At 71.6% G+C, this 55,006-nt stretch carries 57 protein-coding genes and 3 pseudogenes (2 of these 60 cut by a window edge); 36 read left to right on the top strand and 24 right to left on the bottom strand.

Features of this window, described 5'->3' with window-relative positions:
* Positions 1-803, bottom strand: the 5' portion of a protein-coding gene (gene gnd, locus AUC44_RS06190; RefSeq protein ID WP_062157855.1) for a phosphogluconate dehydrogenase (NAD(+)-dependent, decarboxylating). The gene continues 268 nt to the left of window position 1, outside the view; 803 of the gene's 1,071 nt are visible here — the first part of the coding sequence; the start codon lies at positions 801-803; the stop codon falls past the left edge of the window.
* Between the two features lie 229 nt (positions 804-1,032).
* Between gnd and AUC44_RS06195 the strand changes: the two genes are divergently transcribed.
* The 4 genes from AUC44_RS06195 to AUC44_RS06210 all read left to right on the top strand — a co-directional run bounded on the left by AUC44_RS06195 (position 1,033) and on the right by AUC44_RS06210 (position 3,770).
* Positions 1,033-1,485 carry a MarR family winged helix-turn-helix transcriptional regulator gene (locus tag AUC44_RS06195; protein WP_062157856.1) on the top strand — a complete coding sequence of 151 codons (453 nt, stop codon included), beginning with the start codon at positions 1,033-1,035 and terminating at the stop codon, positions 1,483-1,485.
* Positions 1,482-1,892: a DoxX family protein gene (locus tag AUC44_RS06200; RefSeq protein ID WP_062157857.1), complete on the top strand. Its 411-nt coding sequence runs from the start codon at positions 1,482-1,484 to the stop codon at positions 1,890-1,892. Before AUC44_RS06195 ends, AUC44_RS06200 begins: the two co-directional genes overlap by 4 nt.
* 131 nt (positions 1,893-2,023) lie before the next feature.
* Positions 2,024-3,208, top strand: coding sequence for a cyclic dehypoxanthinyl futalosine synthase (gene mqnC / locus AUC44_RS06205; RefSeq protein ID WP_062157858.1), 1,185 nt, complete (start codon positions 2,024-2,026; stop codon positions 3,206-3,208).
* A gap of 193 nt (positions 3,209-3,401) precedes the next feature.
* Positions 3,402-3,770 carry a hypothetical protein gene (locus AUC44_RS06210; protein WP_157445196.1) on the top strand — a complete coding sequence of 123 codons (369 nt, stop codon included), beginning with the start codon at positions 3,402-3,404 and terminating at the stop codon, positions 3,768-3,770.
* A gap of 54 nt (positions 3,771-3,824) precedes the next feature.
* Here the strand turns inward: AUC44_RS06210 and AUC44_RS06215 are convergent, their stop codons facing one another.
* The gene (locus AUC44_RS06215) at positions 3,825-4,100 is read right to left on the bottom strand and encodes a hypothetical protein (protein ID WP_062157860.1); all 276 of its coding nucleotides are present in this window, start codon (positions 4,098-4,100) and stop codon (positions 3,825-3,827) included.
* A 427-nt stretch (positions 4,101-4,527) separates the two neighbouring features.
* Between AUC44_RS06215 and AUC44_RS06220 the strand changes: the two are divergent.
* The 6 genes and pseudogenes from AUC44_RS06220 (at position 4,528) to leuB (ending at position 9,728) form a co-directional block, all read left to right on the top strand.
* A pseudogene (locus AUC44_RS06220) lies at positions 4,528-5,813 on the top strand (homoaconitate hydratase family protein).
* A 36-nt stretch (positions 5,814-5,849) separates the two neighbouring features.
* Positions 5,850-6,470, top strand: coding sequence for a LysE family transporter (locus AUC44_RS06225; RefSeq protein WP_231724549.1), 621 nt, complete (start codon positions 5,850-5,852; stop codon positions 6,468-6,470).
* A 12-nt stretch (positions 6,471-6,482) separates the two neighbouring features.
* Entirely contained in the window at positions 6,483-7,724 is a 1,242-nt protein-coding gene (locus AUC44_RS06230; RefSeq protein ID WP_062157861.1) for a hypothetical protein, read from the top strand.
* 1 nt (position 7,725) lies between these two features.
* Positions 7,726-8,118: a hypothetical protein gene (locus AUC44_RS06235; RefSeq protein WP_062157862.1), complete on the top strand. Its 393-nt coding sequence runs from the start codon at positions 7,726-7,728 to the stop codon at positions 8,116-8,118.
* Complete coding sequence (locus tag AUC44_RS06240) at positions 8,111-8,677, top strand: 3-isopropylmalate dehydratase small subunit (RefSeq protein WP_062157863.1); 567 nt, start codon at positions 8,111-8,113, stop codon at positions 8,675-8,677. The genes AUC44_RS06235 and AUC44_RS06240 overlap by 8 nt, the downstream gene beginning before the upstream one ends.
* Entirely contained in the window at positions 8,670-9,728 is a 1,059-nt protein-coding gene (gene leuB / locus AUC44_RS06245; protein ID WP_062157864.1) for a 3-isopropylmalate dehydrogenase, read from the top strand. Before AUC44_RS06240 ends, leuB begins: the two co-directional genes overlap by 8 nt.
* Before the next feature lie 63 nt (positions 9,729-9,791).
* Here the strand turns inward: leuB and AUC44_RS16450 are convergent, their stop codons facing one another.
* Complete coding sequence (locus AUC44_RS16450; RefSeq protein ID WP_157445197.1) at positions 9,792-9,962, bottom strand: hypothetical protein; 171 nt, start codon at positions 9,960-9,962, stop codon at positions 9,792-9,794.
* A 79-nt stretch (positions 9,963-10,041) separates the two neighbouring features.
* On the opposite strand from AUC44_RS16450, the gene AUC44_RS06250 reads away from it, so the two are divergent.
* From AUC44_RS06250 to AUC44_RS06305, 13 genes are all read left to right on the top strand, one after another.
* Positions 10,042-10,347: a hypothetical protein gene (locus AUC44_RS06250; protein ID WP_062157865.1), complete on the top strand. Its 306-nt coding sequence runs from the start codon at positions 10,042-10,044 to the stop codon at positions 10,345-10,347.
* A complete protein-coding gene (pdxR, locus tag AUC44_RS06255) occupies positions 10,323-11,786 on the top strand; it encodes a MocR-like pyridoxine biosynthesis transcription factor PdxR (protein WP_082688968.1) in 1,464 nt (487 codons plus the stop codon). Before AUC44_RS06250 ends, pdxR begins: the two co-directional genes overlap by 25 nt.
* Positions 11,787-11,875: 89 nt before the next feature.
* Positions 11,876-12,241, top strand: a complete 366-nt coding sequence (locus AUC44_RS06260; RefSeq protein ID WP_062157866.1) for a hypothetical protein — start codon at positions 11,876-11,878, stop codon at positions 12,239-12,241.
* 501 nt (positions 12,242-12,742) lie between these two features.
* Positions 12,743-13,777 (top strand): hypothetical protein, encoded by a 1,035-nt coding sequence (locus AUC44_RS06265; RefSeq protein ID WP_062157867.1) that lies wholly within the window; start codon positions 12,743-12,745, stop codon positions 13,775-13,777.
* A 113-nt stretch (positions 13,778-13,890) separates the two neighbouring features.
* A complete protein-coding gene (locus AUC44_RS16455; protein ID WP_157445198.1) occupies positions 13,891-14,067 on the top strand; it encodes a hypothetical protein in 177 nt (58 codons plus the stop codon).
* Between the two features lie 4 nt (positions 14,068-14,071).
* A complete protein-coding gene (locus AUC44_RS06270) occupies positions 14,072-14,416 on the top strand; it encodes a DUF402 domain-containing protein (protein ID WP_062157868.1) in 345 nt (114 codons plus the stop codon).
* 50 nt (positions 14,417-14,466) lie between these two features.
* Positions 14,467-14,964, top strand: coding sequence for a thioredoxin-dependent peroxiredoxin PrxQ (gene prxQ / locus AUC44_RS06275; protein WP_062157869.1), 498 nt, complete (start codon positions 14,467-14,469; stop codon positions 14,962-14,964).
* A complete protein-coding gene (rpiA, locus tag AUC44_RS06280) occupies positions 14,964-15,647 on the top strand; it encodes a ribose 5-phosphate isomerase A (RefSeq protein WP_062157870.1) in 684 nt (227 codons plus the stop codon). The genes prxQ and rpiA overlap by 1 nt, the downstream gene beginning before the upstream one ends.
* A gap of 131 nt (positions 15,648-15,778) precedes the next feature.
* A complete protein-coding gene (locus AUC44_RS06285; protein ID WP_062157871.1) occupies positions 15,779-16,813 on the top strand; it encodes an ABC transporter ATP-binding protein in 1,035 nt (344 codons plus the stop codon).
* On the top strand, positions 16,810-17,613 hold the full coding sequence (locus tag AUC44_RS06290; protein WP_062157872.1) for an ABC transporter permease: 804 nt from the start codon (positions 16,810-16,812) through the stop codon (positions 17,611-17,613). Before AUC44_RS06285 ends, AUC44_RS06290 begins: the two co-directional genes overlap by 4 nt.
* Before the next feature lie 100 nt (positions 17,614-17,713).
* Positions 17,714-18,502 carry an ABC transporter permease gene (locus AUC44_RS06295; RefSeq protein ID WP_062157873.1) on the top strand — a complete coding sequence of 263 codons (789 nt, stop codon included), beginning with the start codon at positions 17,714-17,716 and terminating at the stop codon, positions 18,500-18,502.
* The gene (locus AUC44_RS06300; RefSeq protein ID WP_062157874.1) at positions 18,502-19,086 is read left to right on the top strand and encodes a hypothetical protein; all 585 of its coding nucleotides are present in this window, start codon (positions 18,502-18,504) and stop codon (positions 19,084-19,086) included. Before AUC44_RS06295 ends, AUC44_RS06300 begins: the two co-directional genes overlap by 1 nt.
* Before the next feature lie 71 nt (positions 19,087-19,157).
* Entirely contained in the window at positions 19,158-20,240 is a 1,083-nt protein-coding gene (locus AUC44_RS06305) for an NADH:flavin oxidoreductase/NADH oxidase (protein ID WP_062157875.1), read from the top strand.
* Positions 20,241-20,254: 14 nt separating this feature from the next.
* On the opposite strand, the gene AUC44_RS06310 is transcribed toward AUC44_RS06305, so the two are convergent.
* On the bottom strand, positions 20,255-20,785 hold the full coding sequence (locus AUC44_RS06310) for a hypothetical protein (protein WP_157445199.1): 531 nt from the start codon (positions 20,783-20,785) through the stop codon (positions 20,255-20,257).
* A gap of 191 nt (positions 20,786-20,976) precedes the next feature.
* Here AUC44_RS06310 and AUC44_RS06315 point away from each other — a divergent pair, with 191 nt between their 5' ends.
* Positions 20,977-22,140 (top strand): MFS transporter, encoded by a 1,164-nt coding sequence (locus AUC44_RS06315; RefSeq protein ID WP_062157877.1) that lies wholly within the window; start codon positions 20,977-20,979, stop codon positions 22,138-22,140.
* 195 nt (positions 22,141-22,335) lie between these two features.
* Entirely contained in the window at positions 22,336-22,557 is a 222-nt protein-coding gene (locus AUC44_RS06320) for a hypothetical protein (protein WP_157445200.1), read from the top strand.
* Between the two features lie 46 nt (positions 22,558-22,603).
* Here AUC44_RS06320 and AUC44_RS06325 read toward each other — a convergent pair whose 3' ends face one another.
* Complete coding sequence (locus AUC44_RS06325; protein ID WP_062157879.1) at positions 22,604-23,653, bottom strand: LLM class flavin-dependent oxidoreductase; 1,050 nt, start codon at positions 23,651-23,653, stop codon at positions 22,604-22,606.
* A 165-nt stretch (positions 23,654-23,818) separates the two neighbouring features.
* Here AUC44_RS06325 and glcF point away from each other — a divergent pair, with 165 nt between their 5' ends.
* The 7 genes from glcF to AUC44_RS06360 all read left to right on the top strand — a co-directional run bounded on the left by glcF (position 23,819) and on the right by AUC44_RS06360 (position 32,833).
* The gene (gene glcF, locus AUC44_RS06330) at positions 23,819-25,096 is read left to right on the top strand and encodes a glycolate oxidase subunit GlcF (protein WP_062157880.1); all 1,278 of its coding nucleotides are present in this window, start codon (positions 23,819-23,821) and stop codon (positions 25,094-25,096) included.
* 43 nt (positions 25,097-25,139) lie between these two features.
* Positions 25,140-26,579 (top strand): FAD-binding oxidoreductase, encoded by a 1,440-nt coding sequence (locus AUC44_RS06335; protein WP_062157881.1) that lies wholly within the window; start codon positions 25,140-25,142, stop codon positions 26,577-26,579.
* 53 nt (positions 26,580-26,632) lie between these two features.
* Positions 26,633-27,298 (top strand): DUF5639 domain-containing protein, encoded by a 666-nt coding sequence (locus AUC44_RS06340; RefSeq protein WP_417926369.1) that lies wholly within the window; start codon positions 26,633-26,635, stop codon positions 27,296-27,298.
* A gap of 78 nt (positions 27,299-27,376) precedes the next feature.
* Positions 27,377-29,302: a 2',3'-cyclic-nucleotide 2'-phosphodiesterase gene (gene cpdB / locus AUC44_RS06345; RefSeq protein WP_062157883.1), complete on the top strand. Its 1,926-nt coding sequence runs from the start codon at positions 27,377-27,379 to the stop codon at positions 29,300-29,302.
* Positions 29,303-29,633: 331 nt separating this feature from the next.
* Complete coding sequence (locus AUC44_RS06350) at positions 29,634-30,893, top strand: ABC transporter substrate-binding protein (protein WP_062157884.1); 1,260 nt, start codon at positions 29,634-29,636, stop codon at positions 30,891-30,893.
* Between the two features lie 145 nt (positions 30,894-31,038).
* Positions 31,039-31,968 carry a carbohydrate ABC transporter permease gene (locus AUC44_RS06355; RefSeq protein WP_062157885.1) on the top strand — a complete coding sequence of 310 codons (930 nt, stop codon included), beginning with the start codon at positions 31,039-31,041 and terminating at the stop codon, positions 31,966-31,968.
* 13 nt (positions 31,969-31,981) lie between these two features.
* The gene (locus AUC44_RS06360) at positions 31,982-32,833 is read left to right on the top strand and encodes a carbohydrate ABC transporter permease (protein WP_062157886.1); all 852 of its coding nucleotides are present in this window, start codon (positions 31,982-31,984) and stop codon (positions 32,831-32,833) included.
* Between the two features lie 113 nt (positions 32,834-32,946).
* Here AUC44_RS06360 and AUC44_RS06365 read toward each other — a convergent pair whose 3' ends face one another.
* From AUC44_RS06365 to AUC44_RS06405, 9 genes and pseudogenes are all read right to left on the bottom strand, one after another.
* A complete protein-coding gene (locus AUC44_RS06365; RefSeq protein WP_062157887.1) occupies positions 32,947-33,363 on the bottom strand; it encodes a hypothetical protein in 417 nt (138 codons plus the stop codon).
* A gap of 92 nt (positions 33,364-33,455) precedes the next feature.
* A pseudogene (locus AUC44_RS06370) lies at positions 33,456-35,224 on the bottom strand (ATP-binding protein).
* Between the two features lie 78 nt (positions 35,225-35,302).
* On the bottom strand, positions 35,303-35,740 hold the full coding sequence (locus tag AUC44_RS06375; protein ID WP_062157888.1) for a DUF3293 domain-containing protein: 438 nt from the start codon (positions 35,738-35,740) through the stop codon (positions 35,303-35,305).
* Positions 35,741-35,757: 17 nt separating this feature from the next.
* Positions 35,758-36,129, bottom strand: coding sequence for a hypothetical protein (locus tag AUC44_RS06380; RefSeq protein WP_157445202.1), 372 nt, complete (start codon positions 36,127-36,129; stop codon positions 35,758-35,760).
* Positions 36,126-37,202, bottom strand: coding sequence for a tRNA pseudouridine(13) synthase TruD (truD, locus tag AUC44_RS06385; protein WP_062157890.1), 1,077 nt, complete (start codon positions 37,200-37,202; stop codon positions 36,126-36,128). The genes AUC44_RS06380 and truD overlap by 4 nt, the downstream gene beginning before the upstream one ends.
* A 205-nt stretch (positions 37,203-37,407) precedes the next feature.
* Entirely contained in the window at positions 37,408-38,871 is a 1,464-nt protein-coding gene (locus tag AUC44_RS06390) for an NAD-dependent succinate-semialdehyde dehydrogenase (RefSeq protein WP_082688970.1), read from the bottom strand.
* A gap of 136 nt (positions 38,872-39,007) precedes the next feature.
* Positions 39,008-40,341 (bottom strand): annotated as a pseudogene (gene arsB / locus AUC44_RS06395) (arsenical efflux pump membrane protein ArsB).
* A gap of 34 nt (positions 40,342-40,375) precedes the next feature.
* A complete protein-coding gene (locus AUC44_RS06400) occupies positions 40,376-41,638 on the bottom strand; it encodes a hypothetical protein (RefSeq protein WP_062157891.1) in 1,263 nt (420 codons plus the stop codon).
* A complete protein-coding gene (locus AUC44_RS06405; protein ID WP_062157892.1) occupies positions 41,635-42,354 on the bottom strand; it encodes an ABC transporter ATP-binding protein in 720 nt (239 codons plus the stop codon). The genes AUC44_RS06400 and AUC44_RS06405 overlap by 4 nt, the downstream gene beginning before the upstream one ends.
* Between AUC44_RS06405 and AUC44_RS06410 the strand changes: the two genes are divergently transcribed.
* On the top strand, positions 42,353-43,429 hold the full coding sequence (locus AUC44_RS06410) for an endonuclease/exonuclease/phosphatase family protein (RefSeq protein ID WP_062157893.1): 1,077 nt from the start codon (positions 42,353-42,355) through the stop codon (positions 43,427-43,429). The two genes, AUC44_RS06405 and AUC44_RS06410, sit on opposite strands and share 2 nt — an antisense overlap.
* Before the next feature lie 65 nt (positions 43,430-43,494).
* Here the strand turns inward: AUC44_RS06410 and AUC44_RS06415 are convergent, their stop codons facing one another.
* Complete coding sequence (locus AUC44_RS06415; RefSeq protein ID WP_062157894.1) at positions 43,495-43,914, bottom strand: hypothetical protein; 420 nt, start codon at positions 43,912-43,914, stop codon at positions 43,495-43,497.
* 86 nt (positions 43,915-44,000) lie between these two features.
* Here AUC44_RS06415 and recO point away from each other — a divergent pair, with 86 nt between their 5' ends.
* Positions 44,001-44,735, top strand: coding sequence for a DNA repair protein RecO (recO, locus tag AUC44_RS06420; RefSeq protein WP_062157895.1), 735 nt, complete (start codon positions 44,001-44,003; stop codon positions 44,733-44,735).
* A gap of 10 nt (positions 44,736-44,745) precedes the next feature.
* On the opposite strand, the gene AUC44_RS06425 is transcribed toward recO, so the two are convergent.
* Together AUC44_RS06425 and AUC44_RS06430 are read right to left on the bottom strand one after the other, a co-directional pair.
* Complete coding sequence (locus AUC44_RS06425; protein ID WP_062157896.1) at positions 44,746-45,459, bottom strand: 16S rRNA (uracil(1498)-N(3))-methyltransferase; 714 nt, start codon at positions 45,457-45,459, stop codon at positions 44,746-44,748.
* The gene (locus AUC44_RS06430; protein WP_062157897.1) at positions 45,456-46,268 is read right to left on the bottom strand and encodes a 50S ribosomal protein L11 methyltransferase; all 813 of its coding nucleotides are present in this window, start codon (positions 46,266-46,268) and stop codon (positions 45,456-45,458) included. The genes AUC44_RS06425 and AUC44_RS06430 overlap by 4 nt, the downstream gene beginning before the upstream one ends.
* Positions 46,269-46,347: 79 nt before the next feature.
* On the opposite strand from AUC44_RS06430, the gene proC reads away from it, so the two are divergent.
* A complete protein-coding gene (proC, locus tag AUC44_RS06435; RefSeq protein ID WP_062157898.1) occupies positions 46,348-47,139 on the top strand; it encodes a pyrroline-5-carboxylate reductase in 792 nt (263 codons plus the stop codon).
* Between the two features lie 69 nt (positions 47,140-47,208).
* On the opposite strand, the gene bshC is transcribed toward proC, so the two are convergent.
* Both bshC and AUC44_RS06445 read right to left on the bottom strand, forming a co-directional pair.
* Entirely contained in the window at positions 47,209-48,765 is a 1,557-nt protein-coding gene (bshC, locus tag AUC44_RS06440; RefSeq protein ID WP_062157899.1) for a bacillithiol biosynthesis cysteine-adding enzyme BshC, read from the bottom strand.
* 172 nt (positions 48,766-48,937) lie between these two features.
* Positions 48,938-49,612: a Crp/Fnr family transcriptional regulator gene (locus tag AUC44_RS06445; RefSeq protein ID WP_062157900.1), complete on the bottom strand. Its 675-nt coding sequence runs from the start codon at positions 49,610-49,612 to the stop codon at positions 48,938-48,940.
* A gap of 122 nt (positions 49,613-49,734) precedes the next feature.
* On the opposite strand from AUC44_RS06445, the gene AUC44_RS06450 reads away from it, so the two are divergent.
* On the top strand, positions 49,735-50,490 hold the full coding sequence (locus AUC44_RS06450; RefSeq protein WP_062157901.1) for a WecB/TagA/CpsF family glycosyltransferase: 756 nt from the start codon (positions 49,735-49,737) through the stop codon (positions 50,488-50,490).
* A gap of 65 nt (positions 50,491-50,555) precedes the next feature.
* Here the strand turns inward: AUC44_RS06450 and AUC44_RS06455 are convergent, their stop codons facing one another.
* The 5 genes in view from AUC44_RS06455 to deoC are tightly spaced (each overlapping or abutting the next) and all read right to left on the bottom strand, a layout consistent with a single transcriptional unit that may run on beyond the window.
* A complete protein-coding gene (locus tag AUC44_RS06455; RefSeq protein WP_062157902.1) occupies positions 50,556-52,679 on the bottom strand; it encodes a penicillin-binding transpeptidase domain-containing protein in 2,124 nt (707 codons plus the stop codon).
* Positions 52,676-53,209, bottom strand: coding sequence for a rod shape-determining protein MreD (gene mreD / locus AUC44_RS06460; RefSeq protein ID WP_062157903.1), 534 nt, complete (start codon positions 53,207-53,209; stop codon positions 52,676-52,678). The genes AUC44_RS06455 and mreD overlap by 4 nt, the downstream gene beginning before the upstream one ends.
* Positions 53,206-53,988, bottom strand: coding sequence for a rod shape-determining protein MreC (gene mreC, locus AUC44_RS06465; RefSeq protein WP_062157904.1), 783 nt, complete (start codon positions 53,986-53,988; stop codon positions 53,206-53,208). Before mreC ends, mreD begins: the two co-directional genes overlap by 4 nt.
* A complete protein-coding gene (locus tag AUC44_RS06470) occupies positions 53,985-54,602 on the bottom strand; it encodes a Maf family nucleotide pyrophosphatase (RefSeq protein WP_417926365.1) in 618 nt (205 codons plus the stop codon). The genes mreC and AUC44_RS06470 overlap by 4 nt, the downstream gene beginning before the upstream one ends.
* Positions 54,603-55,006, bottom strand: partial view of a deoxyribose-phosphate aldolase gene (deoC, locus tag AUC44_RS06475; protein WP_062157905.1) — the 3' portion only. Its footprint extends 274 nt past the window's final position; only the last 404 of its 678 coding nucleotides appear in the window; the start codon falls outside the window, past its right edge — the gene reads right to left on this strand; its stop codon occupies positions 54,603-54,605.

A 55,006-nucleotide genomic window follows, 5' to 3' on the forward strand; every position in this document is an offset into this window, starting at 1 on the left:
GTGATCACGGGGGTCGGCACGCCCAGTTCGATGGAGTCGATGATCGTCCAGCGGCCCTCGCCACTGTCCGCCACGTAGTCCGAGAGCTTCTCGAATTCGGCCTTGTTCTGCAGGGCCTCGGCGGTCAGGTCGAGCAGCCAGGAGCGCACGACGCTGCCGTGCCGCCACAGTTCGGCGATCTGCGCCATGTCGAGGTTGAAGTCCTGGTGCGCCTTCATGAGCTCGAAGCCCTCGGCGTAGGCCTGCATCATGCCGTACTCGATGCCGTTGTGGACCATCTTCACGTAGTGCCCGCTGCCGGCGGGGCCCATGCGGCCCCAGCCCCGGTCAGCGGCGGGCGCGAGCGCCTCGAAGGCGGGCCGCAGGCGCTCGACGGCCTCCTCGGCGCCGCCGATCATCATGGCGTAGCCTTCCTTGAGGCCCCACACGCCGCCGGACGTGCCGACGTCCACGAAGTGGATGCCTCTGGCGGACAGTTCCTCGGCGCGGCGGATGCTGTCCTTGTAGTTGCTGTTGCCGCCGTCGATGATGATGTCGCCGGGTGCGAGGCGTGAGGCGAGGTCGTCGATGACGCTCTGGGTGATCTTCCCGGCGGGCACCATGACCCACACGGCGCGGCTGCCGGGCTCGCCCAGAGCGGCGATCAGTTCGTCCATGCTGCGGGCACCACGGGCGCCCTGACGTTCGATCTGCGCGACGGATTCCTCGCTGCGGTCGTAGCCGGTGACCTCGATGCCACCCTGGGTGAGGCGAAGAACCATGTTGCCGCCCATCTTGCCCAGTCCGATCATGCCTAGTTTCATGGTTGTCCTCCCGGCGTGGAAGCGCTTCCGGCCCCCAGCCTCAACGTGCTGCACTATACGTCCGCGTCCGCGTGGCACGTCCAGGGCTGCCCCCGCGCCTTCAGGGCACATGAAGTCCGGCGCCCGCTGGCGTGAGCCTCTCGTTTGACAGATGGTTGTTGCCACAACTATTTTGGCGGCTGGCGTTCGCTGACCTGATCCGGCGCAGTCCGACCGCTACCCTGAACCCATGACCGACACTCCCACCCCCGGTGCGCCCGGCAGCCTGCACCACCGCGCCTACCTCGCGCTGCAACGTCTCGCGCTGCACCAGCAGCGGCAGGGCGCCGACCTGTTCCGTGACCACGGCCTCAGCGCCCCGCAGTTCAACGTCCTGCGCATCCTGCGCGGCGCCGGCGAGGGCGGCCTGACCTGCAGCGAGATCAGTGACCGCCTCCTCGACCACGACCCCGACGTCACCCGCCTCCTCGACCGCCTCCAGAAGGCCGGACTGGTCACCCGCGAGCGCGACCGCCCGGACCGCCGCATCGTCGCCACCCGCCTCACCGACGCCGGACGCGACCTGCTGACCCGCCTCGACCCGCCCCTGACCGCACTGCACGCCCGGCAGTTCGCGCACCTGACCGACACGCAACTGCGCGACCTGCTGACCCTGCTCGCCCCACCGGAGGACACCCCATGACCACCCGCACCGCGCCCGCCCTCAACCCCGACCTCGCTCTGCTGCTGCTGCGTCTTGCCACCGGGGTCGTGTTCGTCATGCACGGCGCGCAGAAATTCTTCACGTACACCCTGCCCGGCACCACCCAGGCCTTCACGCAGATGGGCGTGCCCGTCCCCGGCATCAGCGCCCCCGTGGTCGCCACCGTGGAACTGCTGGGCGGCCTGCTGCTGATCCTCGGCGTGTACAGCCGCGCCGCCGGGGTGCTGCTCGCCGTGAACATGCTCGTCGCGATCATTCTGGTGCACCTGAAGGCCGGGTTCTTCAACCCGAACGGCCTGGAATTCCCGCTCGTGCTGCTCGCCGCCAGCCTCGCCGTGGCGTTCGCCGGACCGGGCCGCCTGCGCGCCCCTATCGGGCAACCCTGAGCGGAGGTGACACGGCGCGCCGCGCCACGGGATCACCCCAGGCCCGGCGAGTTTCCTGTTCCGGGACCCCTCCCGCCGGTTCGGTGAAAGGGGAGACCAATGCCCGCCGGGCGCGGTGCTACGCTCCGGACATGACCGCACCCGCCCCCACCCCCGCAGCGGGCGACCTGCTGCCCCGCGCCGCACGCGGCGACCGCCTGACCCACGCCGAGATCGAGGCGCTGTACCACCAGCCCCTCCCGGACGTCGCCGCCGTCGCCCACCACCTGCGCCTCACGCGCCGCGACCCGGACACCGTCACGTTCCTGATCGACCGGAACATCAACTACACCAACATCTGCAACGTCGGCTGCAACTTCTGCGCCTTCTACCGCACCCGCCGCCAGAAAGACAGCTACACCCTCGACTACGAGCAGATCAGCCACAAGATCCGCGAACTCGAAGCGGTGGGCGGCACCCGCATCCTGCTGCAGGGCGGCGTGAACCCCGAACTGGGCCTGGACTACTACACGGGCCTGCTGCGGCACGTCAAGGCGCACCACCCCACCATCCGCATCGACGCCTTCTCCCCGGAAGAAGTCCTCTTCATGGAAAAGACCTTCGGCCTGAGCCTCGACGCGCTGCTCGACACGCTGATCGAGGCGGGCCTCGACGGGCTGCCCGGTGCGGGCGGCGAGATCCTCGAGGACGACGTGCGCGCCAAGGCCGCTCCCGCCCGCATCCGCAGCGAGGACTGGTTCCGCATCATCGACGCCGCGCAGCGCAAGGGCCTGTACACCATCGCCACCATGGTCATCGGCTTCGGCGAGACCTACGCGCAGCGCGCCAGCCACCTCCTGAAGATCCGCGAGCAGCAGGACAAGGCGAACCGCGACTACGACGGCAACGGCTTCTCCGGCTTCGCCATGTGGACCCTCCAGACCGAGCACACCCGTCTGCACGGCAAGGCCCCCGGCGCCACCGCGCACGAGTACCTCCAGCAGCTCGCCATCGCCCGCATCGCGCTGGACAACATCCCCAACATCCAGGCGTCCTGGCCCGCCCAGGGCTTCAAGGTCGGGCAGGCCGCCCTGTACTACGGCGCCAACGACCTGGGGAGCACCATGCTCGAGGAGAACGTCGTCTCCGCCGCCGCCGGACACGACCGCCACCAGGCGACCGTGCGCGAACTGATCCGCATCGCCGTGGACGCCGGTTTCACGCCCGCCATCCGCAACAGCCGCTTCCAGATCATCGACTGGCCCGACGCGCAGGCCATCCTGAACCGCGCCCCCGAGAACCCCGAGGGCGACCGCGCCGTCGGCTCCGCGGGCTGAAGTGAGGGCCGCCCGCCACGCCTCGCTGGTGACCTCGGCCCAGGCTCGTCCCTGCCCGAGCAGGCGTGGCCTGCCTGAAACCGGCCGGCGGCCCTGAGCCGACACGGGTGAAGATGAGCGCGCACACAAGAGGCCCTGGCCCGCCCCTCATGCACCTGTGCTCTGCTTCGGATGCGTCCGGAGGTGGCGCGCCGTGCCCACGCTCGCTGTGATCTTCTGCGAAACCCGACCCCATCCCGCCGAGCCTGCCCCCCCTGCCGACTGGACAGGCGAGGCCCGCTTCCTGCTCGACCCGCCCGGTGACCTGCTGGCCGCGCTGCAAGCCGCGCAGATCGGCGACCGGGGCCACCCGGACGACCTGAGCGTGCAGGTCAGCGCCGAGGCCCTGTTCGAGGACGGCGAGATCATAGGCCGCACCACCCTGAGCGCGGCCGACCTCGCCACGCTCACCCCCCACCTCCCCGAGCAGCACCACGCCCGCCTGCTGGCCTGGGCCGCCTTCGTCTACGCCCTGGAAGGGCAGGGCCTTGAGGCGCGCCTCGTCGTGTGGTTCGTCCGCTGACCCCTCAGGCGGCGCGCCTCAGCCGTGAGCCATCCGCGCCGGCCCCGCTCCCGCTCAGGCCGCGCCGGGCAGATCCGTGTCGCCGAACCCGCCAGCCGCCCGGTTCAGCCGCAGTTGCCGCTCGATCTCCTGCATGACTGCCCCGTACAGCCGCGCGCTCAGCGCCGGCAGCCACGCCAGTTCCAGGGTCGCGTCCGCCAGATCGGGATGCACGCTGTGATGCCGCCAGCCCGGCCCCTCAGCCTCCACCACGACCTGACCGGCCCGCACGAGCACTCTCACGCGGCCCTCGTCCGTCCGCGTATCGCTGAAATGACGGGTGACACTCATGCTCACAGGATACCCGGGGGCCCTGACCCGATTCATACGCCAAAGTGATGAGTGACTGACCGGACCTCAGTCTTGCGGCTGCCCCGCTTCTTCAATTGCCGACTCCGACCTCAAAGAGGCTTGAAAGCTGTGCAGGGCCTCCATGTGCTGTCTGTGGGTGCACCAGCCTGAGCTGGCGTGCCCAGCTGGGGATCAGGGGCTCACCGTGCGGTTGCATCCGCGTGCTCGGCCCGTCTACACACCTGCCCCCCGTGCGCCGCGCCGCTCCCGTAGACTCCGGACATGTTCAACCCACCACGACGCCGGAACGCGCCCACTGCGGTGCTTCTTCTTCGTTGGGGGCGTTGAGCGCAGCCCAGCGTTCACCCACACGCCCCCGGAAGCGAGCAGCGACCGGGGGCGTGTTTTTCCTGGGGGAGGTTTCATCATGGGAATGACGATTGCAGAGAAGATCCTCGCCGCGCACAGCGGTCACGACCACGTGGTGCCCGGGCAGCTCATCGAGTGCCGCACCGACTGGGTGCTGTGCCATGAGATCACCACGCCCGCCGCGCTGCGCATGCTCGAGGAACGCGGCATGGATCAGGTGTTCAACCCGGATCAGATCGTCGCGGTGCCCGACCATTCGGTCCCCGCCATGAACATCAAGGCCGCGAAGATGTACCAGAAGCTCAAGAGCTGGGTCTTTGAAAAGGGCATCAAGCACTTCTTCGACGTGGGCCGCGGCGGCATCGCGCACGTCGTGCTGGAGAACACCGGCCTGATGAAGCCGGGGCAGACCCTCGTGAGCGGCGACAGCCACACCTGCAACGCGGGCGCGCTGGGGGCCTTCGCGACCGGCGTGGGCAGCACGGACCTCGCGGGCGCCATCTACGCCGGGAAGGTGTGGTTCAAGGTGCCCGAGACCATGCTGATCCGCGTGACCGGGCAGACCCAGCCGGGCGTGACGCCCAAGGACATCGTGCTGGAGGTCATCAAGCGAATCGGGGCGGACGGCGCGAACTACATGGTCATGGAGTGGGTCGGGGACTACATCGACAACCTCGACATGGAGGGCCGCTTCACCCTGACGAACATGGCCATCGAGGCGGGCGGCAAGACCGGCATCGTCGCCGTGGACGACACCACCCGCGCGTACATGAGCGCCCGGGGCGTCACGCCTGATGGGTACACCGAGTACCAGTCCGACGCGGACGCCAGCTTCAAGGTGATCGTCGAGGTGGACGCCTCGCAGGTCGAGCCGACCGTCGCGTACCCGCACATTCCCAGCAACGGGCGCGTGGCGGGCAGTGACCGCATCGCCGTGACGCACGCGTACGTGGGCAGCTGCACGAACGGCCGCATCAGCGACCTGCGCGACGTGGCCCGCATCCTCAAGGGCCGCAAGGTCGCCGAGGGCGTGCAGATGATCGTCGTGCCCGCCACGCAGGCCATCTGGAAACAGGCCGCCTCTGAGGGCCTGCTGGAGATCTTCGTGGACGCCGGGGCGAGCGTCAGCTACCCCAGCTGCGGCGCGTGCCTGGGCATGCACTCGGGGTCCTGGGGCCGGACGACGTGTGCATCAGCTCCTCCAACCGCAACTTCGTGGGCCGCATGGGCGACCCCAGCGCGCAGATCTACCTCGCCAGCCCGGCCACCGTCGCCGCGAGCGCCGTCGCGGGCTACATCAGCGACCCGCGCGCCTACAACGACACCATCAACGCCGCCGACTGATCGGCCGCGACCCAAAGTCAAGGGGAGGACAGAGGCGTGGACCTGAACATTCTGCTGGCCGTGGCGGCCATTCATGCGGTGGTGCTCGTCATTCCGGGGCCGGACGTGCTGCTCGTCAGCCAGACCGCGCTGGCCCGCACCCGCCGCGCGGCCCTGCTGGCCGGGCTGGGCGTGGTGCTGGGGATCGCGTGCTGGGCGGCGCTGGCCCTGCTGGGCATCGGGCTGCTGTTCCAGGCGTTCCCGTGGATTCACGGCGCCGTGAAGGTCGCGGGCGGCGCGTACCTGCTGTGGATGGGCGTGAACCTCTGGCGCAGCAGTGCCCGGCCGGACGCGCAGGCCGCGCCCATCCAGGCGCCACTGAGCGACCTCGCCGCGCTGCGCGCCGGGTTCCTGACGAACATCAGCAACCCCAAGGCCGCCGTGTTCTTCGGCAGCGTGTTCAGCGGCGTGCTCGGCGCGCACGCGGGCACCGGCCTGAAGCTCGCGGCCTTCGCCGTGATCGTGGGGCTCAGCGTGGGCTGGTTCGCGCTGGTCGCTGCGGGCATGTCCACCGCGCCCATGCAGCGCGCCTACCTGCGCGCCCGCCGGGCCGTGGACCGCGTGGCCGGCACCCTGATGCTGGGCTTCGGCGGGCTGCTGCTCGCGTCACGCGAGTAAGCTGGGTGCACTATGGGTGAAGCCAAACGCCGCAAACAACTGGGTCTGATGCCCACCGTCCATCCGTTTGAGGCGCAGCTGGACGCCGACGGCACGCTGACGTTCACGCAGGCGCCCGAGGACGCCGACCTGCGCGGGAAGATCGAGCAGGCGCTGCGCCTGACGCAGCCGTACGGGGCCGCGTGGGACAGCCAGTACCGCACGCAGCTCGTGCTGCACGGCCGGGTGGACGGCACGCTGACCACCGCCGAGGACGTCGCCGCGCTGCCGGTCGCGCCGCACCGGCACGTCACGGGGGAACTCACGACCGGCGGCCAGCCGCACGAGGGTGACATCCGCGTGGACGGCGGGCACGTCCGCCTGCGCGGCGTGCAGCACTCCTTCGACGGGCAGCGCTGGGAGGCCTTCCCCGCGAACGCCGACCCGAACGCCGCCGTTCGCCGCCTCCTGAACCACCCCGCCGCGCGCCTGACCGGCGAGACCGTCGCCTCCTACGCGGTCGAGCAGTACCGCGAGGGCCGCACCGACATCGACCCCGAACCGCCCGCCGAGCTGCTGGAAGCCATCGAGGGCCTGGCCCGCGAGTACCACGGCGAGACCGACGCCGAGTGGCTGGAGATCCACCTCGAACTCGCGCCGGACGCCGGGGAGGACAGCCCGGTCGCCAAGCGCGTCGTGTTCGACCTGACGCAACCCGCGCCGCTCCAGACGCCCTTCAGCCGCGCCTTCGCGGTGCTCGGCAACGTGGAGGTCGTTCCGCAGGAGGGCAGCGCCGCCTACACCCTCGACGGCGAGGAGTGGGTGTCGTACGCCGACGGCCAGACCTTCGAGGGGGGCCTGCCCGCTGAACTCGCCCAGATGTTCGACCTGGAGACCGTGCCCGTCACCGTGTACGCCGACGGCCGCGTCGAATGGGAGGACAGCGAGATTCCCGACGAGCACGCCGGGCGCCTGCGCACCGAACTGCGCGACACGACCGGCGCCGGCACCCCCGACGACTGGGCCAAATGGACCCGGCAGATGCTGGAGAACGTCTACGCCGAGGAACTCGTGATCCCCGACGGCACCGACCTGCCCGTCCCGACCGCCGTGCGCCTCGACATTCCCCTGGACGCCCTGACCGACCCGGACCCCCTCGCGCAGACCTTCATGGAATCCGAGGTGACCTTCGACGGTCAGGCGTGGCGCGACCTGTACGACGAGGAACTCCCCGAGGAACTCAGCGCCGTCGCTCACCCCGGCGGGCTGAACTGACATGCACCTGCCCGGCCTGCTCATCACCGGAGGCGCGCTGTTCGCGCTCTGGATGGCGTGCCGGGTGCCCGGTCAGGGACGGCGCGCGCCGCTCGCCTCCGCCTGGGGGCCGCTGTTGCTTGCCGCCCTCCTGACGCTGTACACCCACCGCGAGATGGGCTTCTGGTCGCACCTGCCCTTGCCCTACGCCCTGCTTGCCTGGGTCGCCGTCACGGTCCTGACCCTGCCGCTGGGCCTGACCCTGATCCTGCGGGGGCACCTGAGCGGCTGGCCCTGGCTGGGATTCGGCCTCTCAGTTCTGGGCGCAGCCGCCCTGGCCCTGCTGCACAACACCATCACGTCCGGCGACCCGATCCTGGGCTCGCCCCTCACTCCCGGAGGCCACCATGCCTAAAGTGCACGTGTTTGCCCGTGATCACATCAACACCGACGAGATCATCCCCGCCCGCCACCTGACCACCGACGTGGAGAGCGAACTCGCGAAGTACGCCATGGAGGACTACGACAAGGACTTCGTGCGGCGCGTGCAGCCCGGCGACATCATCGTGGCCGGCGCGGACTTCGGGTGCGGCAGCAGCCGCGAGCACGCCGTGTGGGCGCTGCGCGGCGCGGGTGTGGCGGCCGTGATCGCCCCGAACTTCGCGCGGATCTACTACCGCAACTCCATCAACAACGGCTTCCTTGCCCTGGAATGCGACGGGATCGTCGAGGCCTTCCAGGATGGTGATCCGGCCGACCTGGACCTGAAGGGCGGCACGATCACGAACACCCGCACCGGGCAGCAGCTGACGTTCGTGCCTGTCCCGCAGTTCGCGCTGGACGTGCAGCAGGCCGGCGGCTGGCTGGAGTACATGAAGGCGAACGATCAGGCGGCGCTGGAGGCCGAGACCCTGAACGCCCATTCCACTCAGGCCGGTCACGGCCACCCCGGACAGGAGGAACAGCATGCCTAAGATCGTCACCCTGCCCGGCGACGGGATCGGCCCGGAAGTGACCGCCGCCGCCGTCGCCGTCCTGCGCGAGGTCGCGCCCGACGTCACTATCGAGGAGCACCTGATCGGCGGCGTGGCCTACGACACGCACGGCGACCCGTTCCCGCAGGTCACCCGCGACGCCCTGAAGGACGCTGACGCGGTGCTGCTGGGCACGGTGGGCGGCGCGCAGGACAGCGCCTGGAACCTCCTGCCCCGGCACCTGCGCCCCGAGAGCGGCCTGCTCGCGCTGCGCAAGGCCCTCGGGTGCTACGCGAACCTGCGTCCCGTGCGCGTCCAGCCGGGCCTGGAGCACCTCTCGCCGCTGAAGGCGGAACTGGCGCGCGGCGTGGACATCCTGATCGTGCGTGAACTGCTGGGCGGCGTGTACTTCGACGGGGACCGCAAGATCGACGGGGACACCGCGTACAACACCATGCGCTACACCACCCCCGAGGTCGAGCGCGTGGCCCGCGTGGCCTTCTGGGCCGCCGAGCAGCGCAAGGGCCGCGTGACCAGCGTGGACAAGGCCAACGTGCTGGAGGTCAGCGAACTGTGGCGCCGCGACGTCACCGCCCTGCGCGACCGCGAGTACCGCGGCGTGCACCTGAACCACGAGTACGTGGACAGCGTCGCCATGCTGATCGTGTCCGACCCCAGCCGCTACGACGTGATCGTCACCGAGAACCTCTTCGGCGACATCCTCAGCGACCTCGCCGCCGTGATCCCCGGCAGCCTCGGCCTGATGCCCAGCGCCAGCCTGGGCGACGGCGCGGGCCTGTTCGAACCCATCCACGGCAGCGCCCCCGACATCGCCGGGAAGGGCGTCGCGAACCCCGCCGCCGCGATCATGAGCGCCGGAATGCTCCTGCGCCACGGCCTCAAACGCCCCGAGGGCGCCAACCAGATCGACCGCGCCGTCGCCCTGGCCCTGCGCGAACACCCCACCCGCGACCTGGGCGGCAGGGCCGACACGCAGACCTTCACCCGCGCGGTCCTGAGCGCGCTGGAGACCTCACCCGCCGTCGGCTGACACCCGGCACGAGGGGCGGCGGGTCACTCCGGAAGAGGAGAGGCCCGCCGCCTTCCCTTGCCTTCAGGGCCGTTCAAGGTGCTCCAGGCGGTCGCGCAGGTTATCCACCTGCCGCTGGAACTCAGCGCGTTTCCGGGCGCCGCGCATCAACCACAGCAGCGGTAGCGCCACCAGCAGAGCGATGAACAGGGTGGCCACTAGCAGCGCGAGGAGTTCCAGGGGACCGGGAGACATACCCCGCCATACGAGCCGGGCGCCCGGATCGTTGCCGCACCTGCTGTTCACGCCGCCCCGCGCGGCGCATGCTGGGGGCATGACCGACGCCGTGACCTTCCCCACCCCCGCCCGCATCCCGTACCCCGGCGGGTGCGTGCTCGAACCTGCCCCGTACGCGCTGGACTGGCTCCTCAAGTGGCCCGCCGACGTGACCGTGAACGGGCAGCTGCACGCGGGCGTGCCCGTCTTCCCGCTGCTGCGCGACCTGCTGCGTGACCCCGCCGCGCACGGCGTGACCCCCGAGCAGGCGCAGGCGGCCCGGGACCGTTTCCTGGAGGTGGCCGGGCAGGCGCTGGAAGCCGAGGGTGGGCAGCGCGCGTGGCTGGAGCGGGAGTTCCGCTGACGCCAGACGCCGCGCGCCCCGGCTGGCTGGACGCCCTGACCCTCCCGCCCGCGCAGCCCGGCGAGACCCGCCACGCGCAGGTGACCCGCGCGCTGCGCGGCGCGATCACGCGCGGCCTGCTGCCCGAGGGGACCCGGCTGCCCGGCCACCGCCGCCTCGCCGATCACCTGGGCGTGGCGCGCAACACGCTGGTGGACGCCCTGGCACAGCTGGAACTGGAGGGCTACGTGCAGGCGCAGGGCCGCAGCGGCACCCGCGTCAGCGTCCCCACGCACGCGCCGCCTGCTCCTTCGGCTGCTGCGCTGCCTCTGAGCGCCTGGGCCCAGCGCGCCCTGGCCGGACAGGTCGAGGACGCGGGCGGCGAGTACGTCGTGGACTTCCGGGTCGGCCAGCCTGTGCCGGAACTGTACCCGGAGGCGGCGTGGACGCAAGCGCTGGCCCGGCGTGCCGCACAGGCCCTGCGTACCGGCACGCCCGACGACCCCCTGGGCCCGCTGGAGACCCGCCGCGCCCTGGCCGCGCACCTGAACGCCGAGCGGGGCGCACAGGTCACGCCGGACATGCTCCTGCTGACCGGGGGTACGCAGGGTGCACTGGACGCCCTGGCGCGCGTGTTCCTCGAACCCGGACGCGTCGCCGCCGTGGAGGACCCCACCTACCCCGGCGCGCGCGCCGCGCTGGCCGCGACCGGCGCGCAGGTGCAGCCGGTCGCGGTGGACGGCCAGGGCGTGCAGCCCACGCACCTGCCCGCGCAGGCCACACTCCTGTACGTCACGCCCGGCTGCCAGTACCCCACGGGCACCGCCCTGCCCGCCACGCGCAGGCAGGCGCTGGTCACCTGGGCGCGCCACAGCGGCGCGTTCATTCTGGAAGACGACTACGCCGCCGACCTGTACCACGCCGCCCGGCCGCCCGCCGTCATGCAGGGCGTCGCACCCGACCGCGTGATCCTGCTCGGTTCGTTCAGCAAGAGCCTCGCGCCCGTCACCCGCAGCGGCTTCCTGGCCGCCCCACCCGACGTCGTGCGCGTCCTGGCCGCCACCCGCCCCCTCACCGACCGCGTCCCGGGCCGCCTGGACGCCCTGGCCCTCGCGGACGTGCTCGGCAGCGGCGCGTACAGCCGTCACCTGCGCCGCGCCCGCGCCGCCCTCACGCACCGCCGCGACGTGCTCGTGCAGGCGCTCGCCGAGCACCTGCCCGGCTGGACACCACACGCCTCCCCCGGTGGACTGCACCTGTACCTCCCACTGCCCACCGGCTGGACGGAAGCGCGGGCGCTGGAGCGGGCCGTCACGCAGGGTGTGGCGCTCAGCCCCGTCGCTCCGCTGGCGCAGGAGCGTCGGCCTCCAGCGGTCCTGCTGGGTTTCGCGCACCTGCCGCCTGACCATTTGCGGATCGGCGCGGCGCGGCTGGCACAGGCCTGGGCCGCGCCCGCCTGAGTTCCCTGCCCGTGGGGCATGCAGAGGGCGGACGGGCCGCGGACGGGGATGTGGCGCCACAGGCGCCGGATAGGGGTAGACTCGGATGAATGCGGTTGCTGCTCGCTGCTCTGGCCCTCGTCCTGACGCTGATGTACTTCACGTTCGGACTGAGGTTCGGCTACGTCACCCTGACACCCACCTACATGCTCAACGCCACCGGGGAAAGCCGCTACGGGTTCATCACCTACGATGACAAGCAGAGTGTGGGCGTGCGGGGCACCTGCGACGTCCGCAGGGGGAACGTCACCGTGCGCCTGCTTGATCCGGGCGGCACGCAGGTGGCCGGACAGGTCTGCCCGAAAGGCAAGTGGGGGCTGGCGGCCATGGGCAAGGGCCGCCAGGGCACATACGAACTGGTCCTGGAATACAAGGACTTCACGGGTACGATCGACATCAACGAGACCCGCGAATAACCAGTTCATAGTCCTGAAGATTTACTCCATCCTGTAGGTCCAGACCCTGGATAGCGCTGCCCATTCTGCCCAGCGGTACACTGAGTATTCGTCCGCACTGCGGCTCAGAAAATTCTGAATTCATGATGGTCAGCTCCGACCCCGGATGCCCGCGTACCTCGTGAGTACGTCTCGTTGGGACTTTCATCAACAAGTATTCCGCCAGCAGGAAGCAGATTGACCTCAAGATAGGCGACCCGATCTGGATCAAGGAGGACCGGAGGCTGCACTGAGAGGGATTCAGCGCTACCACGGACGTTCGGCTACAAACGAACTGTACGGGGCAGCGCCACTCCTGCCCAGCGTCCTGGCGTGCATGGATGACAACGACTCCGGGCGCGGGGATGACACCACGTGGTCACGCGGACACCAGTAGCCAGTGGCCGGTGGGACTCGGCGCGGTGAGGCGCTGATGCACATTCCGGTGCCGCACCCTGCGTTGGGCCTGGGTACACTGCCGGCATGACCACCGTGCCCACCACCCCCGCCCCGCCTGCCCACGCGGGGCGCGCCTCGACCCGGCAGAACCTCCTGACCATCGGGCTGGGCTGGTGGCTGATCGCGGCTGTGTTCACGGACGGCTGGGCGCACAACCAGTTCGGCGAGACGCTGGAGACGTTCTTCACGCCGTGGCACGCGGCGTTCTACAGCGGCTTCCTGGCGGTCGCCGGGTGGTGCCTGCTGCTCGCGTCGCGCGGCTGGCGCGAGGGACGCCGGGGCCTGCGCGCCTTCCCGGACGGCTATCACCTGGCGGCGCTGGGCGTGCCGATCTTCGCGCTGGGCGGCGTCGGTGACCTGACGTGGCACACGCTGCTGGGCATCGAGGTGGGGATCGAGGCGCTGCTCTCCCCGACCCATCTGCTGCTGTTCACGGGCGCGGCCCTGATCGTCGCCTCGCCCCTGAACGCCGCGTGGCGCAGCTCCGAGCCGCGCGCGGCCCGCCCGGCCGTCCGGTGGGCGGCCACGCTGTCGGCCACCAGTCTGCTTGCCATGACGGCGTTCATGCACATGTACCTGTGGGGCCTGCTGACCGTCCCGCAGGGCCTGGGGTACGTGCAGACGCGCGGGGAGCTCGCCGCGATCCTGCTGACCGCGCTGATCCTGGCTGCGCCGCCCCTGCTCCTGCTGCGCCGGTTCACCCTGCCGTTCGGCGCGGTGGCCGTCATGTACGGCGTGACGAACCTGGGTATGACCCTCATGATCCTGCCCGGCAACGTCCGCGTTCCGCTCCTGGCAGTCGCCACCGGCCTGCTGATCGACGTGTGGCACGCGCTCCTGCATCCCAGCCCCGGGCGGCCCTGGCATCTGCGTGCCTTCGCGTTCCTGCTGCCGCTGAGCGTCTGGGTGCCGTACCTGGGGGACGCCGTGTGGCGCGCCCAGACCAGTCTGAGCCTGGAACTGTGGCTGGGCGTGGCCGTCATGACCGGTCTGGGGGGCGTGGCCCTCAGCGCCCTGATCGTGCCGGCGCCCCTGCCGCCTCTGGAGGACGCGTCCTGACCGCTGTCGCATGAACTGCGTGCCCGGCCCACCGTTCCTCCCCGGCCATCCCGGGTGCCGCGCCCGTCACACCTGCGGAGTGCGGCGGTTCACCCTCGCCCTACGCTGCGGGTGTGAAGCGCAAGGATGGCCGGTACCTCCAGCTTTTTCCCGGTGTGCAGGGTACGCAGCGGGTCGTGACGCTGCCCGGGGGCTGGCTGGTGGACGTGACCTTCACGCACGTTCCTCAGCCACACGCGGTGACCGTTCACGGGGTCACGGTGCCCACCCTGGTCGTCGGGGCGCGCTGACCTGGTGCCCACACAGGGGTACGCGGCGCTGCTGGTCATCCTGACCGGCGAAACGCCCTTGTTCGCCTACGCGGACGTGTGCGCCGCCACCGGCATAGGAGAGGACGGCATGCCGTGGCTGGATGACCTGTACCTCGATGTGCGCGCCACCCTGAACGTGGACTGGACGCCCGGCGTGCCGGAAATCATCGACGCGGACGAACTTGACGCGGCCCTGCACAGTGGCCAGATCACGCTGGAGCAACACGCACTGGCGTGGGTGACCGCGCGGGACGTGGCCGGGCAGTGTGCTCGAAATACACACCCTCTGCTGGAGGCCGTCCGGTCGTTTGTGTCGCCAGCCTCGTGATACCCACGCAGGCTGGACAGGCTCCTGCTGGGGCGCGCTAGGCTGGGTGCATGAGTGATTCGGTGCAGGTTCCGGTGGTGGGGGAGGAGTTCCCGGCGTTCACGCTGATGGACGCGGCGGGGCAGGCGCATTCGCTCTCGGATTTCGCGGGGCGGTACGTGGTGCTGTACGTGTACCCGAAGGACGACACGCCGGGCTGCACGCGCGAGGCGTGTGATTTCCGGGATAACGCGCTGCTGCGGGAGCATGGCGCGGCGATTCTGGGCGTGAGTGCGGATGACGCGGACAGTCACGCGCGCTTCGCGGAGAAGTTCAGCCTGCCGTTCCCGCTGCTGAGCGATCCGGGCGCGGCGTTCCTGCGGTCCATCGGGTCGTACGGGACGAAGAACATGTACGGGAAGGTCACGGAGGGGATCAAGCGGCAGACGTTCCTGATCGGCCCGGACGGTCGGCTGGTGAAGTCGTGGCTGGCGGTGAAGGTGGACGGGCACGCGGATCACGTGGCGGCCGCCATCGAGAAGGACCGCGCAGCGCAGGGCGGGAAGTGATGGATCTGGAGGCCTTGAAGCGCGAGGCGGCCCTGCGGGCCGTGGCCCTCGTGAAGAGTGGGGACCGGGTGGGCCTGGGGACGGGCAGCACCGCGAAGTACGCCATCGAGGAGATCGGCCGGAAACTCGCGGCGGGTGAGCTGACGGGCGTGGTGGGCGTGGCGACCAGCGAGGCGAGTGACACGCTGGCGCGGCAGGTGGGCATTCCCGTGGAGCCGCTCGATCCGCGTCCGCTGGACATCGCCCTTGATGGTGCGGACGAGATCGCGCCGAACCTCGACCTGATCAAGGGGCTGGGTGGGGCGCTGCTGCGCGAGAAGCTGACCGAGGTGCAGGCGCGGCGGTTCATCGTGATTGCCGACCAGACGAAACTGGTGGAGCACATCGGGGAGAAGTCCGCGCTGCCCATCGAGATCGCCCGCTTCGGGTTCCTGAGCACCATCGAGCGCCTGCGCGCCGTCCTCCCGTCGGGTCGGCTGCGGCAGCCGGGCGCGCAACCGTACGTGACGGACAATGGGAACTACATCTTCGACGCGCAGATTCCCGCCGGGACGGACATCGCGGCGCTGGAACGCCAGCTGAAGGGCACGCTGGGCGTCGTGGATACCGGCCTGTTCCTGGGCATGGCCGAGCGGGCGTTCGTGGCCGCCCCGGATGGCGTGACCGAACTGACGCCCCGCTGAGCGGCACTCTGTCTCTCTTTGCTCCTCCCCGTTGATGGGTAGGCTGGGAGGGGGTGAAGTCCTGCCTGCCCGTTACGCGTTCTGGCGTAGCGGGTGGCGTGCGTTTGGGTGCTGGCGTACCCTGGGTGATCATGACGGGCGATCGGGGTGGGGCGGGGGACGCGGCGGTGCGGGTGCGTGACCTGCGCAAGGGGTACGTGGTGCACGAGAAGGAACCGGGGTTCCTGGGGAGCCTGCGGTCGTTCGTGAGCCGAAAGTCGCGGGTGGTGGAGGCGGTGCGGGGCGTGTCGTTCGATCTCGCGCCGGGCGAGGTGGTGGGGTTCCTGGGGCCGAACGGGGCGGGGAAGACCACGACCCTGAAGATGCTGTCGGGCCTGCTGCACCCGTCAGGTGGGGAGGTGCGCGTGGCGGGCTTCGAGCCGGGGCGGCGCGAGAACGCCTTCCTGCGGCAGATCACGCTGGTGATGGGGCAGAAGCAGCAGCTGATCTGGGACCTGCCGGCGCTGGATTCCTTTCTGGTGAATCAGGCGATCTACGAGATTCCGGACGCGCAGTTCCGGGCGACGATGGCCGAGTTCACGGAGGTCCTGGGCCTGGAGGGCATCCTGAAGAAGCAGGTGCGCAAGCTGTCGCTGGGCGAACGCATGAAGTGCGAGCTGGCGGCGGCGCTGCTGCACCGCCCGAAGGTGCTGTTCCTGGATGAGCCGACCATCGGGCTGGACGTGAACATGCAGGAATCGGTGCGGGCGTTCGTGCAGGACTACAACGCGCGGTATGGGGCGACGGTGATGCTCACGAGCCATTACATGGCGGACGTGACGGCCCTGGCGCGGCGCATCCTGGTGATCGACCGGGGCGAGGTGGTGTTCGACGGGGACCTAGCGCGACTGGCCGAGCAGGGTGGCGGCGGGAAGACCGTGCGCCTGCAACTGCGCCGCCCCGCGACGGCGGAGGACCTGGGCCGCTTCGGATCGGAGGTGCGTGTGGACGGCCTGAGCGCCGAGCTGACCGTGCCGCGCGCGCTGGTCAGTGAGCGGGCGGCGGCGCTGCTGGCCGAGCTGGACGTGGCGGACCTGACGGTGGAGGACCCGAGTATCGAGAGCGTGATGGCATCCCTGTTCGGCGCGCGGGCCGGGCAGCCGGAACGTACCCCGGAGCCGGTATGAGGCCCCTGATGTTCAAGGCGCGCGTCCTGTTCTCCACGCGCTTCGCGGAGATGGCGGAGTACCGCGCCGAAGTCGTCATCTGGATGCTGTCGGGCACGCTGTCGCTGGTCATGATGCTCGTCTGGATGGCGCAGGCGGCCGCTGCGCCCGGCGGGCAGATCCGCGGCTACAGCGCGCCGGAGTTCGCCACGTACTTCCTGTCCACGTGGCTGGTGTCGCAGCTGCTGGTCGTGTGGGTGTCGCACGAACTGGACTTCCAGATCCGGCAGGGGACGCTGTCGCCGCAGCTGCTGCGCCCGGTGGACCCCATGTGGCTGCATGTCGCGTCGCACGTCGCCGAGCGGCTGGTGCGGATCGTGCCGCTGCTGATCATGGTGGGCGTGTTCACGTGGCTGTCCGGCGCGTCGTTCACGCGCGAGTGGTGGGCGTACCCGGCGGCGCTGGGAATGGCCGCGCTGGGCTTCAGCGTGCGGTTCCTGTACGAGTATGCCATTGGCCTGCTGGCCTTCTGGACCGAGAGCAGCGCGTCCTTCCAGGAGGTCGTGTGGCTGGTGTACGCCGCGCTGGGCGGCATGTTCGCGCCGCTGGCCTTCTACCCCGAGTGGGTGCAGCGCGTGGCGGTCTGGACGCCGTTCCCGTACATGTTGGGCCTCCCCGCGCAGCTCCTGGCGGGCAAGGCCACGCTGGCGCAGGCGGGGAGCGGCGCGCTGGTGCTGCTCGTGTGGCTCGCGGTGTTCTGGGTGGTGCGCCTGATCGTCTGGCGTGTCGGCCTGCGCAAATACGGCGCGGTGGGCGCGTGAGGGGGGCCGTTGATGGTCGAACGTTGATGGTTGAAAGAGTGGTGCAGATGGTGATCCATCACCCATCGACAATCACCTGTCAACCCGCCGAGGGGGCCGCATGAGGCGGTACCTGCGGCTCGTGCGTATCTTCGTGGGGGCGACCCTGTCGGCGCAGCTGGAGTACCGCGCGAATTTCCTGGGCGCGGTGCTGGCCAGTCTGGGCGAGGTGGGGGTGGCGCTGCTGGGCATCAGCATCCTGTTCGGGCAGCCGGGCGTGACGCAGGTGGGCGGCTGGTCGTTCCGGGAGGCGCTGCTCGTGACGGGCTTCTTCATGCTGACCGAGGGCGTGATCAGCGTGTTCATCCAGCCGAACATGTCGAAGATCGCCGAGGCGGTGCGGACGGGGAACATGGATTTCACGCTGCTCAAGCCGATTGACGCGCAGTTCAACGTGAGTACCCGGAACCTGAACGTGCTGCGCTTCCCGGACCTGCTGATCGGGCTGGGTCTGATCGGGTACGCGGCGTCCGGGCTGGAGGTCACGCCGGGCGGGGCGCTGGCGGCGGCGGTGCTGTACGGGTCGGCGGTGGTGATCGTGTACTGCATCTACCTGGGCCTGAGCACGACGGCCTTCTGGTTCGTGAAGACGCAGAACGTCACCGAACTGTTCAGCGGGGTGTTCGGCGCGGCGCGCTTCCCGGTGGCGGCGTTCCCGGTGCCGGTGCGGTTCGTGCTGACGTTCGTGCTGCCCGTGGCGTTCATCACGACCGTGCCCGCGCAGGCGCTGACAGGAGCGCTGGGCGGGGGCTTGGCGCTGGCGTCCCCGCTGATCGCGGCGGCGCTGTTCCTGGGCACCCGCTGGTTCTGGCGGTACGCGGTGGCGAGCTACACGAGCGCGAGCAGCTGATGGCCGACCTGTCGGCCTGCTGGGCGGCGCTGGGCCTGCCGCGTCCCCGCTCCCAGCCCCTGCCGGAGGGCGCGCGGGCGCGGCTGGCGCATCTGGCGGAGCTGCGCGACATCGGCGGGCCCAGCGAGGCCGCGCGGGCCGGGGCGGAGTTCGCGGGCGAACGCTGGTTCAGGGCCGATCTGCTGGGCGTGCGCCCCTGGCTGGCCTCCGACACCCCCGCGCGCGAGGTCGTGCCGGCGGTGCTGCGCGCCGAGTGGACAGGCTTCCTGGCCCTGCTGGGCGAGTACGGCCCGTGGGTATACGCGCCGGACGTCCGGGCCTTGCAGGACCTGTCCGGCGCGTACGCCGCGCTCGTGACGGCCGCCCGCAGCGCGCCCGAGGCGGAGGTGGTGCTCGCCGCCGAGCGCAGCCTCACCCTCGGGGCTCACCGGACGTTGCTGGTGCGGCTGGAGGCCACGCCCTACCGGCAACCGGCCCGCGCGGGCGTGGACGCCGACGGGCTGCACGACCTCGAAACCGCGTTCTGGACGCTCGCCGGGACACAGGCCGCCCAGGCGCACGCGCGCTGGCAGGCGCGGCGCTGAGCGCAGGTCTCAGGGTCGCGTGAACGTGCCAGGACTGGCAGGGGCGGGGTGCGGGCGCCTAGATTCGGCGCATGACTGACGGTCCCCTCCTGTTCCAGCCGCTGAAACTCCGCGACGTGACGCTGCCCAACCGCGTGGTCGTGTCGCCCATGTGCATGTACTCCGCGCAGGGCGGTCTGGCGAACGACTTCCATCTCGTGCACCTGGGGCAGTACGCGCTGGCCGGGACGGGCCTGATCTTCACCGAGGCCACCGCCGTCAGCCCGGAGGGCCGCATCAGCCCCGAGGACCTGGGCCTGTGGGAGGACCGGCAGATCACGCCGCTGGGCCGCGTGACCGACTTCGTGCACGCGCAGGGCGGCGTGATCGGGGTGCAGCTGGCGCACGCGGGCCGCAAGGCCAGCACCTACGCGCCCTGGCGCGGGCGCGGCGCGGTGCCGCCCGAACGCGGCGGCTGGGACGTGATCGGTCCGGACGCCAATGCCTACAACGACGTCTTCCCGCAGCCGCGCGCCATGACGGCCGAGGACATCGCCCGGCTGGTCGGGGATTTCCGGCAGGCCGCCCGCCGCGCCGAGATCGCGGGCTTCGACGTGGTCGAGATCCACGCCGCGCACGGGTACCTGCTGCACCAGTTCCTCTCGCCGCTGGCGAACACCCGCACCGACGCGTACGGGGGCAGTTTCGAGAACCGCACCCGCCTCCTGCTGGAGGTCACGCGCGCCGCGCGCGAGGTGTGGCCGCACCACAAGCCGCTGTTCGTGCGCCTGAGTGCCACCGACTGGGCGCCCGGCGGCTGGGACGAATCGCAGACCGTCGTGCTGGCCGGCCTGCTCGCGCGCGAGGGTGTGGACGCGCTGGACCTCAGCAGCGGCGGCCTGACCCCCGAGCAGCAGATCACCCCCGCTCCCGCCTACCAGACGCCCTTCGCGGCGCAGGTGAAGGCCGCCGAGCCCGACCTCACGGTGATGACCGTCGGGATGATCGACACGCCTGAACGCGCCGAGGGCATCCTGCGCAACGGGAACGCCGACCTGATCGCCCTGGCCCGCCCGCTGCTGGGCGACCCGCACTGGGTGCAGGCCGCCGCCCGCGACCTGGGCGCCGAGCACCCGCTGCCCGCCCAGTACCAGCGCGCCACCCGTCCCACCTGAACGCCCCCAGCGCGTCAGGCGGACTGGGGCATGCGCCGCTCCAACACCAGTCCGCCCGGTGTGCTCGCCAGCAGCACCGGACTGACCACCGGGACGCCCTGCATCGACAGCCGGACGTGGCCCGGGGCGTCGGTGCGCTCCACGGCGGCCGCCACGGCCGCGACCACCCAGTCCAGCCGGGCCGCCAGCAGCGCCGCGGCCAGTTCGGGCTGACCGCCCAGCAGTTCCAGGCTGACCACGGCGGCCCTCACCCCGCCCCGTGACGGCTGGATGTCCCCCGGCTGATGCAGGGCCGAACCGACCAGGGTCCAGTGCCCGGCCAGTGCGGTCACCGTCACGCCCGGCACGCCCCGCAGGGCGCCCAGTTCCCGGCTGAGCGTCTGGGCGCCGGGCGTGGCGATCAACACGTCCACCTCGGGCAGGCGCTCGCTGAAGAACTCCGCCACGCCCAGCCGGTCCCGGTTGGACAGCACCGACAGGCGTGCCTGCACGGCCTCCGGGCTGGGCAGCATCTCGGCAATCGTCTGTCGGAACGTGTTCGGCATGGGTGGGTCCTCCGGCGCCGTGACCGTGCAGGCCACCGGCTCCCCTTCAGGGTAGGCGCTGGGCCGCGCGGCGACAGGTCCACCCGCCCAGCCGCGCATTCACCGTTCATTCAGGCAGCAGGGGGCCCGCGGCCCACCCCGCCGGACACCCCGCACGTGCCCCGCGCCCGGCGGGCGTAGGGTAACAGGGTATGCAGGCCACCCTGAGCACCACGACCCGCCACGCCGCTGCCATCGCGGTGGCCGTGACGGCCGGGCATTTCATCAACGACGCCTACAGCGCCATGCTCACGCCCCTCACACCCGCCCTGCAGGCCAAGTACGGCGTCAGCATCGCCGCCGTGACCTTCCTGGGCAGCGTGTACTCCCTGACGAGCAGTGTGCTCCAGCCGGTGCTGGGCATCCTGGGCGAGCGCCTCGACCGCCGCTACGCCGCCGCCCTCGGCCCGCTGATGACCGGGATCGGCCTGACCCTGATGGGCTTCGTGCCGTGGTTCGGGGCGCTCGTGCTGCTCGTCGCTGTGGCGGGCTTCGGCAGCGGCTTCTTCCACCCGGCCGGGGCCGCCTACGTCGCGCAGCACAGCCCGCCCGACAAGCGCGGCCTGTGGGCCAGCCTGTTCAGCGCGGGTGGTACCGCCGGCATGGCCCTCGGACCAGTCTTCGCGGGCGTGGGCCTGACGCACCTGCCGTGGTTCGCGCTGATCGGCGTGCTCGTCGCCGCGATCACCTTCGCCGTCACGCCCAGCGGCGTCCAGAAAGCCAAACGGATTCCCCTGCGCGACTACGCGGGCATCTTCCGGGGCCCCCTCGTGTGGCTGTGGGCCATGGCCGTCCTGCGCTCGCTGGCCAGCATGGGCTACAACGCCATGCTGCCATTCATGCTGCTCGCCCGGGGCTTCGGCTCGCGCGAGGTCGCCATCACCCTGGCCGTGTACTCCGTCGCCAGCGCCATCGGCGGCATCGTCGGCGGCCGCCTCAGCGACCGCCTGGGCCGCACCACCATCCTGCGCGGCGCGATCCTCACCACCATCCCCTTCTTTGCGCTGCTGATCCTCTCCAGCCCCGCCCACTGGTGGTTCTACCCCCTGACCTTCATCGTGGGCGCCGCCGTGAACGCCAGCATCCCCGTCGGCGTCGTCACCGCGCAGGAATACGCGCCCGGCCACGTGGCGGTCGCCAGCTCGATCATGATGGGCTTCTCCTGGGGCTTCGCGGGCCTCCTCGTGTTCCTCGTGGGCGCCCTGGCCGACGCCACCAGCCCCACCACCGCCGCCCTCGCCGCACTGAGCCTCTTGATTCCCAGCGCGATCATCGCCGCGCGCCTGCCTGAACCGCAGAAGGTGCAGTTCAGCTGAAAGGTGGATGGCAGGAGGCCGGGCGCATGAGCACCATGAGCCATGCTCGACTTCCTGTGGACGATAGGGCCGCTGATCGGCGGCCCACTCCTCACTTACCTGCTCACCGTCCGCTTCCGGCGTCGGTGGCTCCGGGGGCACGCCCGCTGGTGAGGTCATCTCGTCGTCCCGGCCCATCTGGCCGCGTGCCTGACCGTGCCGCCCGTGTTCCTGATGTGGGCCGGTTACCTGTGGGACGTCCGGTACGGTCACTGCTCCACCGATCCGACCTTCCCAGCACTGTGCTGGGGTGACCTTCAGACCGGGGTGTTCCTGTGGGCGTGGGCGGCCGGGTTCCTGACCGTCGTGCTGCTCGGCATCCGCTCGGTCGCCTACAGGCTGTACGGGTCAGACGAGGACGTGGGGTCTCATCCCTGAGGTCATCGGCCTCACCAGCCCCTGTCTGCGCAGTCCTGAGCTGCCCTCACACCAGCGCGATCTCCTGTGTCTCCTGCGCGCGGACGGCGTCCATGACCAACTTCAGGGACTCGCGGCGCTGGGCGGGGTCGGGAATGTTCAGGCTGACGATGAGTTCGTCGGCGGCCGTGTCGCGTGCCAGGGCGTGCAGGCGCGCGGCGACGGTGGCCGGGTCGCCGATGATCGCGCGGCGGCGCATGGAGTCGGCCAGGGCACGTTCCTGTGGGGTGTACGGGTACGCCTTGGCTTCGGCGACGGTGGGGTAGGGGGCGCTCTCGCCGCGCGTGAGGCGCAGGAACATCAGGCCCAGCGGGAGGCTGAGTTCCTCGGCTTCCTCGGCGGTGGGGGCGGTGACGACGCTCGCGGCCACGAGGACGCGCGCCTCCGGGAACGCGCCGGAGGGCTCGAAGGCCTGGCGGTACGCGTCGGCGGCGGCGCGGGCCTGCGCCGTGTCCGGGTTGATGTGCCACGCGAACGCCAGCCCCGCCCCGGCCTTCGCCGCCACATGCGCGCCGTAGCCGCTGCTGCTCAGGATCCACAGCGGCGGGAACAGGCCCTCGCCTGCCGGGGCGGCCACCGTGCCCGCGAAGGGGTGCCCGGCGGGGTACCTCCCGGTGCCGAAGGCGATCAGATCCGAGAGTTGCCGCTCGAAGGACTCCTCCATCAGGCCCTGTGCCCCCCGCAGCGCGCGGGCCGTGCGGCCGTCCGTGCCCGGGGCGCGGCCCAGACCCAGGTCCACCCGGTCCGGCGCGAGGGCCGACAGCAGCCGGTAGCCTTCCGCGACGGCCAGCGGCGCGTGGTTGGGCAGCATCACGCCGCCCGAGCCCAGACGGATGCGACTGGTCCGCTGCGACGCGGCGGCCAGGACCGCCAGCGGCACACTGGACGCCAGCGCGCCCATGTTGTGGTGCTCGGCCACCCAGTAGCGCGTGAACCCGGCGTCCTCGGCGGCCTTCGCGTACGCCAGCGCGGCCTCCACCGATTCGGCGGCGCTGGACCCCAGCGGCACGGGCACGAGATCGAGCACGGACAGGGGCAGGGGAGAGGGCACACTCATGCCCGGCAGTGTGCGCCCCCCCGCGCGGGGAAAAGCTGCGTGCGCTCACGAACGCGGGGCGGTGTTTCCCGGTGGGGGACAGCTTCATCTGGCTAGCCCTCTGCGCGGCCGCGTCCGGTGCGGAGCGGGGGGCGCGTCTATCCTGGGCCCCATGAGGGCAGGTCGATGAACAACGAGATTCCCGTGCAGGCCCTGGGCGGTCAGGGCGAGGTGATGGCGCACGCGGTGGACGCCTGCGTGCACTGCGGCTTCTGCCTGCCCGCCTGCCCCACCTACGCGCTGCTGGGCGACGAGATGGACAGCCCGCGCGGCCGCATCGTGCTGATGAAGGAGGTGCTCGAGGGCGGCCTGCCGCTGGCGGACGCCGCGCCGCACCTGGACCGCTGCCTGGGCTGTCAGGCGTGCGTGACCGCCTGCCCCAGCGGCGTCCCGTACGGCGAGCTGATCACGGCGTTCCGGGGCTGGAGCGAACCGCAGCGTCAGCGCAGTGCGCTTGACCGGTCGAAACGCTGGGCGATCCTCAAGGCCCTGCCCGCCCCGCGGCTGTTCAGCGTGGCGGCGCGCGTGGGGCAGTTCGCCAAGCCGCTCGCGCCGGTGCTGCCCGCCGCGCTGCGTGGTCCGCTGGACCTGCTGCCGGAAACCGTGCCCGCCATGCAGCCCAGCCCGAAGGTCACGCCCGCGCGCGGCGTGCAGCGGGGCCGGGTGGCGTTCCTGGTGGGCTGCGCGCAGCAGGCGCTCGCGCCGAACTTCAACGCGGCGACCCTGCGGGTGCTCGCCCGCAACGGCATCGAGGTCGTCATTCCCGACGGGCAGGGCTGCTGCGGCGCCGCCGCGCTGCACACCGGCGCGCGGGACGAGGCGCTGAAACTGGTGCGCGCCAACCTGGACGCCTTCCACCCCGACGATTTCGACGCGATCCTCTCGAACGCCGCCGGGTGCGGCGCGGGCCTCAAGGAGTACCCGATGGTCCTGCACGGCGAGCCCGACGAGGCGCGCGCGAAGGCCTTCGCGGCGAAGGTCATGGACATCAGCGAGTACCTCAACACGCTCCTTCAGAACGGCGAACTGGAACCCCCGGTGCCCGCCAGCCGCCCGCTGACGGTCGCGTACCACGACGCCTGCCACCTCGCCCACGCGCAGGGCGTCCGCGCCGCGCCCCGCGCCCTGCTGCGCGCCATCCCCGGCGTCCGCGTGCTGGAAGTCCCGGAAGGCGACCTCTGCTGCGGCTCGGCCGGCACGTACAACCTCGAACAGCCGGCACTCGCCGGGCAGCTCGGCGAGCGCAAGGCGAAGAACATCCTCTCCACCACCCCGGACCTGATCGCCAGCGGGAACATCGGCTGCCACACCCAGATCCAGAGCCACGTGCGCCGCCAGGGCAGCCCCACGCTCGTCCTGCACACGATCGAGATCCTCGACCGGGCGTACCGGGGGGAACTGTGAGGGGTGATGCGGGATGGTTGATGGGTGATGGAGGGGTGGGCTCGTGAACACCGAGAAACTGGCGTTGACCACGAATTCCTCTGCTCGTAAACCCGCGTCGGCTGGGGGCGCCTCCAACGCCCTCGCGGCTGACCTGACCCGCGCGCTGGGGCCGCGCAAGGTGCTGTCGAACCTCTCCGAGCGGCTGAACTACCGCTACGACGCCATCCAGTTCGGGGCGACGCCGCTGGCGGTCGTGCTGCCCGAAAGTACCGAGGACGTGGTGGCGGCGGTCCGGGCGGCCCGCGCGGCGGGTGTCCCGATCGTGGGGCGCGGCGCGGCGAGTGGCCTGTCGGGCGGCGCGGCCCCGCTGGAGCCGGGGCTGGTGATCTCGTTCACGCGCATGACCCGCCTGACCATCCACCAGGGGCGGCGCGAGGCGACCGCGCAGGCGGGGGTGGTCACGCTGGCCGTGACCGAGGCCGCCAGGCCCCACGGCCTGATCTACCCGCCGGACCCGGCGAGTTTCCGCACGAGCACCATCGGCGGGAACCTCGCGGAGAACGCGGGCGGCCCGATGTGCTTCAAGTACGGCGTGAGCGGCGACTACGTCCGTGCGCTGGAATTCGTGGACGAAGCCGGCGAGGTGCACCGCCTGACCCGCGACGTGTTCGATCTGGCGGGCCTGCTGATCGGCTCGGAGGGCACGCTGGGCCTGATCACCGAGGCGACGCTGCGCCTGATTCCCCCGCCCCGCTTCACGCGGACGCTGATGGCGCACTTCCCGGAGGTCGGCGCGTGCGCGGAGGCGGTCAGCCGCGCCATCGCGGCGGGCGCGGTGCCCAGCAAACTGGAATTCATGGACCGCGCCTGCACGAACGCCGTCGAGGACTACCTGCACCTCGGCCTGCCCAGAGACGCGGAGGCGGTGCTGCTGGTGGACACCGACGGCGAGGACCTGGAGACCGTGCAGGACGAACTGCGGCTGGTCGAGGACGCCTGCGTGGCCTCGGGCGGCACGGTGCGCCGCGCCGCCACGGAGGACGAGGGCGCGCAGCTGTGGCGCGCGCGGCGTTCCGTGTCCCCGGCGCTGGGCCGCATCCGCCCGCAGCGCATGAACGAGGACATCGTGGTGCCCCGCTCGGCGCTGCCGGACGTGGTGCGCGAGATCCGCGCGCTGGGCGACGCCAGTCCCTTTCCGGTCGTGCAGTTCGGGCACATCGGGGACGGGAACCTGCACCCGAACATCCTGTTCGATCCCCGCCGGGAGGACGCGCACGCCGTGCATGACCTCGCGCACCGCATCGCGCTGGTCGCTATCCGCCACGGCGGGGTCCTGAGCGGCGAGCACGGGATCGGCAGCATGAAACGCGATTTCATGCGTGATGCCGTGGACCCCGAGACGCTCGCCGCCCTGCGCGGCGTGAAACGCGCTCTCGACCCGCACGGCGCGCTCAACCCCGGCAAGATTCTTCCTGCGGAAGAGGTGATGGTTGATGGGTGACAGTGGATGGAGGTCCTTCGCCTTTCTCTCAACCATCGACTCTCTCCCATGTTCTGCGCCGGAGGCGACACATGCCTATCCTTGACCTGTCTCCCGACGACCAGACGATCACCCTGACCGGTGAGGTGACGCTGCCCGAGGTGTACGCCGCGCTGCCGGCCGGGCTGTTCCCGCCGTTCCCGCACGTGAACCTGCCGGGCGGCGTGGGCGGCCTGATCGGGCGCGGGGGCTTCGGGCAGACCTTCCCGTTCGCGTCGGACGTGCTGGGCGTCACCTTCCGCGCCGCGAGTGGCCGGGTGGTGCGCGCGGGGGGCCGCACCGTGAAGAACGTGCAGGGCTACGACCTGACCCGCCCGTTCGTGGGCAGTTTCGGCCTGCTGGGCGAGCTGCTGGACGTCACGCTGCGCCTGCGCCCCGGCCTGAGCGTAGGCCACGTGGTGCATCCCGGGCCGCTGGTGCCCACCACGGCGCGCTTCACCTGGGCCGCGCCGGACGGCACGCACGTCATGCACTTCGGCCATGAGCGCGAGGTGCGCGCGGCGCTGGACCTGCCCGGCGCGCAGCCCGTGACCGTGCCGCCCGACTACGCCCCGCTCTTCCCGGACGGAATGGGGGTCGGCGAGGCCGCAGCGCTGCGGGACCTGCGCCTGGGCTGGCAGGACGGCGCCCCCGTGCCAGAGGCCCCGGCGCTGTTCCGCACGCTGGCCGCCAGTCTGTAGCGCTGGATCGGCCCGCCCGTCACCCCTGGACCGGCCGCGCCGACCGGGCAGCCCGATACAGCCCTGACGCTTTTCGCTATGCTGGGGGGCGTGCTGAAACACATCCCCCTGATGACCGCGCTGCTTCTCGGCGCAGCGGGCGCGCAGACCGTGAACCTGCGCATCCTGGAAACGACCGACCTGCACACCAGCGCGCTCGGCTACGACTACTACCAGGACAAGCCCACCGGCGAGTTCGGCCTGGAATACACCGCTACCCTGGTGCAGAACGCCCGCAAGGAAGCCCGCAACAGCCTGCTGTTCGACAACGGCGACCTGATCCAGGGCAACCCCCTGGGTGACTTCGTGGCCCGCGTCAACCCCCTGGCTGAAGGGCAGCGTCACCCCATGCACGCCGCCATGGCCGTGCTCGGCTACGACGCCGGCAACCTGGGCAACCACGAGTTCAACTACGGCCTGCCCTTCCTGAGCAAGGTGCTGTCGGCCGCCCCGATGCCCTACGTCAGCGCGAACGTGTACGTGGACGACGGCGACGGCAACCCCGCCAACGACAAGAACGCCTTCACGCCCTACCTGATCCAGCGCAAGCTGGTGTTCGACACCCAGGGCCGCCCCTACTACATCAACGTGGGCGTGATCGGCCTGCTGCCCCCCCAGATCATGGCGTGGGACAAGGCCAACCTCGACGGCAAGGTCACCACCCGTGACATGGTCGAGACCGCCCGCAAGTTCATCCCCGAGATGAAGGCCAAGGGCGCGGACATCGTCGTGGCCATCGCGCACAGCGGCATCAACGCCGACTACGTGCCCGGCGCTGAGAACGCCGTGACCGAACTGACCAAGGTGCCCGGCCTGGACGTCGTCCTGTCCGGCCACAGCCACCAGGAATTCCCGGGGCCGGTGTACAAGAGCATTCCCGGCGCGGACATCACCAAGGGCACCATCAACGGCAAGGCCGTCGTCATGGCCGGCTTCTGGGGCAACGACCTGGGCATCATCGACCTGAAACTGAACTACGACCGCAAGACCCAGAAGTGGAGCATCCAGGACACCCAGTCCGCCGTGCGCCCCATCTGGGACAAGACCGCCAAGAAGAACCTCGTCACGCCCGACCCCCGCATCGCCGCCGCCGTCAAGCAGGCGCACGAGGGCACCCTGGCGTACGTGCGCGGCAAGGTCGCGGACCTGACCGCCCCCATCAACTCCTACTGGGCGCTGACCCAGGACGACCCCAGCGTGCAGCTCGTGAGCAACGCGCAGATCGCGTACGTGAAGGCCGCGCTGAGCAGCACCAAGTACAAGGACCTGCCGGTCCTGTCCGCCGCCGCGCCCTTCAAGGCCGGGGGCCGCGCGGGCGCGAGCTACTACACCGACATCCCCGCCGGGACGCTGGCGATCAAGAACGTCGCCGACCTGTACGTGTACCCGAACACCGTGCAGGCCGTGCTCGTGACCGGCGCGCAGGTGCAGGAGTGGCTCGAGCGCAGCGCGGGGCAGTTCAAGCAGATCGACCCCAGCAAGGCTGAGCCCCAGGCGCTCGTGGACGAGAGCTTCCCCACCTACAACTTCGACGTGATCGACGGCGTGACCTACGAGATCGACGTGACCCAGCCCAACCGCTACAACAGCAAGGGTGAGGTCGCCAACGCCGGCGCGCACCGGATCAAGAACCTGATGTACATGGGCAAGCCCATCGACCCCGCGCAGGAGTTCGTGGTCGCCACGAACAACTACCGCGCCTCGGGCGGCGGCTCGTTCCCCGGCCTGACCGGCAAGAACATCATCCTGCAGGCCCCCGACGAGACCCGTCAGGCCCTGATCGGCTACTTCAACGACCAGAAGACCGTCAACCCCACGGCGGACGGCAACTGGAAGCTGACCCCCATCCCCGGCGCGACCCTGCTGTACACCAGCAGCCCCACCGCGCAGAAGTACATGCCCGCGAACGCCACGCTGGTCAAGACCCGCGACGACGGCTTCGCCGAGTACTACATCAAGTACTGAGGCCCCGCGCGCCCCACGCCCCCCGGTCACGGCCGGGGGGCGTGGCTGTACCGGCCCATCCCGGTGCCGGCGCCCACCACGGTGCCTGCCCGGTCCGGCGGGGGTCGGCGGGGCAGGTGGACGGACGCCGCCATCGGGGGAGGGGGCAGACGATTTTGTGCGCTGGTGGGGGTTTCGCGGCAGTTGTGTAGTGTGCGTCCGTCTTGTTGGAACTGTTTCCATTGACAGTGGGAAAGCGGCGGTGTACGCTTGCCCCATCAAGAACGAAAGACGTGGAACCGCTTCACAGGAGCGGGCCGGGCCTGTCCGGCACCCACCACAAGGGGGATGCATGAAGAAAGTCATCGCACTCGTCAGTCTCAGCGCCGCTATCGCCGTGAGCAGCAACGCCAGCGCCGTCACCGTCACCCTCGCCTGCGGCGCCGTGGGCCAGGAACTCCAGATGTGCAAGGAAGGCGCCGCCCGCTGGTCGAAGAAGACCGGCAACGAGGTCAAGATCTTCGAGAGCCCCAACCTCACCAACGACCGCCTCGGCCTGTACCAGCAGCAGCTGGCCGCCAAGAGCAGCGACATCGACGTCTACCAGCTCGACGTCGTCTGGCCCGGCCTGCTCGCCCAGCACTTCGTCGACCTGAAGGGCAAGGTGCCCGCCGCCGAAGTGAACGCCCACTTCAAGGGCATCCTCGACGCCAACACCGTCAACGGCAAACTGGTCGCCCTGCCCTGGTTCACCGACGCCGGCCTGCTGTACTACCGCACCGACCTCCTCCAGAAGTACGGCTACAAGAGCGCCCCCAAGACCTGGGCTGAACTGGCCACGATGGCCAAGAAGATCCAGACGGGCGAGCAGAAGACCAACAAGTCCTTCACCGGCTACGTCTGGCAGGGCAAGAACTACGAAGGTCTCACCTGCGACGCCCTGGAATGGGTCGTGAGCTTCGGCGGCGGCACCATCGTGGACAGCACCGGCAAGGTGACCATCAACAACCCCCAGGCCGCCAAGGCCTTGGACACCGCCGCCAGCTGGATCAAGAGCATCAGCCCCGCCGGCGTCACCACCTACGACGAGGAAGCCGCCCGCGGCATCTTCCAGGCCGGCAACGCCGCCTTCATGCGCAACTGGCCCTACGCCTGGGCGCTCGGCCAGGGTGACGACAGCAAGGTCAAGGGCAAGATCGGCGTCGCGCCCCTGCCCAGCGGCGGCAGCCGCAACGCCGCCACCCTCGGCGGCTGGCAGCTCGGCGTGAGCATGTACTCCAAGAACCAGGCCGCCGCGATCGAGCTCGTGCGCTACCTCGCCGGCCCCGAGGAGCAGAAGATCCGCGCCATCGAAGGGGCCTACAACCCCACCATCCAGAGCCTCTACAAGGACAAGGACATCCTCGCCAAGAACCCCTTCTTCGGCAGCCTGTACAGCGTCTTCACCAGCGCCGTCGCCCGTCCCTCCGGCCCCACCAAGAGCAAGTACAACCAGGTCTCCCAGGCCTTCAGCACCGCCGTCAGCGACGTCCTGAACGGCAAGAGCAAGGGCCAGGCCGCCGTCGCCAAGCTCAGCACCGACCTCGCCCGCATCAAGGGCCGCGGCTGGTAAATCCACACCCTTGGAGAAGGGGGGACGCCCAGCACCCGGGGAGTCCCCCCTTCGCCTATCAACGCCCCTTGCGAAAGCATTCATACACGCAGCAGGCGCCGCCCCCGGCCTACACTGCACCCACCCCACAGGAGGTACACCCGGCATGACCGTGAACCCCACCGCGCCCGCCCGGCCCGTCCGCACCCGCGGCATTGAAGCCGCCCGCGCCCGGCAGGCCATCTGGCTGCTGCTGCCCACCCTGATCGCCATCGCCCTCGTGGCCGGTTACCCGCTCTACCGCACCATCTACTTCTCGCTGTTCGAGGCCAACCTCACCACCCCGGACCAGCGCACCTTCGTCGGCCTGGGCAACTTCTGGTTCACCACCGAGGACGGCGTCGCCCTGGGCTTCCTGCAGGACCCCAAGTGGTGGGGCGCCGTGAAGAACACCCTGCTGTTCACGGTGGTGTCGGTGTTCCTGGAAACCGTGTTCGGCATGATCATCGCGCTCGTCGTGAACAGCACCTTCAAGGGACGGGGGCTGCTGCGCACCGCCATGCTGGTGCCCTGGGCGATTCCCACGGTGGTCTCGGCGCAGATGTGGTCGTACATGTACAACGATTCCTTCGGCCTGATCGGCCGCGGCCTGCTGGGCGGCCAGGCGCTGCTCGCCAACACCGACAGCGCCATCTGGGCCCTGATCGCCGTGGACGTCTGGAAGACCACCTCCTTCATGGCCCTGCTGATCCTGGCGGGCCTCCAGAGCCTGCCCAGCGACATGTACGAGGCGGCCGACATGGACGGCGCCAGCAAGTGGACACAGTTCTGGCGCCTGACCCTGCCGCTGCTGCGCCCGGCGCTGCTGGTCGCGCTGGTCTTCCGCAGCCTGGACGCCCTGCGCGTGTTCGACATCATGTCCGTGATGCTGGGCAACGTGAACGCCGCCGCCACCAGCATGACTGGCTACGCCCGCCAGGCCCTGATCGACAACTCGCTGCTGGGCTTCGGCAGCGCCGTCAGCGTGGCGATCTTCCTGATCATCATGGTGATCGTCGTCCTGTACGTCACGGCGTTCCGCGTGAAATTCGACTGAGGGGAGGGCGCGCATGAACCTGAAAACCACCAACCCGGCCCTGTACTACCTGCAACGCGCCGCCTTCTACCTGCTCGTGCTGGTCATCGCCTTCTACCTGCTCGCCCCGTTCTTCTGGGCTGTGCTGACCAGCCTGCGCTCGCCCGGCGACCTGTTCCTGCCACCCGCGCAGTTCATCACCGCCGAGACCACCTTCCAGAACTACACCCAGGTCTTCGCCAACCCCAACTTCCAGCGGGGCCTGCTGTACTCGCTGATCGTCGCGGTCGGCTCGGTGCTCATCAGCCTGCTGATCGGGTCGTTCGCCGCCTACGCGCTGGGCCGCTTCCGCTTCAGCGGCAAGCAGATCATCATGTACGTGATCCTGGCCGTCAGCGTCTTCCCGCAGATCGCCGTGCTCTCGGGCCTGTACACCCTGATCAGCAACCTGGGGCTGTACAACAACCCCGTCGGGCTGATCCTCACGTACCTGATCTTCACCATCCCCTTCACGGTGTGGGTGCTGACCAGCTTCGTGCGTGACATTCCCGGCGAACTGGAGGAGGCCGCGCTCGTCGACGGCGCCAGCCCCCTGCAGACCCTCTTCCAGGTGCTGTTCCCGGTCATGATGCCCGCCCTGGTCACCACCGGCCTGCTGGCCTTCATCAACGCCTGGAACGAGTACCTCTTCGCCCTGACGTTCACGAGCACCAACCGCACCGTGCCGGTCGTGATCGCCAACTACTCCGGCGCCACCCAGTTCGACCAGCCCTGGGGCCCGATCATGGCCGCCAGCATCGTCGTGACCGTGCCGCTGATCATCCTGGTGCTGGTCTTCCAGCGCAACATCGTCTCGGGCCTGACCGCCGGGGCCGTGAAAGGCTGAGCCGCACCCGTTCCTGACCCGAAAGAGGTGCCGGCCGCTCCGATCCTGTGGGGCGGCCGGCACCTCTTCGGGCTCGTGGTGTGCACGCCGGCGAGATCCGCCCCGCCCGGCGGTCAGTTCAGGTGCGTGCCCTCGTCGTGGCCGCCCCCGTACATGGTGATCACGTCCCGGAGCACCTGCCGTGCCAGGCGCAGGACCGCGTCCTCGGACAGATCGTCCACCCGGAAGCCCTCGCCCCGGCCGTACTCGCCCCGGAACGCGCCGTCGGCGCGGCGGACCCGCACGAGCACCTCGCACAGCCCCAGCCGGAACCACGCCGCGTGCCAGCTGCCCAGCGGCGCCGGCCGCAGCGTCTCCTGCGGATCGGGCACAGGGTCCATGCTGACGTTGTTCAGGGGCAGACCCGGCCCGTTCGCGGCGCGCAGCGCGTGGTACAGCAGGTTCAGGAACCCCTCGCAGGCCCGCTGATCCGCCTGCCGGGCCTGAGCGCCGCGCCGGATCACCGCCTGCAACTCGTCAAAGGAACTCACGTTCCCGACTGTACCGCCCGTCAGCGCGGTTTTCAGGGACTCACTCCGCCCGAGCCGGAGAGGGTGTGGACAGGCTGCACGGACCGGTGCTGTCAGTGCAGCAGTTCGTACGCGGCGTCGCGCGTGCCGGTGCCCAGCTTGCGCAGCAGGCCGTCCTGTACCAGTCGCCGCAGCGTCCGCCACGCCTGCTGCGTGGTGATGCCGCACGCCCCGCGCAGGTCCACGTTCCGCACCCGGCCCTGCTCGCGCGCCAGGGCCAGCGCGATCGCGCGCACCTCGGCGGCGTTCGGGCCGCTGCTGTCCGCCGGGCGGCGCGGCGGGCGCGCCGGCTTCGGGGCCGCGGTGGGCTGTCCGGGCACAGCGGCGGCCGGTCCGGGGGCAGGCTCAGCCACCACAACCGGGGGGCTGGTCACCGGCGGCGCGTCGAGCGCAGGCAGCGCGGGGCGACCCAGCGCGGCGCGCACCTCGTCACTCAGGACGTACGCGATGCCGCGCCCCACCCCGGCCCGGCGGATCAGCCCGTGCTCCTCCATGCCGCGCAGCAGTCTGGGCGTGCGGTCCTCCGGCAGTTGCAGCGCGCGGGCCAGCGCCGCGCGGGTCGCCTCACCCTCGCGCGCGAGCAGGCTCAGGACGATCAGCACGTCCAGCGAGAGGGTCTGCATCTCCTCCTGCTTGCGGGCCACGAACCGCACGAATTCGGCGTCGAAACCCGGCGAGTGGAGCGCCAGCGTCACCGAGTCAGGGTAGGTGGTGTACTCCGGCGGTTCCTTGCCGTGGCGCAGCATCAGCGAGTACATCTTGTCCACGCCCACCCCGGCCCGCTCGACCAGCCCCAGGCGCGCCAGCGACTCGGCCAGCAGCGGATTGCGGCGCTTGGGCTGGTGCCGCAGGATGTTGCCCGGCGTGATCCCGCCCGGCAGTCCGCCCGGGTTCATGATCTCCAGCCGGTCCGGAAAGTGATGCACGTGCACCGCGTCGCGCAGGGTGTAGTCGCGGTGCGTCAGGGCGTTCAGGAGCGCCTCGCGGTACACGACCTCGTCCTGATCCCAGACCTCGATGCGGAACAGCCCCACCTGCACCGGCGTGAAGCGGTTGCGGGCCTGAATGAGTTCCGCCAGCCGGGTCAGCAGCGCCGGAATGGGCCGCAGCAGGTCCTCGCGGAACTGGAAGTCCACGTCGCCCGACTGGTGGTGGTAGAAGCACACCTCCGACTGCGGCACGTGCGCCCGCAGCGCCGCCGGGGTGCCCGCCAGCAGGATCGCCGCCAGCGTGGGCCGCAGCGCCCCGCCACTGGGAATCAGCAGCCCCAGTTCCTGCAGGAAATCCAGATCCGGGAGGTTCGCCGCGCTCGCCCGGCGGCCCAGGCCGCGCAGCCGCGCCACCTCGGCCGGATCGAGATCGGCCAGCGAGGCGTCCGGGGGGACGGTCGCCGTGAAATCCTGATCCGCGACCGGCTCGGCCTCGCCCGGCGTGACCGGTACGAGGTGCGCGCCGTCCCAGGCGATGACCGACCCGTCCGGCGCGGCCAGCACGTACGGCGCGTGCGGCACGAACACCGCGAGCACCCGTGCCCCGCCTGGCAGGCGGTGGTGCTGCACGTTCACGGTCAGGCGCCCGCCCGACAGTTCGAAGATCGCGTGCGTGACCATCAGCGGGTGCAGCTCACCCGCGTCCCGCACCGCCTGCCCCCCGCGACCACATCCACGCCGACGAGCACCGTCCCGCCCCGCGCGTTCGCCAGGCCCACCGCGTACCGCGCGAGGCTCTCGGGCGTCACGTCCAGCGGCAGGTGAATGCAGGTGGGCCCCGCCGGGGGCAGCACCCCCAGCGGCGAGATGGCGTCGGTCGCGTCCAGCGTCACAATCCGGCAGTATAGCCGGATTCGGCGCCGTTCCGGGAGGGGACAGGCCCGAGCCGGCCACCCCCCCAGCCGGCCCGGTCAGCGGCCCACGCGTGCGGGCTCGCGGGTCAGCCAGCGCCGCTGCGTGAGCACCGGACCGTCCAGCCACACCAGCGCTGCCCGGCGCCCCACGCCCCACACCACCGCCGCCTGCCCGAAGAGGCAGCCCAGACGCACGGCCTCGGGGAGCGGCACGCCGCGCAGGATGAGGGTGTCCTCGCGCCACGCGCCCTCGCCGTTCCAGCCCGGTAGGGGTGCCCAGGGCTGCGCCCCGGCGGCCAGCTGGGCCTGCCGGGCCCTGTTCAGGTCAGCTGACGTGGGCTGAGCACCCGGATTCCAGGCGGTCAAGATCGCCCAGCGCTGCCCTGCTGCGGCCCAGTCGGGGGACGCGCCCGGCCCGGCCGGCGTCAGGTGCAGCCGCTCCCCGGCCCGGCCGTAGGCGCTGGCCAGGAAAGCGGCGCGCAGCTCGGCGTTCATGTGAGGATGCCGTCCGGTCAGCGGGTCACGGTGGCCTGCACGCTCACGATCTGCGCGTTCTTCAACCGGAACACCAGCCCCACGCGCTGCCCCACCTTGAAGGTGCCGCCCAGCACCACCCGGGCGCGCGCGTCCGTGCCCAGTGTCAACGTCCCGGGCATCGGGATGCTCGTCACGACCTTGCAGCGCGGCTCGCAGCGCAGCAGCCGCGCCCGGCCCGCGCTGCTCCACACACCCAGCAGCTCGTCGCTGCGGGCGATCTTCAGGGTGCCCACCAGCTGCACGCCCTCATGCATCAGTTTCAGGGTCATGCCCTGGGGGACGCTGGCCTGCACGCTGCCAGACGACAGGCTCAGCAGCGCCGCACACAGCAGAGTTCGGACCTTCACGCATTCCCTCCTTCGTCCGCGCCGTCCTCGGCGTCCAGTTCGGGCGCGGCGGCGTCCACGCTGGTCTTCATGACCTCCCGCAGCACGCTGGTCGCGAAACTCCCCTTGGGCAGCGTGAACGACAGCGTGAAGCCGTCCTCCCCGGGCGTCACAAGCGCCTCCTGCGGATACACGCGGGTCAGGCGGCGGTCCCCCTTGCGGCTGCCGAACACCTCGGGGCTCAGGCCCAGTTCCTCCAGCACCTCGCGCTCCAGCTCACCGGCGTCCAGGGTCAGCGGCTTGACCTTGCGGCCGAACAGCGTGCCCGTGGCACTCACCTCACCCCGCTGGGCGCGCGGGGTCTCGGCCGCCGCGTCCTGCACGCTGAAGACCCCGCCCGTGTCGTGTTTCTTCGCCATGTCCCCGGCCAGCAGGGCGTCGAACACCCCGCGTTCCAGGCGGCGGCTCACGAAGGCGTTGAACACCACGCTCTGAAGCGCACTCGTCAGGAAGCGGCGCACCCGGGGGTCACGCACGCGCGACTCGCCCCGCACGACCCGCAGGCCCTCCTCGGCGTTCAGGCCACCCAGCCCGAAGCGCTGCGGCCCGAAGTAGTTCGGCACGCCGCGCGCACTCAGCTCGGCCAGCGTGCGCGCCGCCTCGTCCGCTCCTCCGGCGGCGCCGCGCACCCGCACCTGAAAGCGGTTGCCGCTCAGGTGCCCGATGGCCAGCTTGTTGCCGTGCCGCGCCGTGTCCAGCACCCGCACGCCCTCCATCGCGAAGGCCGGCAGCCGGGCCTCGTACTTGGCGGGCAGGCTGATCCACTGGGTCGTCACCGCGTGCCGGTCTTTCAGCCCCGCCACGCCGATGTCCCGGTCGCGCACACCCAGCTGCGTGCCCAGCTCACGCAGGACATGCGCCGTGGTGTGCCCGGTCTTCTCCAGCTGCACGAACAGGAAGTCCCCCTCGCCGCTCAAGGGGTAGGCGGGCTGCTCCTCCACGCGGAAATCGGCCGGTTCACGGCGCAGCACCCCGCCGGTTCCCGGGCCATCCGTCAGGGCGCGCAGCGCCGACCAGTCAAACACCAGACTCACGATCTGCCCACCATATCCCGCATGAGCAGATTTGATGTGAAATTTTTTGCATGCCAGGGAAGTAGCCGGTGTGAGTGCGTGACGCTGTGCCCTGCGGGGTTCACAGGCCGCGCGCCGCCCGGGCCGCCCACGACTCTGAGAGACATGAAGAGACCTTCATCCCCCGGGGCGCAGCAGGGGAGACTGGCTGCGGCCCGGGGTGACGTTACACCAGCGACAGACTGATGAACTTCGTTTCCAGGTACTCGTCCAGGCCCCAGTGGCCGCCCTCACGGCCCACGCCGCTGTTCTTCATGCCGCCGAAGGGAATGTGCGGCGCGTTCGCGCTGGGCAGACCGTCGTTCAGGCCCACGATGCCGTACTCCAGCCCCTCCGCGACGCGGAAGGCGCGGCCCAGGTCCCGCGTGTACGCGTACGCGGCCAGCCCGAACTCGGACGCGTTCGCCAGGGCCAGCCCCTCCTCCTCGGTGTCGAACACCACCACAGGCGCCACCGGCCCGAACGTCTCCTCGCGCAGGATCACGCTGTCCGGATGCACGTCCGTGAGGACCGTCGGCTGGAAGTACAGTCCGCCCGTCGCCTGCCCCCCCGTCGTGGCCCGCGCGCCGCGCGCCAGGGCGTCCTGCACCTGCGCCTGGATCTTGTCCAGGCCCGCCTGCTCCACCACCGGGCCCACCTGCGTGCCGTCCAGCAGCGGGTCACCCACCGTCAGCGCCGCCGTCTTCTCGGTCAGCAGGCGCGTGAAGGCCTCGGTCACGCCGCGCTGCACGTACACCCGGTTCGTGCACACGCAGGTCTGCCCGGCGTTGCGGAACTTGCTGGCGATCACCTCGCGGGCCGCGCCCTCCAGATCGGCGTCGTCGAACACCAGCACAGGCGCGTGCCCGCCCAGTTCCAGGCTGACGCGCTTGATCGTCCGCGCGGCCTGACCGTACAGCAGCCGCCCCACCTCGGTGCTGCCCGTGAAGGTCAGTTTCCGGACCCGCTCGTCCGCCATCAGCGGCTGCGAGAACGCCGGGGCGTCATTCGTGGGCAGCACCTGGAAGGTATCGGGCGGCCCCCCAGCCTCCAGCCACAGTTCCGCGAGGTACAGGGCTGTCATGGGGCTCAGCTCGGCCGGCTTGAGGATCATCACGCAGCCCGCCGCCAGCGCCGGGGCGGCCTTGCGCGTGATCATGCCCGCCGGGAAGTTCCACGGGGTCACGGCGTACACGATGCCCACCGGCTCCTGCACCGTCAGGCCGCGCTTGTGAGGAAAGCGCAGGTTCACCCGCTCGCCCGCGATGCGCCCGGCCTCCTCCGCGCACCACTCGATGAAACTGGCCGCGTAATGCACCTCGCCGCGCGTCTCGGTGATCGGCTTGCCCATCTCCAGCGTCATCAGGCGCGCCAGCGGCTCCTGGTGCGCCAGCATCAGCTCGAACCAGCGGCGCAGCACCCGCCCGCGCTCGTAGCCGTTCACGCGCCGCCAGCTCCGCAGGGCCCGCTCGGCCGCGTCGATCGCCTGCCGGGCGTCCCCCGCCGAGCAGTCCGCCACCTCCCCGATCAGCTGCCCGTTGCCGGGATGGAACACGGGAAAGGTGCGGTCCAGCGCGTGCCATCCACCCGCGAAGTAGGCGCGGGAACGGGTCGCGGGATCACGGGACAGGTCAGTGGGTGGGGTGGTCATGGAACCTCCAGAGGGAAAGGAGTCAGCGAGCAGGCCGTCAGGGGCCCAGTGTCCCCCCCCGCCCCCACCCCTGACCAGCCCCGGTTCGGTGAGGCGGGACACCGCACCTACCGCCCGCCTGAGCCCACCCGCGCCATCAGCCCAGCTGGAGGCGCAGCCACAGCGCGAGCAGGCCCGCGAGCAGCACCGGGGGCGTCAGGCGCAGCCCGGCGCGCAGGTACTCGCCCCAGCCGACCTCCAGCCCGCGCCCGCGCAGGACGTGCAGCCACAGCAGCGTTGCCAGACTCCCGATCGGCGTGAGCTTCGGCCCGATATCCGCGCCCACCACCGCCCCGAACACCAGCGCCTGACGCGCCGCGCCGCTCACGCCGCTGCCCTGGATGCCCAGGATCGCCGTGAGCAGCGCCGGGAGGTTGTTCAGCCCCGCGCTGAGCCCCGCCACGCTGAGGCCCGACGCGAACACCGCCGCGCCCGTCCCGTGCGCCGCCCAGCCCGAGAGCCACGCCCCGTACGCGCCGGTCACGCCCGCGCCGCGCAGCCCGTACACCACCGTGTACATCGCCAGACTGAACGCCACCACGTTCCACGGCGCGGCGCGCAGCACCGCCCGCGTGCCCACGTGCGCGCTGCGCGCCGCGACCACCCACACCAGCCCTGCGCACACCGCCACGACCGCGCTGAGGGGCACGCCTGCCCCCTCGGCCAGGAACGCCCCGGCCAGCAGCAGCGGCGTGACCAGCCAGCCCGCCCGGAACACGCCCCACGACCGCACCGCTCCGGCCGGGTCCGGCAGCGCCCCCACGTCGTAGCGGCGCGGCAGGGTGCGCCCGTAGAACAGCAGCAGGGCGCCCAGGCACGCGGCGACCACGACCAGATTCACGGGCAGCATCACGCCCGCATACCCGCCGAAACTGATCCGGAAGGCGTCCGCCGCGATGATGTTCGTCAGGTTGCTGATCGTCAGCGGCAGGCTCGCGGCGTCCACCACGAACCCCACCGCCAGCGCCAGCGTCAGGGTCGCCGCGCGGCTCACGCCCAGCGCCCGCGCCAGCTCCAGCACGATCGGCGTGAGGATCAGCACCCCGCCGTCGTTCGCGAACAGCGCCGCCACCACCGCGCACAGCCCCACCAGCAGCGCCAGCAGCCGCCGCCCACTCCCGCCCCCCAGCGCGCCACGTGCAGCGCCGCCCAGCGGAACAGCCCCGCCGCGTCCAGCAGCAGACTCAGGACGATCAGGCCCACCAGCGTTAGCGTGGCGTTCCACGTGGCGCCCCACAGGGTGGGCAGGTCCGACAGGTGCACCACCCCGGCCAGCAGCGCCACCACCGCGCCCAGCGTCGCGGCGCGCGCCGCTCCCAGCCCGCGCGGCTGCCAGACCACCAGCGCCACGGTTCCCAGCACGATCAGCACCGCCAACATGACGGGCACTTTAGCGGGCCGGGCGGCCGGGGACGGGGCCCCTCTCTTCATCCAGCCGGGAGGAACAGGGGGCACCGACCTGAAGTTAGAACGCCAGGGCCGCCCAGCCCAGGGCCAGCAGCGCCAGCGGCGTGAGGGCGGCCGCCCCGAAGCCCCCGAGCAGCGCCGCCGAGACGCCCGGCGCGAGGGCCGCCGCGAACGGCAGCTGCCCCACCAGCCCCGCGTCCCCCACCGATTCGCCCAGTGCCGAGCGCACGCCCAGCGCGGCCCACGGCGTCAGGACCGCCGTCAGGAGCGGGAGCGCGCCGCCCCCCGCCAGCGCGGCTCCCAGCAGCGCCGCGCCGCCCAGCGTGAGGCCAGCCGGGAGGTGCCCCGCCAGTCGCGCCCGTCTGCCTGGGCAGGGCGCGGCCGGCCGGTCGGTGGGTGCCCGCAGCCCCAGCGCCGGGAGCAGGAGCAGTGCCGCCAGCACCGGCTGGCCCAGCGCCACGCCGGCCCCCGCGAGCGCGGCTCCCAACACGCCCCACAGGAGCCGTGAACGCCGTCGCGTGAGGTGCAGCGCCCCCCGCCACCACAGCGCCCCGCCCGGCGACACCCGGCGCAGGGCGGGGACCCAGCGGCGCGGTGGCTGGTACCCGTCGGCGTTCACGTCCGGCACGGGGAGCCCGAACCGGCGCGCCCCGGCCCGCACCGCCTCGACCTCCAGCTGGGCGGACAGGCGGGGCGGAAGATCGTCCGCCAGCGTCCGTGCCCAGGTCACGCCCGCCACCACGGCCGCCAGCGCGGCCCCCACCGGCAGCAGCGCCGGATGCAGCAGGGCCAGCAGCGGCAGCGCGGCGAGTGCCGTGACGGGCCACCCGGTCCGCCCGTCCAGCCGCCGGACGTGCCGTGCGGCGTGCAGCATCCGCCCGCCCGCACCCAGCCACGGGAGGCTCAGGGCGAGCGGCCACAGCGCCGGGCTCCAGGCCAGCAGGCCCGCCCCCAGCGCCAGTCCGGTCAGGGCGCCGGGCAGCGCCGCGCGGGCCAGGGCCGGGGCCAGCGCCCACGCCGGGGCGACCGGACCCCGCAGCGCCGCCCACTCCAGACCGCGTGGATGCAGGCCGGGTCGCGATCCGCCCAGCCCGGACAGCAGCCACCCGCAGGCCAGGGCCGCCAGCAGGGCCCACGGCACGGCGACCGGCGCCGGCGGCAGCAGGGGCCACCCGCTGACCAGCGCCACGCCCGCGCAGCCCAGCAGGAAGGCTAGCATCAGCGGCGCGCCGCCCAGCCGCCACGCCCCCCAAGCCCACGCCATTTCACGCCGGGTCGCGCGCCACCACCAGCTCAGCCACAGGCGGCCCGCAGGGCTCACGCGGGCTCCAGCGTCACGCGGCGCACCGGCAGGCCCGTCAGTTCCTCACCGTGCGTGGTGACGACCAGCGCCCCGCCCGCCCTGGCGCGCGCCCGGACGGCGTCCAGCAGCGCCGCGCGAGAGGCGGTGTCCAGCGTCCCGAACGGTTCGTCCAGCAGCGTCAGCGCGCAGCCCAGCCCCAGCGCGCCACTCAGCGCGACCTTCTGCCGCGTGCCGCGTGACAGTTCGGCCGGCCACGCGTCCAGCCACCGGGACAGCCCCAGCGACTGCGCCAGCGCCAGCAGCGGCGCGGCCGGGCGCGACCACAGCGCCGCCAGGAACGTCAGGCCCTCCGCGACCGTCAGGTCGTCCGGCAGGGCCGCGTCCGTCGGCACCCACGCCGTGTCCGCCCGCGCGCCCCGCGAACCCGGCGCGCTGCCCAGCACCCGTACCTCGCCGCCCGCGCGCTCCCCGGCCAGGACGCGCAGCAGGGTCGTCTTGCCCGCCCCGTTCGGGCCGCACAGGTGCAGCACCTCGCCCGGCAGGGCGTGCAGGTCCGGCACGTGCGCGAGGGGCCGCCCCGCGACCTCCAGCGTGAACGGCGAGGCGGCGAGGATCGGCGCAGTGGCGGGCAGCATCACGGGCAGGTACGACTGCCCGCCGCGCCGCGTTCCGGCCCTCACCCGGCGTGTCGGTGCCACCGGCTTCAGGAGGCTGCCGTATCCTGCACGCACCATGAACCGAATCCTGACGCGGTGGCTGCCGCGCCTGCTGGCTGGCCTGATCCTGCTGGTCGCCGTGCTGGCGGGCGCCGTGTACGCCCTGACCGACCACCCGAGACCCGAGCAGGCCGCCGAGCTGACCTGCCCGGCGCAGACCCCCACGCTGAAGGCCGGGCAGCGCGTGCGCGTCATGAACTGGAACGTGCAGTACCTCGCCGGGCGCGGGTACGTGTTCTTTTACGACACCCTCGCCGGGGACGGCCCCGACACCCGCCCCAGCCCCCAGAGCATCGCCCGCACGCTGGACGAGGTCACGCAGGCGATCCGCCAGGAGAACCCGGATCTGGTCCTGCTGCAGGAAGTGGACCGGGACAGCAGGCGCACCGACTACGCCGATCAGCTGGCCCTGATCCAGGCGAAACTGGGCGGTGCGTACCCGTGCTCGGCCGCCACGTACTACCACCGCGCGACCTTCGTGCCGCACCCGAAGATCATGGGCCGCGTGGGCCTGAGCCTCGTGACGCTCAGCCGCTACCGCGTGGACAGCGCCACCCGCTATCAGCTGCCCCGCATCTGCGGCGACCCCGTGACCGTCGCGTTCAACTTCAAGCGCGCCGTGCTGGGCGTCACCCTGCCCGTGCAGGGCGGCCAGCCCCTGAGTGCCTTCAACACCCACATGGACGCCTTCGCGCAGGGCTGCCCCACCATGCAGCACCAGGTGGCCTACGTCCGCGACCTGCTGGGGCGCACGCCCGCCCCCTGGGTGATCGGCGGGGACTTCAACCTGCTGGGCACCCGCGCCGCGTACGACCGCCTGCGCGACCGCGAGAAGGCGTACTTCAACCCCGACACCGAACTCGCTCCACTGACCGCCAGCTACGCGTCGTTCCCCAGCCCCGCGCAGATCGACAGCGGCGACCGCGCGTTCATCACCCACTACCCCAACGACCCCGCCGTCGGGAAAGCCGACCGCACCATCGACTACTACTTCTACTCGGCGGGCCTGAAACATGGCGCCGAACGCGTCCGGCAGGACGACCCCAAGATCAGCGACCACTACGCGCTGCTGACCACCCTCACCCTGCCCTGACCGCAGGCAGACGCCGGGGGCGGAGGGCGTGAACCCCTCCGCCCCCGCTTTTCAAGGCGCGGCGGTCAGTGGTCGTCCGGCCCGACCGGCTCGATGGGGAAGATGCGCTCCGCGAACGCCTGCAGCCCGCGCGCGCCCGCCCGGCCCTGGCACGGCTCGGTCGGCGTGCACAGCGTCACGTACCGTGACCGGCGCGCCGCGATCGTCACGCGGTACATCAGCGCCTCCGAGCGGCTGCGGGTGTAGTGACACAGGTCGCAGTGCAGGGCATTCTTGCCCTTCTGCTCGATGGGCGTGAACTCGGCCAGCTGATCCCCGTGCACCAGCGCCAGCCGCCCGTCCGCGACCGGGTACAGCCCCAGCGTGGGCGGCGAGTCCGAATCACGCGCCCCGAACAGCTCACGGTGCGTCCCGGGAAACAGTTCGCGCAGCAGATCCTGCACGCTGTGCGCCTGCTCACGGGTCTTGCGGTGCGGATCATTCATGAGAGGCAGTGTAGGCCCACCCGCCGCGCCCGATGGTGGACAGAGGCACAGCCCCGGCGCGCCCCCCGGCGCTATCCTGGGCACCAGTGAGGTCCCGAACCGCCAACCGCAGTGGCATCGTCATCCGGCGGCGCGTGACGCCCGCCGGGGACATCATCGTCACGCTCCTGACCCCCCAGGGCAAGCTGAAGGCCGTCGCGCGGGGCGGCGTGCGCGGCCCGCTCTCCAGCCGGCTGAACCTCTTCCATCACGTCGGCATCCAGGTGTACCAGGGCCCGCAGAACGACCTCGCCAGCGTGAAGCAGGCCGTGCTGGAAGGCGCGCTGCCCACCCTGGCGCAGCCGGAGCGGTACGCCTTCGCGCACCTGCTGGCCGAATTCGCCGACGCTCTGTACCAGGAAGGGGAATTCAGCGAGCAGGCCTTCGAGCTGTTCGCGGGCGCGCTGCGCGGCGTCGCGCACCAGCCCGACCCGGAATGGGTGGCGCTCGTCATGAGCTACAAACTTCTGGCCCTGGCGGGGTTCATCCCGCAGACGGCCCGCTGCGCCCGCTGCGCGCAGGACCACCCGGCGCACCCCGACCCGCTCGGCGGCCAGCTGCTGTGCGCAGGCTGCGCCGCGCTGCCCGCCTACCCGGACCCCAGCCTGGACTTCCTGCGCAACGCCGCCCGGCGCACCGTCCGCGCCAGCATGGACGCCCCGCTGCCCGCCGAGCAGCGCCCCGCGCTGTGGCGCGCGCTGGAACGCTTCGTGACCGTGCAGATCGGCAGCGTCCACTCCTGGCGGCAACTCGTGCCCACCGGCACGGCCCTCAGCGCGTAGGGGAGAGGACCTACAGCCCCAGCGCCGCGATGGCGCCCAGCAGCGCCACGGGCGCCGTCTCCGCCCGCAGGATGCGCGGGCCGAGCGTGACGGCGTGAGCGCCGAGGTGCACGAGGGTCTGCACCTCGGCGTCGGTCAGGCCGCCCTCCGGCCCGGTGATGATCGTGACCGGGGCATCCCAGGTGACGACGTCCGACACGCGGACCGCCGAGCCGGGCTGCGCGACCAGCGTCAGGCCGCCGGGCTGGAAGCGGGCCAGCGGCACGGGCGCCAGGACGGGCGGCACGACGGCGCGGCGGGACTGTTTCGCGGCCTCCTGCGCGACGCGGTTCAGGCGCACGAGTTTCTGATCGCCGATCTCGCGCACGTCCGCGCGGGCGGTCACGAGCAGCTGGATCTGCGCGGCGCCCAGTTCGGTCGCGGCGCGCACCACGTCGGACAGCTTGTCGGCCTTCAGCAGCGCCACCGCGACCGTCAGCGGCCAGGGCGTCTCGGCGGCCCCCTCGACCGCGTCACCCAGGGTCAGTACGGCGCGCACCTCGTCCAGTTCGGCGATCTCGGCCAGGGCCTCCGCGCCGCGTCCGTCGAACACGCGCACGGTGTCGCCCGCGTTCAGGCGCAGGACGTGCAGGTGCCGCGCCTCGCCCGGCCCGAGGGTCATGGTGTCCGTCAGGGCCTCCACCCGCAGGCGGTGCCGGGGCAGCCTTGTTGGGGTGTCGGTCATTCGCCCGCGCGGGCGGTCACGAGCGCCCACTCGCCATCCGTGCGGACCTGCACGTCCGTGAAGCCCTCGCGGTCCAGCGCGCCTTGCACCAGCGGCAGCTTCCCGGTCAGGATGCCGGTCAGGATCAGCGGCCCGCCGGGGCGCAGGTGGCCCACGTACGCCCCGACCAGCAGGTCGTGCAGTTCCGCGTACAGGTTCGCCACGAGCACGTCGAACACGCCGTCCGCGACCACGTCACCCGGCAGGTCGTCGCCCAACGTGCCCACCATGAACGCCGTGCGGCCCTCCGGCACCGCGTTGTCCCGCGCGTTCTCCTCCGCAATCGGGATCGTGATCGGGTCGATATCCACGCCCAGCGCGTACTCCGCGCCCAGCAGCGCGCCCGCGATCGCCAGCACGCCGCTCCCGGTCCCCACGTCCAGGATGGTCTGCCCGTCCAGCTTCAGGTCCGACAGGGCCTCGACCGCCATGCGGGTGGTCGCGTGGTGCCCGGTCCCGAACGCCATGCCCGGCTCGATCACGAGGCCCACCTGCCCGGCGGGAATCTCGGCGCGCAGCCACGGCGGCACGATCGTCACGCGGCCCGCCTGCACCGGGCGCAGGTTCGCCTTGAACTCCGCCAGCCAGTCCTGATCGGCCTCCTGCCGCCACTCGCCGTCCCGGATGAGGGGCGGCAGCTCGGTCTCCTCGTCGAAGTACGCGCGGATCAGGCCGGCGCGTTCCTCCAGCCCGGTCGCCCCGGCCTCCCACAGCAGGTCGAGGTGATCCTCGCGCGTCTCGAACGTTCCCGGAAGGTGATACACCAGCATCCCGCCAGTGTACCCGCGCGCCCCGCACGTCTGCACGCCTGCCACGCCGCTGCGGGAGGGCGCACCTATACTGGCGCGCATGAAACTCGCGATCGTCGGCGTCGGCAAACTCGGACTGGCCCTGCTGGAGGGCGTCACCGCCCAGGGCGTCCTGCCGCCCGCAGAGATCGGCCTGCTCGACGCGAACGCCGCCCGCGCGCAGGACGTCGCCGCCCGCACCGGCGCGCGTGTCATCACCCCGGCAGACCTGGGCCGCGCCGAGCGCATCCTGATCAGCCTGCAACCCCGCGTGTTCCCCGAAGCCGCCGAGTGGCTCGCGCAGCCCAACGCCGGGTACATCAGCACCATGGCCGGCGTGCCCGTCTCTGCCCTCACGCGCCGCCTGGGCACCAAGCGCGTCGTGCGGGTCATGCCGAACCTCGCCGCGACCATCGGGCACAGCCAGACCGCCATCACCGGCCCCCGCGAGGCCGGGGACGCGGGCGACCTCGCGTTCGCGCACCAGATCTTCGACGCGGTCGGCGACGCCTACGACCTCCCCGAGCACCTGTTCAACGCCTTCACCGGCATGAGCGCCAGCGGCCCCGCCTACGTTGCCGTGGTCGCCGAGGCGCTAGCGGACGGCGGCGTCCGCATGGGCCTCCCGCGCCCCCTGGCGAACGAACTCGCCGCGAAACTCCTGATCGCCACCGGTGAACTCGTCCAGCGCCGCGCCCACCCCGCCCTCCTCAAGGACGAGGTCGCCAGCCCCGGCGGCACCACCATCGCCGGTCTGGCCGCCCTGGAAGCCGCCGGGGTGCGCGGCGGCCTCATCGAGGCGGTCGTGCAGGCCACCCGGCGCGGCACCGAACTCGGCAAGGATCAGGACTGAACACTGCTGTCAAAGGGTCGAAGGGACACACTCCACTTAGGCCCTTCGACCTTTTGACCCTCGACCCGTTCAGGGAATGTCGAGTTCGCCCTGCCAGCCGGCGGGGAGGTGCAGCAGCTGGTGCAGGGGCGTGTCGCCGTGTTTGAGGAGGTACGTCAGGAAGTTCATCTCGCGTTCCTGCGGCACTCCGTTCGGGAGGAGGTGGGCCCTGAGGCGGCTGAGCTGGCCGCTGCGGTCGTTCTCGGCGCGCGCGAGGGCTCGTTCGGCGAGGCGTTGCAGGTGCGCCACGCGCGCGACGGTGCGGGTGCGGGTGCGCGCGGCGGCGCCGACCAGGGTGGGGTCGAGGTCGGCGATCTCGGCGGTGAGGGCGTCCAGACTGGTGCTCAGGGCGTCCAGACGCTCGGCGGTCACGGCCCCGGCCTGCCGTTCGGCGGCCAGGGCGCGGCCCAGCACGCCCTCGGGGTCGGCCTGCACCTGCGCGGCGGTGGCGTTCAGCCGCTTCAGCAGGCGCGTGACGTTCGGTTCGCGCCACGTGACGCTCAGGCGCGGCCACAGCAGCGGCTGCCGCAGCCCGTGCAGGGCGTACACGTCGCGCAGCTGCGCGCCGTACGCGATCTCGCCGGGGCCGACCACGAACGCCAGGGTGGGCAGCAGGGCGTCCTGCACGGCGGGCCGCAGGCCAGCGGCGGGGGTGAGGCGGGTGGGATCGGCCTCCAGCAGTGCCAGCAGGTCCGCGCGGGTGTAGCGGCGGGCAGCCGTGACGAACGCCTGCCCGTCCACGCGCAGCAGGCGGCGCTGCCCGTCGTCCTCCTCGATGAAGAGGTTCGTGGCGCCGGCGGGGCGGCGCAGCTGCGGCTCGAAGCCGTCCGCGATCAGGCGCGCGGCGGCGGCCTCGATGGCCCGCGAGGACGCCAGCGGGTCGTCGAGTTCGCGCGCGAGGGTGGGAGCCATCAGGCGTGCCAGGGCCGGGTGCATCGGGTCGAGGACGAGCAGGCCCGCGCCGCCCAGCAGGCCGTGGATGAGCCGGGCGAACACGTCGGCGTAACTGCCGCCCGCCTGCGCGGCCCGGTCGAAGCGGGCGCGGACGGCGGCCACGTGCTCGGCCGGGGCGTCGAAGGCGTCCAGCAGCGCGTGCACCTGCGCCGTCCACCCGGGACGCCAGGGCACGCGGCCCACCGGGACGCCCTCCGGGACGTCCAGGGTCAGGCGGTGCAGGCGTTCGCCCGCGTCCAGCAGGGAGGTGCTCGCCACCTCGGCCGCGTCGTGGTCCTGGCTGGCGATCCAGTACACCGCCACGACCGGGGCGTCCTCGGTGTCGAGCTCCCGGGCAAGGAGCGCGGCGTCTGCGCCCTTGTGGACCGAGTAGGCCGGGCCGGTCAGCGCGCCAGCCTGCTGCCCGGTCACGACCACGCGGGACGCCGGGTGCGCCAGGCGGGTCAGCCCCGCCTCGACGGCCGGGCCCAGGGTGCCCAGGTCGCGGTGGTAGGCGCGCAGGGCGTCCGCGAGGGCCACGCGGTCGATGTCGGGCCGGGTCTCGGCCTGCGCGGCCTCCAGCGCCCCTGCGGGCAGGCGCACGTAGTCCAGCAACCCACCCTTCCTGTATTCCGCCCCTGCGTTTCGCGCCATTCGTCTTCCTTCCCGGTGCCTGCCGCCCCTGGAGCGGCCCGGCCCGATGCCCCGGCAGTCAGCCGCCGGCGTGCCCCCCGTTCTCGCTGAGAATGCGGGCCGACACTGCAACGGCTGTCACACTACACCAGAACCTAAAGCGGCGGGGCGCCGCGCGGCCCGCCCCGCCCGGTCAGCGCAGCGGCTCCTGCGTGGCCCGTTCCAGCCCTGCGCGGTCGGTCAGGATGATCCGCCGGTACCCCAGGTCCAGCAGGCCCCGCGAGCGGAAGTCCCCCAGCAGTTTCGTGATCGTCTCGCGGGTGCTGCCCACCACGTGCGCCAGATCCTGATGCGACACCCGGTCGCGCAGCGCCAGCGAACCGCCCTCCGGCCACGGCCCCTCGCGCTCGGCGAGGTTCAGCAGGGCCAGCGCCAGCCGCTGCGACACCTCCAGGAACACCAGCCCCGACAGGCGCTCCTGCACGCCGCGCGTCTGCCGGGTGATCTGCTCGGTCAGCGCGACCGCCACCCCCGGCTGACCCTGCGTGAGGCGCGTCAGCACGTCGCGGCCCAGCATCAGCGCCTCGGCGTCGTCCATCGCCTCGGCGTACATCCCGCACGGCTCGCCCGGCAGCAGCGCCGAGGCGCACAGCAGCGCCCCCGCGCCGTGCACGTCCAGTGTCACCTCCCGCGCGCCCGACCCCAGCCGGTACAGCCGCACCGAACCGCGCAGCAGCACGAACAGCGTCTCCGCCGGGTCCTCCGGATGAAACAGCAGCTCGCCGCGGCCCCAGCGGCCCACGCGCCCCGAGGCCGTCACCTGCGCCTGCACGTCCGCAGGCAGGGCACCGAAAGCACCGGGTAACATGCCCCGCAGTATGCCCTACCCGGGCCCGCGCCGCGCAAGCCCCCGCCCGGCGCGACCGGGCCCGGCGGGCACCCTCCGGTGGACGCGCCGCGCGCCGGCCGTGCACTACAATCCAGCCCAGCATGACCATCCCCACCCCACGCCAGCGCCTGACGCTGTTCGACCTGCCGCTGGACGTCGTGACGCTCGACCAGACCCTCGACCGCCTGGGCGAGTGGATCTACCGGCAGCCGCGCGCCCCGCACACGGTCGTGACCCTGAACCCCGAGTTCATCGTGCAGTCGCGCACCCAGCCGGACTTCGTGAACGCCATGCAGGTCGCCGACCTCGTCACCGCCGACGGGGTCGGCATCGTGTGGGCCGCCCGGCAGCTCACGGCCACCGAGGTGCCTCGCGCGCCCGGCTTCGACATCGTGCAGGGCCTGATGCAGCGGCACGGCGCGGACCTGCGCGTGTTCTTCCTGGGGGCCAAACCCGGTGTGGCCGAGGTCGCCGCGCAGAACGCCGCGCGCGACTACGGCGTGCAGGTCGCGGGCATCCACCACGGGTACTTCGACCTGCCCGAGGACCAGCGCGTCGCGGAACTCGTGCGCGACAGCGGCGCCGACCTGCTGCTGACCGCCATGGGCGCCGGGCGGCAGGAGACCTTCAACCAGTACTGGCGGCAGGTCATGAACACCCCGGTCATGATCGGCTGCGGCGGCGTGATCGACGTCCTGGCCGGGAACGCCGATCTCGCCCCGGCCTGGACGCGCCGGCTGGGTGTCGAGTGGATCTGGCGGGTCGGCCTGGACCGCAAGCGCTGGAACCGCGCGCCTCGGCTGGCGCAGTTCGTCCGCATGGTGCGCGCCGAGAAGAAACGGGTGGGCCCGAAGTAACCCGCAGGAGAAGGGAGCGGTCTCAGGTGGGTCCTGAAGGCCGCCCCCTTTCCCACCGGGGCCGTTCAGGGCGCCTGAGCGTCCCGCGCGGCTTTCGCGGCGCTGGCCCTGGCCCGCTCGGCGCGGGTCTTGTACACCTGATGCATCTGCTCGAGCTCCCCGGTGCAGGGCGTCTGGTCCGGCTTGGCATGGTGACGCTCGTCGAGGTCCACGCACCAGCGCGCGCCGAACATCTTCGCGGCGGCGTTCAGGCCCGGCCCTGACCCCTCCCCGCCGTTCTGGAAGAACGTCACGACCATGAAGTTCGGGGTCTTGCCCTCGCCGATCGGGCCGTAGCCCTCGTACCACGCGTTCGTGTACGTGTAGCTCTTCTTCGACGCGCTCATGCCGTTCTCGGCCGTGCCGGTCTTCCCGCCGGTCCGCACCGGGAAGTAGTTCGGGCCCAGGATGTGCTGCGCCGTGCCCCACGGGGTCGTGCCCGCCGTGGTGATCGCCATGCCCTGCTTGATCAGCTCGAAGTCGGCCTTCTTGCCGGGCACCTGCTCGGGGGCGTCCCGCTTCACGGCCGATCCGCCGACTGCCTTGAGCAGGCTCAGCTTGCGGCGCGTGCCGTCGTTCACGATGGTGGACAGCACCGAGATCACCTGCGCGGGCGTGACCTGCAGGGAATCCTGCCCGATCGCAAACGACAGCGACTGCCCCGGGTAGTACGTGTACGGCAGCGGCTCCAGGCCCTGCTTGCGGCGCCGCTCGTTCGTGGCGTCATACGCGGCCTGCATCCGCTCCGGGCTGGGAATCAGCCCCGTCTTCTCGCCCACAAGTTCCAGCCCCGTCTCGCGCCCGAAGCCCAGTTCCACCGAGCGGCGGCCCAGGTAGTTCGCGTACGTGATCGGGTCGGCCGCGATGGCCGCCTGGTAGTACCACGTGTTGCACGAGTACGCGATCGCCAGCCGGCCGTCCACGGTGCCCAGGCTGCCGCTGCGGTGCCAGTTGTAACGCGGCCCGCCGAACATGATGTACGGCGCGCAGTTGAACGACCGGTTGCCCCAGCGCTCGATGAACGCCAGGGTGGAGGTCGGTTTGAACACGCTGCCCGAATCGAAGTTCTGCACCACACGGTTGCTGGTCACCGCGTCGAGCGCCGCCAGCGGGCGGTTCGGGTCGATCGCCCAGTTCTTCGCCTTCGGGTCCGGACTCGGCACCCGCGAGAACCAGTTCGGGTCGTAGGTGGGGCTGCTTGCCAGGGCCAGCACCTCGTTCGTGCGCGGATCAATGGCGATCACCGCGCCGCGCGTGTACGGCTCGGCCGGTTTGCCGTACTTCGCGCGGCCCTGGTTCACGTCCGCCAGGCCCTCCACCAGCGCCCGCTCGGCCGTGCGCTGCAGCAGCGAGTCGATGGACAGCGTCACGTCCCGGCCCTTCACGCCCGGATCGATCACCCGTTCCGTCTGCGGCTTCCCGGCGGCCGTGACCTCCCGCCGCCGCAGGCCGTTCTTGCCCTCCAGGGTTTTCTGCAGGCTGTACTCCAGGCCCGAGCGGCCCACCAGGTCCCCCTGGGTGTACCCGTCCTCCTGAATCTGCGTTTCTGTGGCCTCCTGCACGTACCCCAGCAGGTGCGCGGCCATCTTGCCCTGCGGGTAGACCCGCTCGACCCGCTCGCGCAGCTCCAGGCTGGGCACGAGCACCGTGTACTCGTACAGCGCCGCCAGCCGCTCCTGCGGGATGTTGCGCGCCAGCACCGTCGACGATTCCCGCTCGTAGTCGGGTTCGCGCGGCTGCCCGCCGACCAGCACGTCTCCCTTCACGCCCGCGAGGTACACGATCTTGTCCCAGCCGGGAATCGGGGTCTCCCGGTCGGCCTGCCGGCGCCGCCCGGTGTACACCAGATCCACCGCCAGCCGGTTCGTGGCGAGCAGCACCCCGTCGCGCGTGCGGATCTCACCGCGCAGGGCGCGCACCACCTCGTCGCGCTGGTAGTTGCTGGCCGACCGCACCGCGAACTGGTCGTGCTGCGCCACCTGCAGGTAGTACAGCCGCGCGCCAAGCAGGCCCAGCGCCACGCTGAAGCCCAGCGCGATCCCCTGCACCCGCGAGGCCCCGCGCGAGCGTACCTTCTGCCGCGCGCGCGCGCCGGCACCGGCGCGGCGCCGCAGCCGATCCCGGCGGTCCAGTCGTTCGGCGCGGCTCATGCGAGCTGCTCCTCGACCGTGACGCGCGGCCCGAACGTCCACGCGATCAGGCGCTCCCACACCACGGACAACAGGAACGTCCCCACGAAGACCAGGGGCGCCACCCCCGTCAGCATCGAAACCGTCACGAGCGGCTCCCGCAGCCAGTAGGTCAGGAACAGGAACACCAGCCACTGGCCTACGACGCCCAGCAGCACGCCCAGCAGCGACTGCAGCAGCCCCGCGTCCGACAGGTACCGCCGCGCCCACACCACCAGCAGCGCCCCGCCCGTCAGGCCCGCCGCGTGCAGCCCCAGCATCCCGCCGCCCAGCACGTCCTGCGTGAAGCCCAGGCCGTACGCCGCCAGCAGCGCCGCCACCGGCGACACCCGCGCCGCCAGCCCCACGGCCGTCAGCAGGAACAGATCCGGCGCGGGCACCCCGGCGCCGTCCAGCAGGCGTGACAGCAGCCCCTGAGCGGCGACCAGCAGCAGCAGGTACACGATCAGCCGCGCCCAGCGGCCCGAACCGCGACCGGCCGGGCGCCTCACAGGCCCTCCAGGATCGTGACGTCCTCCACGACCCCCGCGTCCACCGCCGGTTTCACGATCACGGTGCGGTGCACGTCATTCGGCCCCATCGGGAGCACCTCCTCCACGCGCCCCACCGGAATCCCCACCGGGAACACGCCCCCCTGACTGTTCGTGACCAGCACGTCCCCCACCTTGATCGGCACCCCCCGAGAGAACTCCGCCCGCAGGCGATCCGGCGGCGAGCCGTGCGCCACGCCCCGCCCGCCCCGGCTGCCCTGCAGGGTCACGCCCACCGCACTTTCCGGGTCGGTCAGGGCCAGCACCGTCGCCTGCCCCGCCGCGACGTCCACGACCTGCCCCACCAGCCCGCCCGGAACGGTGACCGGCATGTGCACCCGCACGCCGTCACGCGAGCCCCGGTTCAGTTCCAGCCGCGCCTGGAGCGGACTGGGATCCACGCCGATCACCTGCGCGATCGCCAGGGCGTTCGGGGCCTGCGTGGTCGTGATCACCAGCACCTGCTTCAGGCGGCCCACCTCACGCGACAGCAGCTCGTTGCGCTGCGTCAGGAGGTCGTTCTCCTTCTGGAGTTGCGTGACCCGCGCCTTCTGATCCCGGTCCTGCATGAGCGTCACGTACGCGCGGCGCACGTTGTCGGCCGCCGTGACCGACAGCCGCGTGACCGGCGCCACGCCCGCGCGCAGCGCCACCGGGGCCACCACCTGAAAGCGCGTCAGCACCATGCTGAGCGCCAGCAGACCCGCGAAGACCGCCAGGATCAACCGCCAGCCCTTCACTCGGCCCCGGCCCCCAGCGTGCCCCACACCGGCACCCCCGCCGCGCGCAGCAGGCGCGTCACGACACTCAGCGGGAAGCCCACCACGTTCGAGTACTCACCCTCCAGCCGCTCCACGAGCGCCATGCCCAGCCCCTGGATGCCGTACCCACCCGCCTTGTCCAGCCCCTCGCCCGACGCCGCGTAGTACGCGATCTCCCCCGGCAGCAGGGTGCGGAAGGTGACCGCCGTGCGCGCCACCTCCACCACCTCCGACCCGCCCGACAGCACCGCCACGCCCGTGAACACCTCATGCGTGCGGCCCGACAGGCGGCGCAGGAACACCTCGTTCTCCTGCGCGGACTCCGGCTTCGCGAGCAGTTCCCCGCCCACCGCGACCACGGTATCCGCCGCGATCACCACAGACCCCTGTGCCGTGCGCGCCACCGCGCGGCCCTTCAGGAGCGCCAGTTCCGCCGCCAGCCGCGCCGGGTCCGCCTCACGGCTGTCCTCCGGCTCACCACTGACCTGCACGGTGAACGGCACGCCCAGCCCGGTCAGCAGTTCCCGCCGACGCGGACTGCCCGACGCGAGCACCACCGGCACGCCCGGCGTGCCAGTTTCAACGGGGGTCACTCAGTACCCCTCGCCCATCCGCTCGCCCGCCACCAGCGCCACGCCGCCCGACGTGCCCAGGCGCGACGCCCCGGCCTCGATCATGGCCCGCGCGTCATCCGGCGTGCGCACGCCACCCGCCGCCTTGATCTGCACGCGCTCCTGCGCACCCAGACCCGCGATCACCTCGGCCATCAGACGCACGTCCTCCAGCGTCGCGCCGCCCGTGCCGAAGCCCGTACTTGTCTTCACGAAGTCCGCCCCGGCCCGCACCGACGCCGCCGTCGCCTCCCGCTTCTGCTCATCGGTCAGGAAGCACGTCTCGATGATCACCTTCAGCACCGCGTCCGGAATCGCGCGGCGCACCGCGCGCACGTCCGCCTCCACCGCGTCCCAGTCATTCGCCAGCGCCGCGCCGATGTGGA

This window comes from Deinococcus actinosclerus (assembly GCF_001507665.1).
Taxonomy (GTDB): domain Bacteria; phylum Deinococcota; class Deinococci; order Deinococcales; family Deinococcaceae; genus Deinococcus; species Deinococcus actinosclerus.

Coding starts and splice junctions, on each gene's coding strand:
- AUC44_RS06195 (WP_062157856.1), top strand. CDS start 1,033: ATGACCGACACTCCCACCCCCGGTGCGCCCGGCAGCCTGCACCACCGC.
- AUC44_RS06200 (WP_062157857.1), top strand. CDS start 1,482: ATGACCACCCGCACCGCGCCCGCCCTCAACCCCGACCTCGCTCTGCTG.
- mqnC (WP_062157858.1), top strand. CDS start 2,024: ATGACCGCACCCGCCCCCACCCCCGCAGCGGGCGACCTGCTGCCCCGC.
- AUC44_RS06215 (WP_062157860.1), bottom strand. CDS start 4,100: ATGAGTGTCACCCGTCATTTCAGCGATACGCGGACGGACGAGGGCCGC.
- AUC44_RS06230 (WP_062157861.1), top strand. CDS start 6,483: ATGGGTGAAGCCAAACGCCGCAAACAACTGGGTCTGATGCCCACCGTC.
- AUC44_RS06235 (WP_062157862.1), top strand. CDS start 7,726: ATGCACCTGCCCGGCCTGCTCATCACCGGAGGCGCGCTGTTCGCGCTC.
- AUC44_RS06240 (WP_062157863.1), top strand. CDS start 8,111: ATGCCTAAAGTGCACGTGTTTGCCCGTGATCACATCAACACCGACGAG.
- leuB (WP_062157864.1), top strand. CDS start 8,670: ATGCCTAAGATCGTCACCCTGCCCGGCGACGGGATCGGCCCGGAAGTG.
- AUC44_RS16450 (WP_157445197.1), bottom strand. CDS start 9,962: ATGTCTCCCGGTCCCCTGGAACTCCTCGCGCTGCTAGTGGCCACCCTG.
- AUC44_RS06250 (WP_062157865.1), top strand. CDS start 10,042: ATGACCGACGCCGTGACCTTCCCCACCCCCGCCCGCATCCCGTACCCC.
- AUC44_RS06260 (WP_062157866.1), top strand. CDS start 11,876: ATGCGGTTGCTGCTCGCTGCTCTGGCCCTCGTCCTGACGCTGATGTAC.
- AUC44_RS06265 (WP_062157867.1), top strand. CDS start 12,743: ATGACCACCGTGCCCACCACCCCCGCCCCGCCTGCCCACGCGGGGCGC.
- prxQ (WP_062157869.1), top strand. CDS start 14,467: ATGAGTGATTCGGTGCAGGTTCCGGTGGTGGGGGAGGAGTTCCCGGCG.
- rpiA (WP_062157870.1), top strand. CDS start 14,964: ATGGATCTGGAGGCCTTGAAGCGCGAGGCGGCCCTGCGGGCCGTGGCC.
- AUC44_RS06285 (WP_062157871.1), top strand. CDS start 15,779: ATGACGGGCGATCGGGGTGGGGCGGGGGACGCGGCGGTGCGGGTGCGT.
- AUC44_RS06290 (WP_062157872.1), top strand. CDS start 16,810: ATGAGGCCCCTGATGTTCAAGGCGCGCGTCCTGTTCTCCACGCGCTTC.
- AUC44_RS06295 (WP_062157873.1), top strand. CDS start 17,714: ATGAGGCGGTACCTGCGGCTCGTGCGTATCTTCGTGGGGGCGACCCTG.
- AUC44_RS06300 (WP_062157874.1), top strand. CDS start 18,502: ATGGCCGACCTGTCGGCCTGCTGGGCGGCGCTGGGCCTGCCGCGTCCC.
- AUC44_RS06305 (WP_062157875.1), top strand. CDS start 19,158: ATGACTGACGGTCCCCTCCTGTTCCAGCCGCTGAAACTCCGCGACGTG.
- AUC44_RS06310 (WP_157445199.1), bottom strand. CDS start 20,785: ATGCCGAACACGTTCCGACAGACGATTGCCGAGATGCTGCCCAGCCCG.
- AUC44_RS06315 (WP_062157877.1), top strand. CDS start 20,977: ATGCAGGCCACCCTGAGCACCACGACCCGCCACGCCGCTGCCATCGCG.
- AUC44_RS06325 (WP_062157879.1), bottom strand. CDS start 23,653: ATGAGTGTGCCCTCTCCCCTGCCCCTGTCCGTGCTCGATCTCGTGCCC.
- glcF (WP_062157880.1), top strand. CDS start 23,819: ATGAACAACGAGATTCCCGTGCAGGCCCTGGGCGGTCAGGGCGAGGTG.
- cpdB (WP_062157883.1), top strand. CDS start 27,377: ATGCTGGGGGGCGTGCTGAAACACATCCCCCTGATGACCGCGCTGCTT.
- AUC44_RS06350 (WP_062157884.1), top strand. CDS start 29,634: ATGAAGAAAGTCATCGCACTCGTCAGTCTCAGCGCCGCTATCGCCGTG.
- AUC44_RS06355 (WP_062157885.1), top strand. CDS start 31,039: ATGACCGTGAACCCCACCGCGCCCGCCCGGCCCGTCCGCACCCGCGGC.
- AUC44_RS06360 (WP_062157886.1), top strand. CDS start 31,982: ATGAACCTGAAAACCACCAACCCGGCCCTGTACTACCTGCAACGCGCC.
- AUC44_RS06375 (WP_062157888.1), bottom strand. CDS start 35,740: ATGAACGCCGAGCTGCGCGCCGCTTTCCTGGCCAGCGCCTACGGCCGG.
- AUC44_RS06390 (WP_082688970.1), bottom strand. CDS start 38,871: ATGACCACCCCACCCACTGACCTGTCCCGTGATCCCGCGACCCGTTCC.
- AUC44_RS06410 (WP_062157893.1), top strand. CDS start 42,353: ATGAACCGAATCCTGACGCGGTGGCTGCCGCGCCTGCTGGCTGGCCTG.
- AUC44_RS06405 (WP_062157892.1), bottom strand. CDS start 42,354: ATGGTGCGTGCAGGATACGGCAGCCTCCTGAAGCCGGTGGCACCGACA.
- AUC44_RS06415 (WP_062157894.1), bottom strand. CDS start 43,914: ATGAATGATCCGCACCGCAAGACCCGTGAGCAGGCGCACAGCGTGCAG.
- AUC44_RS06425 (WP_062157896.1), bottom strand. CDS start 45,459: ATGACCGACACCCCAACAAGGCTGCCCCGGCACCGCCTGCGGGTGGAG.
- AUC44_RS06430 (WP_062157897.1), bottom strand. CDS start 46,268: ATGCTGGTGTATCACCTTCCGGGAACGTTCGAGACGCGCGAGGATCAC.
- proC (WP_062157898.1), top strand. CDS start 46,348: ATGAAACTCGCGATCGTCGGCGTCGGCAAACTCGGACTGGCCCTGCTG.
- bshC (WP_062157899.1), bottom strand. CDS start 48,765: ATGGCGCGAAACGCAGGGGCGGAATACAGGAAGGGTGGGTTGCTGGAC.
- AUC44_RS06445 (WP_062157900.1), bottom strand. CDS start 49,612: ATGTTACCCGGTGCTTTCGGTGCCCTGCCTGCGGACGTGCAGGCGCAG.
- AUC44_RS06450 (WP_062157901.1), top strand. CDS start 49,735: ATGACCATCCCCACCCCACGCCAGCGCCTGACGCTGTTCGACCTGCCG.
- AUC44_RS06455 (WP_062157902.1), bottom strand. CDS start 52,679: ATGAGCCGCGCCGAACGACTGGACCGCCGGGATCGGCTGCGGCGCCGC.